We start from the raw sequence: 57,671 nt of genomic DNA on the forward strand, positions 1-57,671 counted from the left end.
ACGTGCCCGGCCCCACGCTCTCCCAGCACACCGCGGTGCATGGGCCGCTGGCCGAGATCCAGCTGCACCTGTTCGCTGCGGGCACCGCTGGGGCGTTGGCCGCCGTGCACGCCGCCGGGGTGGTCCACCGCGACCTGAAGCCCGCGAATGTGATCCTGGCCCCTAACGGGCCGCGGGTGCTGGACTTCGGCATCGCCCACATCGCGGACGGCACTGCGGTCACCCGTACCGGCATACTGACCGGAACCCCGGGCTGGCTCAGCCCCGAGTACTACCGGGAGGGGACCGCCGGACCGCCCGGGGACGTCTTCACCTGGGGCGCGCTGCTCGCCTTCGCGGCCACCGGCCGCCACCCCTTCGGCACCGGCAACGCCGAGGCCGTCGCCTTCCGCGTGCTCAAAGGCGAGCCGGACCTCGCAGGCGTCCCCGACGAGCTGGTCGGCGTGGTGGAGTCCTGCCTCGCCAAAGACCCGGCCCACCGGCCATCCTCCGCCGCCGTCGCGGAGCAGACCGCCGAACTGCTCGGCGGCCAGGCACCCCAGGTCCTCGGCGCGTTCCACGACCTGCCCACTGAGGTGTCGAACCTACTCGCCGAGCAGTGGCACCCCCCGACCGTCGAAGACGCACCCTGGCCCACTCATGCACTCCGCCGTCCCAGCAGGCGCGCCTGGATCACCGCCGCCGCGGTCGCCGTGTTCGCCGCGTCAGCCACGGGCACCTGGCTGACTCTGGCCTCGGGTCATGCCCAAGCAGGCAACCACTCCGCGCAGGCGGCCGCCCGCTCCACCCCTACCGCCGAATCGGCGGCCTCCAGATCACCCGCCGGCCGCGCCTCTGATTCTGCCCCTGCGCAGCCCCCGACCGCCGCGGCCTCGTCCGCGCAGCCGGCGCAGACGCAAGTGGTCATCCTCAGCCCTTGGTCCCCGGACGGCACTCCAGCGAGCGGCATCACGATCACCGACCGGGCCACCGGCTCCTGTTTCGGGACCGCCGGATCCACCATGCGTACGGACGCTTGGCGCTGCACCGCCGGCGACCGGCTCCTCGACCCGTGCTTCTCCCCGGGCTCAAATCCCGAGGACACCAGCGCGCTGTGCCTGGACGGATCCCCCCACCGCATGGTCGAACTGTCGGTCCCGCAAGGCTTTCCCGGCAACAACGACCACATGCCCGGCGGACCCGACATCGAACCGATCATCATCGTCCTGGCCAACGGAGCCCGCTGCTCCTTCATGAGCGGCGGTACCTCCAGCCTGGCGGGGCAGCGCCAAAACTACGGCTGCGACGACGGCGGCTATCTGTACGGCTCGCCGAACAAGACGACAGCGCTGTGGACGATCTCCTACTCAGCCCCGAACAGTGGCGCCAGCACCTCCACACCGATCACCACGGTCTACCAATAGTCCCAGGGCGAGCGTGACCAGCTGAGTGGAGGCTGCGGCTGCCGTCGGCGCCATCGTGCTTGCGCTCGGGTCGGATGCCCGCTTGCGGGTGGGCTGGCAGCGGGGCCTGGTGGCGCCATGTGCTGGCGTGCAGCGGGCTGCGGCCCTCTCCCGGTGTGCGCCCGTCGACCTTGCCGGTCTCGGCGTTGGGTTCCCGCCCGCCCGGGCGAGATGCCGGTGACGTCACTGAGGCGGTCGGCCCTCCGTCCGCCGGCGCTTCGCGGTGCGGATTCCCGCGGGGCGCCGGCCGCCGGGTACAGCCCGTCATGTGTCATCCCGCCGAGAGAGGACCACTCGGTGCGGACTGAGGTCGAACCGCCCGCACCGCACCTGGTCGCCGAGGGCGTGCAGCAGATCCTCACCGTCCTCGAGACCGACCACGAGTCCCGCGCCTTCTCCACCGCGTCGCTGGAGTACAGCGAGAACTGGCAGTGCCTTCACCGGCTTTGAGGCCGTGGTGGACTGGCATCTCGAGCAGGACGTGCCCGCGCTGTTCGCGGAGGGGCTGCGTGCAGGCGTAGGTGAACGCGCTCACCGGGGACGAGGAAGCGGCAAAGATCCCGATCGCCGTGCCGGTGGACGAGGCGACGCAGGCGATGCCGGCCCACAGCGTCATGGGCCGTGGGGAATGTCCACGATTCGAAGATGCTACCAATGGTAGTATCGAATCCATGAGCGGTAGTAAGAAGTACTCGATCAGCCTGCCCGAGGATCTCGCCGAGGGCGTGCGCTCACAGGTAGGCCCGGGCGGGTTCTCCGCCTATGTCGCTGAAGCCCTCGAGCAGAAGGTCGCGATGGATAAGCTCCGTGAACTCGTCGCCGACTTCGAGGACGACAACGACGCGCTGACCCGGGCGGAGGTCGAGGCTGCCCGTGAGCTGCTGCGCCATGATCGCCGACAGGCCGGCGGAGCTGCCGCCTGATGCCCGGCACGCTTCTCCTCGACAGTGAAGGCCTCTCCAAGCTCTACCTCAAGGACCGCACCGTTATGGCGCTCGTCCAAGCCGCAGTGGAAGAGGGCGTGCGGGTGGCCACCACGGCCATGACCACACTTGAAGCCGACTACGAGCGGATCCATCCCGCACGCATCAGGCGGGTTCTCTCCCGCATCGACGTCCGTGAGATCACCAGGGAGATCGCCGACCAGGCCGCCGAACTCCTGCGCGGCCACCACCTGCACGGCCACAAGTACGCGATCGACGCTGTCCTCGCCGCGATCGCCCGCACGGCACCCCGGCCGGTCACGGTCCTCACATCTGACCCTGAGGACCTCACGCTCCTGTGTGGATCTGGTGTTGAGGTGGTCAAGGTCTGACCGCCGAGCGCCGATCTCGGGCTGGAAGAGGCGCGTTTCACAGATCGAGCGGGGGAGCACCTCCGGTCAGAACGTGCTGGCGCGTTTCGCAGCAGCCCTGGGAGGCGTCTGCATCAGGCGATCTGCTTCGACGACGGGGATATCGCCGCTATCGCGTGAGCGGAGCGCTTGCCGATAACCTCATCCGCCCAGGTGGGAGCCGGCGTCACCGTGTGCCACGCCGCCGGGGTCGGGGCTCGGCGAGGTCGGCGGCAAGGACGGCGTGCGCGCCCTCGGCGCACGTACCGACCCCGCGCAGGCGGCGTCCTACGCCGACACGCCCGGCGTGGACGCACCCGCTGTGACGGCTACGCACTGCGGCCGCGCTCCACTGAAGCGCCCCATGGCGGCCGCAGCCCCCGCTGGTGTCGAGAGGCGGGATTTGAGCCGCGTCCAACCGGCGGGGTGGTGATCGCCTTGTCCGGCCACGTTGAACGCAGCCACTGTCGTCTGCCGTCTCGCCGGGACAGCGGTGCAAGGTCTGAAACTTCGTCCTGACCGACGCTCTTTCGATAGGTCCAACGGCTCTGCAGCGATGGTTAGTTCCGGATAGGGATGTGATGTTTCGCAGAGCCCGTTGACCTGTCGCAGCGCACCGTGACGGCCCCATACTCCGGGACCTGACGAACCGACCGGCGAAGGAGCACGGTGAGCGCAGCAGCGGCAGCAGCAGGGACCTGGAAGCTCGGGGATCTGGAGGTGAATCGCATCGGCTACGGCGCGATGCGGCTGACGGGTAACGGCATGATGGGGAACTCCGATGGCACGCCAATCGACCGCGATGCCGCCGTCGGCCTGCTGCACAGTGCGTTCGAGCAGGGCGTCAACCACATCGACACGGCCGCCTTCTACTTCTCACCAATGCGGTCCGCGAACGAGCTCATCAACCGCGCCCTGTCGTCCTGGCACGGCGACGTGGTCGTGGTGACCAAGGTGGGCCCGGGACGCGATCCCTCCGGCGAGTGGATCACCTGGGCCCGCCCCGACCAATTGCGCGGCCAGGTCGAGGAGAACTTGCGACAGCTTGGCCGGGACTACCTGGACGTGGTGAACCTGCGCGTCAACGGCCCCCTCACGGCCTCGATCGCCGAGCACTTCGGCGCCCTCGCCGAACTGTGCGAGGCCGGCCTGATCCGGCACCTCGGTCTCTCGGGTGTCGTGCCTGAGCACGTGACCGCGGCCCAGACGATCGCGCCCGTGGTCTGCGTGCAGAACTCCTACGGCCTGGACTGGCGCCGCGCTGACGAGAGTGGGCTGGTGGAGCTGTGCGGGGAGCAGGGCATCGCCTTCGTCCCGTTCTTCGCGGTCTCCGGCCTGCGGCGCGAGGCAGCCGCAGGCCAGGAGCAGGACGCCCGCGTCCAGTCTGTTGCCCGCGCCCACAATGCGACGCCGGCCCAGGTGCGGCTCGCCTGGACCCTGCACCGCGGACCGCACGTGCTGGCCATTCCCGGCACCACTAACCCGGTACACCTGGCAGAGAACATCGCCGCTGGAAGCCTGCGCCTGACCGAGGAGGAGTTGGCCGTCCTCGAGTCACCCGATGTGCGGTCCGACATCGGTGCGGGGCTTCGCAGCCGCCGAGCCCACGTGGGCAGCACCTGTCCGGCCTGGGCTGGGCGTCGCTCGGTGTCCTCGAGCTCACCGCACTGCCCACCATCGACGCCGAGCGATGGGTCCCCTGGATCCGGGAGGCCGACGTGCTCCTGGTCGACGGCGGCGACGCGACCTATCTGTGCCACTGGATGCGGGAGTCCGGGCTGGCCGATCTGCTGCCTTCGCTGCCCGACACGGTCTGGGTGGGAGTGAGTGCCGGAAGCATGGTGATGACACCCCGGATCGGAGCGTACTTCGCAGAGTGGCCGTCCGCGCCGGACGACCGCACCCTGGGAGTCGTCGACTTCTCGATCTTCCCGCACCTGGACGCCTTCCCGCAGAACACCATGGCTGACGCAGAGCGGTGGGCCGCCGACATCGGCGTCCCGGCCTACGCCATCGACGAACAGACGGCCATCAAGGTCGTCGACGGCTCCGTCGAGGTGGTCTCCGAAGGGCAATGGAAGAAGTGCGGGTCATAGCCGCCGGCCATCCGTTCTGACGATCAACGATGCCAGGGGAGCTGACGGCGCTTCACGCATGACGCCACCTCGATGGCGAGCGGGTCGGCCTACCGGGGTAGCGGACGAACCCGGCTACTGCCGTCCCCTGTAGGCCTCCCCACTCTGGGGCACGGCCTCGGCCGCTCGTGCGATACGGGTCGGCCCGTGATGAAGCGGATGACAGGTTGGCTTAGGATGCGCGCCCTGTGAAGTCAGGCCGTTGTCGTCGGGCTCCTGCGCGGTGCCGCCGATGTGAACGGTGCCCGCCGGGCAGCCCGCGCGCCGCGACCCGGACAGTGGCACGGAGAGATGAGGTGACGTGAAATCGCAGCTCTGGCCGCGTCACTTCACCTCGTCCCAGCGGGAAGAGGCGGGCGAACAAGCTGCCCCAGGCGGCGCAGGCCGAAACACGGGTCGGCCCCTCGAGGTCACTCCCGCCCGCTCACGCTCCGGGGCAGCACGGTGGCGCAGGGCTGCTGGGGACCGGCGCGCGGCCTCGGCGGCGAGGCGGCGGGGACCGGGTACCGCTGGAGCAGGTATCGCAGGAGCAGGAGCCCCGGGGCGGCGGGGGGCGTGGGACGCACCGCCGGACCGGCCGGTTCTGGGCCTCGCGGCCACGGTCGGCGAATAGTCCGGAACGACTCTCCGTCAGCCCCTCGTCGCGGCGGACGACACCGGCGTCAGCAGGCCTCGTGCCTGGACGGCGGGGAGGGACAGCGTGCGATAACCCACGCTCTCGAAGAGAACCGTGACCCTGTTCCCCTCTTCGCTCATCACCTCGCCCTCGCCCCACGTGCTGTGCCCCACCCTCGTCCCGGGCGGGAAGGCGCCGTCGGCCGCCACGGGTTCCAGCGGGTCGGGGCCCGTACCGGACAAGATGTCTCCCGTTCGGACGGGGGCCTCCTTCAACTCCTGTGCACGGGTGCAGGTGTCGCAGCCCGCGCAGTCGCCTTCTGCCAGACTCTCACCGAAGTACCCGAGCAAGTGGCGTCGGCGACAGCCGTTCGTCTCCGCGTACGCCCGCATCATCTCCACGCGGGAACGCTCCAGGTCGACACGGGCGGAGGCGATCCGCATCGCCTCTCGGACGCACGCGTCCCGCCGCGCCCCGGGCACGGCCCGGACGCCGCCGCGCTTCTCCGTCGTCACGGCTCCGGCCTCCTCCAGCAGGTGCAGCATCGACGTCAGCAGCGTCTGGGACAGCCCGGTGCGCTCGCGCAGAGCGGTCGCCGTAACCGGTCCCCGGTGCTCGCGCACCGCGTCGATCAGGCCGCCCAGCGTCTCCGGGTCGGGGTGAGCGCCCGTCCGGAACCGCTGCACGCCGAGGTCCTCGGGCCGGTACGCGAGGATCGCCGTCGACGGTTCCCCGTCGCGGCCCGCCCGGCCGATCTCCTGGTAGTAGGTGTCGAGGGACCCCGGAACCGATGCGTGCAGCACGAAGCGGATGTTCGGCTTGTCGATGCCCATCCCGAACGCGGAGGTGGCGACGACCACGTCGAGTTCGCCGTCCCGGAAGCGGTCGTGCGTCCGGGAGCGCTCAGCCGCCGACAGCCCCGCGTGGTAGGCGGCGCTGTCGAATCCGAGCGCCGACAGTTCCTGCGCGTACTCCTCGGTCTCCCGCCGCGTTCCCGCGTAGACGATGCCCGGTTTGGCCTCGGCCGCGGCCCGTTCCACCACCCACCGGCGCTTCTCCGTGTTCTCCCGGTGCCGTACGACCTCGAGCGTGATGTTACGGCGGTCGAACCCCGCGACCACCTCGTACGCCTCGTGCATGCCGAGCCGCTCCACGATGTCCGCCCGCACGGGGGCCGCGGCGCTGGCGGTGAGGGCGAGGAGCGGAGGCCGGCCGATGCGTTCGCGCACATGGCACAGGGACAGGTAGTCGGGCCGGAAGTCGTATCCCCACGAGGACACGCAGTGCGCCTCGTCGACCACCATCAGCGCGGGAGCGGCCGCGGCGATCTGATCCACCACCTCGTCCTTCGCGAGCTGCTCGGGCGAGACGAACAGAAAGTCCAGACTGCCTTCGCGGACGCGCTCCCACACGGCCTCGTTGTCCCGTGCGCGCTGTGCGGAGTTGACGGCCGAGGCGTCGGATCCCTCGATACGGGCGAGATGGGCGACCTGGTCCCGCTGGAGCGCTATCAGGGGGGAGACCACGACGGTCGGCCCCTCCAGCAGCACGCCCGGCACCTGGTACACGGCGGACTTCCCCGCACCCGTCGGCATCACCACGACGGTGTCGCGTCCCTCCACCACAGCCGTCATAGCCGCGACCTGGGACGGGCGCAGGCTCTCCCAGCCGAACACCTCACGGGCACACCGGTGCAGGCGTCTCCTGAGTGACCTGGTCCTGAAGCATCCGACCTTGACACGCATAGCACTCCTGACGCCGCTCTCCAGTAGGGTTCGGCGCTCGTGTACCCCCAACGGGTCGAAAAACGGTCTGGTCGCGTGGGGTTGTCGCTCCGCGTGCAACGGGTGCGGCAACCCAGGCTCTGGGGAGTAGGTGCGCTGCTGATGCTGATCAGCTGGAACCTCCACTCGCTGTCACTTCTCGCCGTGGGAATCGGCCTCGTCGCGTTGGGCCATGTCCTGAAGCCCATGCAGTGACAGCGAAGGCCGGCGGACTTCAATGGACGTGGCAAGCACTGGCAACCGCGATCAGTAGCCCAAGAAGTGAAGGGCCGGGGCTGTGACCTGCGACCGGGTAATCGATCAACGCTGCGACCTGCGACTTAGCTGTCGGTTGGTGTCAGCGTTGGTCGTCGTTGAGCGCCCTCGCAAGGCCTGGAGACGGCCCGAGCGGGGGTGTCGCGGTGTACCCCTCGATGCGAACTATGCGCCCAGGTGCTGCGGCTGGGCGATGTACGTCAGTCAGCCTCGATGACCGGCGTGGGGCGGGGGAAATCTGGCGGCAGACCATCCGGAGGAACCGTCCCGCGCACCATACCCGCGAGATACGGGGTGAGGCTCCCTTCGTATTCGCACCAGTCATCGTTACGACCCTCGACCAGCACGGTCCACGACTCAACGTCCGCGCCTGATGTGCGCCAATAGAAAACGTCGCCTTCCGCGGAATCACCCCACGGCAGGAGCCCCCCAGGCTCGGGGAACGGGACGTAGCCGTGCGACATGCCGGCGTCACGCAACTCCGCCAGGTTGCGTAGGAGCCCTTGCACCCCGGCGATGAAGTACTGCTCTTCTCCGACCGATGGAATGTGCAGGCCCAGGAAGTCGTCGACCGTGAACGGCGGGTAGGCCTCCGCGAGGGCAACGAAGTCCGAGGGCAGGAGGGCACCTGTCTCGCGTCGGACGAACTCCCAGTCGATGAGTCGGCGCTGGGCCGACCGGATGTCGAGCAAGGCCGGGACAGCTTCTTCCAGTTCGCGCAGACCCACCAGGTCACCTGACTTCCGGGGAGGACGTTGACGATCACACGGCTCCGGCGCAACTCGTACCGCACCCTACGGAGCGGTCGGCGTAGCGACTTTGGCCGGGAGTTTCAATGATCCAGTCAAGCGCGCTGTCTGGCACTTGGAGCACTAGTGTGGAAGATCAGGTCCGCGCACCAGACAGTCCGCCCCTGCACGCCCTCGCCGAGAACAACCTCTCCGCGGCGAGTCCTGATCTGCTGCGCGCGATGGTCAAGACGTTCGCCGACGCGCTCATGTCCGCAGAGGCCCACGCCCTCTGCAACGCCGAATACGGGCAGGTCAGCGACGAACGCGTCAAACCACCGCAACGGATACCGCCCACGCGAGTGGGACACCCGCGTCGGCACCGTCGAACTCGCCGTCCCCAAACTCCGCAGCGGAAGCTACTTCCCGCACTGGCTGCTCGAACGCCGCCGGCGGGCGGAGCAGGCCCTCATCTCGGTGGTCGCCACCGCCTACCTCCTCGGCGTCTCCACCCGCCGGGTCGAGAAACTCGCCGAGTCCCTCGGCGTCACCCAGCTCTCGAAGTCCGCGTGTGGTGCCTCCGGTCGTCGCCGGGGCCGCGCAGGGCAGCCCTGACGCTCACGTGACGCTCGTGCTGATGAGACGTCAGTTCCTGGCGCGGGCCCTGGGGCACAGTCATGTCCGCGGAGGCGCTCCTGCCTGCCTTCAAGACGGGTTGCCGGGCAAGGACGTGGTGCGGCTCGGGCGGCGCCACCGGCATCGGTGCCGCCCGTCCGCAAGCCTTATGTGTCTTTCTTACTTGTTGACCAGGGCCAGGTTGTAGAGACCGTCCATGGGCGTGCAGCTACTCCAGCGCCGGCAGGAAACCGCAGTTCAGGGCCCTCTCCTCCGGGAGGATCCGCCCAGCTCGTGACAGCTGTGCCGTAGCGGGTGATACGGCGAACCCGCCGGGGAACGTCTGACGGGACATCTGTGCGGAGCCGTGAGACGACGAAGCCGCACCGGAGTGCTCTCCGGTGCGGCTTCGGGCCGTGAGATCGGCTGCACTGGCACGCACCATGCGGTCGGCGGCCTTATGCGGTCCTTGTTCCTGTGCTGCTCTCGGAGGAGCGCCTGATTTGCGAGCGCACCCGCCCACCCGTCATGCCCGGGAGCGATCGGTGGTCGTGTCGCCTGCTGCCTCATCACTTACCGGGCGAGTCGGAGGAGGGCCTGAGTGTGGGTCTCTTTTCGGGCTCGGCGGCGGTCGTAGTAGGTGCGGGAGGCGGGGTCGTGGAGGGCGGCTGAACGCGGAGAGGAACATCGCGCGTGTGAGCTGTCGGTTCCCTGGGGGCGCGTGCGCCGTGTATGGAGGTCCCCGAGGATTTGGTGGCCGGTGCGAGGTCGGCGTAGGAGGCCAGGTGGGCGGCGCTCGGGAAGCTGCTGCCGTCGCCGACCATGACAGGGCAGCGCACTACAACACCTCGCCGTGGGCTGTGTGCTGAGCTCCTGGCGCACGCCCAGGCAGCGCAGCCGGACACCGGGCTGCCCGGATCCCGCGTCGTACGGTCTGATGTCGCGGCCGCCCACTGTCCGCAACGGATCTCACCGAACCCGGCGGTGCCGCCGGTACGGCCGAAAGATCTGAACCAATACCGGGAATCAGGCCGCGACGAGCTCCTGCTCGCGGTCCGGCGTCTTGACCTTGGGCTTCTTGTTCGGCAGCGAGAGCCGGAAGACTTTGCGCCACGCGGAGAACACCTGCTTGGGCAGCGGCCCGGTGACGTACTCCAGCTCGTACTTCTCGAACAGCGCGCGCACCTTCACCGCGACCTCGGCGTACCGGTTGCTCGGCAGGTCCGGGAACAGGTGGTGCTCGATCTGGTGCGACAGGTTGCCGGTCATGAAGTGCATGGCCTTGCTGCCGCTGATGTTCGCCGAGCCCATCATCTGGCGCAGGTACCACTGGCCGCGCGTCTCGCCCTTGATCGACCGGCGCTCGAAGACCTTTACGCCCTCGGGGAAGTGCCCGCACATGATCACCGAGTGGGACCAGATGTTGCGGACCAGGTTCGCGGTGAACGTGGCGGCGAGCGTGGTGAGGAACGACGGGCCCGACAGCAGCGGGTGGATCACGTAGTCCTTGAGCACCTGCTTGCGGATCTTGCGGCCCACGGCCTTGGCCCGCGCGCGGAACTCCGGGTTCTTGCGGCGGCGCTTGCGCAGGTTCTTGCCGAGCTCCAGGTCGTACGCTGCGATGCCGTACTCGAAGAAGCAGGCGTTGATGAAGTTCCACAGCGGCTGGCCGAGGTGGAAGGGGCGCCACTTCTGGTCCTCGTCGACGCGCATGATGCCGTAGCCGAGGTCGTTGTCCTTGCCGATCACGTTGGTGTACGTGTGGTGCAGCTCGTTGTGCGAGTGCTTCCACTGGTCGGCCGGCGAGACGTGATCCCACTCCCAGGTGGTGGAGTGGATCTTCGGGTCCCGCATCCAGTCCCACTGGCCGTGGAGGACGTTGTGGCCGATCTCCATGTTGTCCATGATCTTCGCCACGGACAGACCGGCGGTGCCGAGCAGCCACGCCGGCGGGAAGATCGAGAACAGCAGCACGCCCCTGCTGACCAGCTCCAGCTTGCGCTGCGCCGAGATGACCTTACGGATGTAGGCGGCGTCTTTCTCCCCGCGGTCGGCGATCACCTCGTCGCGGATCGCGTCCAGCTCACGGCCGAGCTCCTCGATCTGCTCCGCGGTCAGGTGGTCGGTGGGGTCAATGGCGGTCAAAGTGCTCCTACCGTTCGATGTCGCAGGGGCCCGCCGCGGCGGACACACAGGTCTGGATGAGGACGCCCGGCTCGGCCTCGGTGAGCTCGCCGGTGCGCAGGTCGCGGACGGCGCCCGCCTTGAGCGGCGTGACGCAGCCGAAGCAGATGCCCATACGGCACCCGGAGGGCATGAGCACGCCGGCCTCCTCGCCGACATCCAGCAACGGCGTGGCGCCGTCCGCGTCGACGGTCTTGCCGGTGGCGCTGAACGTGACCTCGCCGCCGTCGCCAGCGACGACGATGCTGGGGCGGAAGCGTTCGGTGTGCAGGCGCTCTTGTACGCCGTGCCCGCTCCAGTGCTCTTCGGCGGCGTCGAGCAGGCCCGCCGGCCCGCAAGCCCAGGTCTCGCGCTCGGCCCAGTCGGGCACGAGTTCGTCGAGACGGGCGACGTCGAGCATGCCGTCTGTGGAGGTGTGCACCTCGGTGAGCCGCAGCTTCTCGGCCGCGACGAGGTCGTGCAGCTCCCTGCGGAAGATCACGTCTTGCGGCTGGGGTGCGCAGTGGACCATGACGACGTCGTCGAACTCGGTGTTGCGCAGCATGCCCATCACGGGCGTGATGCCGCTGCCGGCCGTCAGGTAGAGCACCTTGGCGGGCTTGGCCTGCGGCAGCACGAAGTCACCGGTCGCCTGGTCGAGCTGGATCAACGTGCCCGGTTTCGCCCTGCGGACCAGGTGGTTGCTGACCTTGCCGTCCGGGATCGCCTTCACGGTGATCGTGACGCGGCCGTCCTGGCGGTTTGTCGGCGAGGTGAGGGAGTAGGCACGCCACAGGCGCACCCCGTCGACGTCGACCCCGATCCGCATGTACTGACCGGCTGTGTGGCCGCGCCAGCCCCGTCCCGGCCTGATCACGATGGTCGCGGCGTCATCCGTCTCGGGGTGCACGGCCTCGATGCGCCCCCGCAGGTCAGCGCCCGCACGCAGTGGGCTGACCAGGTCGAGGTAGTCCGACGGCAGCAGCGGCGTCGTGACCATCTCCAGCAGTTTCCACGCCCTGCTGCGAAGGGCTGCACTCGTCATGACTCCAGCTTGCTGCGTCTCAGGGCGTAAAGTCCTGACCGTAGGACGTGAATCTGGTGGGTGGAATTGTTCGCAGGGAATAAAACCGTGAGTCGTGTAACCCAGAGGGCCAGCGAACTGGCCCTGGATGAGACGACGGTCACCGCACTTCGGGCCGCGCTGAAGACCACCGCCGACGAGGTCGTCCAGGCGATCATCGACGAGGTCCCTCCCTACGCCAACGCCCTGTCGGGCCGCATGGGCGGCACCATCCGCCGAGCCGTTCGCACCGCCCTGGGGCACTACCTGGACCTCGCGAGCGGGAACGCCGCGGGCGGCGACGGAGGTGACGCGGCCTACGAGCTGGGCCGCGGCGAGGTGCGCGACGGCCGTTCGATGGACGCCCTGCTCAGCGCCTACCGCGTCGGCGCCCGCGTGGCTTGGCGGTGCCTGGCAGCGGGCGCCGTGTCCGCAGGTCTGCCCGCCGCCGAGGTGGCCAAGTTCGCCGAGCTGACCTTCGCCTACATCGACGAGCTTTCCGCCGCGAGCGCCGCGGGCCACGCCGACGAACTGGCCGCCCGGGGCAGGGCCCACGAGCGCCATCTGGAACACCTGGCCCGCGACCTCCTCGCCGGCGCGAGCCCGGACGTGCTGCTTGTCTCTGCTCAACGGGCCGGGTGGCAGCCTCCGGATTCGCTGACGGCGGTCCTGCTGCCCGCTGCCCAGGCCCGGCCTGCCTACCGCGCGCTCGACCCGGGCACCCTCGTCCTCGACGATCTGCCGGACGCCACCGGTGTGCTGCTCGTCCCCGATGCCGACCGATCACATCTCTTGCGGCAGCTGACCGACCGCACCGCAGTGGTCGGCCCGGCCCGGCCATGGACTCGTGCGTCCGCCTCGTACGCACGAGCCGTACGCGCGCGCTCCCTCTCCTCTGATATTCGCGACACCGAGGACCACCTGCCCGAGCTGGTGCTGAGCGCCGACGTGGACGCGTTGGCAGACCTGCGTGCCCGAGCCCTCGCACCGTTGCACACCTTGCCTGTCGCGACCGCACGGCGGCTGGAGGAGACATTGCGGGCGTGGCTGCTGCACCAGGGCAGGCGGGAGGAGGTGGCGGCAGCGTTGTACGTCCATCCCCAGACAGTCCGGTACCGGATGTCGCAGCTGCGGGAGCTGTTTCCGGATCTCGCCTCGCCACACCGGGTCCTTGAACTGACGCTGGCGGTCGGTCTTCGGGGCAGCTGACGCGTACTTCGACCGTCCACGCACTCCCGGCGGATCCCGGCACCACGCGCGAGGTCGCCCGCGAGCACCGCGTCCCCGCGTTCGACCTGGGGCGGCTCTCGTGCCTCGGCGTCTACCTGGACGTCCTTGAAGCCGGGACGGTCCGGGTGGGCGACGCGATCATGGTGCAGCAGGCCGGCTGACGGGGAGCGTTCCACCACGAGTCGCTCACCTACCGATCCGTCAGGCCCGCGTCTCGCAGCCCCGGCCAGACCCGGTCGCGAGTGAGTGGGAGTTGGTCGAGGCGGACGCCGGTCGCGTCGAGCAGGGTGTTGGCGAAGGCTGAGGCGACCGGGTTGAAGGGACGGACTGTCGGCCGTGACGCTCGTTTGACGCCCTGGGCACCCGCATGCATGGCGATGGGCCAAAAAATGGGATCTGACCTCTGGTTTTCCGAAGATCGCTCAGGTCGACATCTTTCTAATTGGCCCTGCGATGCCACCTGTCCGCGTGGTAGAAACCTGATGCTGTTCCCACGCCATGATCGCTTCCGCCGACCAGCTGCCCTCGGACGTTACCAACTTTGTTGGCGTGGTGTCGTCATGGTGAGGCCGGTTTAGGCGAGGCATCCGTTGATGAGGTTGCTGCGGTACTGGATGTGGCGGAGACCGTTTCGGAGTGTGCTGATGAGGGGGTCTGTCAATCGAGCGGTGTAACTGGGGTGGTGAGGGTTACTGACGGGCTGCGGAGAGCCGGCCGTCGAAGGTGATATCGAAGGCGTTCAGAGCGGTCTTCCAGCGCAGAGTCCAGCGGGTTTGTCCCCGGCCGGTGGGGTCGAGGGACATGATCGCCGTGTAGACGCATTTCAGGGCGGCGGTCTCGTTCGGGAAGTGTCCGCGGGCCTTGACCGCCCGCCGGATCCTTGCGTTCACGGACTCGATCGCGTTGGTCGTGCAGACGATGCGGCGGATCTCGGTGTCGAACCGGAGGAACGGAGTGAACTCTTCCCAGGCGTTCTCCCAGAGCCTGACGATCGCCGGATACTTCCTTCCTCAGGCGTCGGCGAACTCGGCGAACCGTTCGGACCCGGCTCGACCAGGACGCAGGCGGGATCGACGTCACCTTTGAGTGTGGCCCGGCCCGTCGGTTCGATCTGGTCGTCGGGGCGGACGGGCTGCACTCTGCGGTGCGCCGATTCGCCTTCGGCCCGGAGGGCGACTTCGTGGTGCTCCCCGCGCCCGCGGGGATGGCCCCGACCTCATGAACAACAGGACCCAGTACGGCCTGTGCTTCCCGTGCCTGCAGGGATGGCCCGGTCCGCCGGAATTATGTCAGTCCAATCACCGCTGGGTCGTGTCTGTGGCCTGTCGGCGGACTCCGTCCGCACCGGGTGGGTGACGCCTGGGACACGTGACCGGCTGCCCGCTGCTGGCTTCATCGGTTAGTGAGCGGCCCCTTGACCGGGGCGCGGGTTGCGGGCCGCTCAGGGCTTGCCGTCCTGTCGTGCGGCAGGGCACTACGACGTTAGAGCGCGGTGCCCTTCACGGTCGTGCTCAGTGAGGCGTCCGGGTGAGCCGCTGCGCCGCTCGTGGCACACCCTGACGCCACGACCGTAGGGCCCAGGTGACGCGGATTCGACGGCGCCCAGCAGCGCATCGCGCAGCGCATGGACCTGGTGGGGCGGGGGCGGCGTTGGGAGCCTGAGCTTGTTCTTTATGGTCTGACCTCGAACGATGCTCCGAACGTGAGCGCTCGTACGTGGATTCCGGGGACGTGGACACGGCCTCCGTCTGATCCTGTGCTCCGACTAAAGAGGCACTTGACCAGTACGAAGGCCGTGGGGAATGAGTTTGCTGCATCACGATGCACGGCAAGAAGCGTTCGCTGTGGCGTCACGCTTTCGGGACGACTTCTTCGAGTGCCTGACCGTGCGCGGGGACACGCTGTTCGAGCTGACCGACGCGCTGCTGTGCGCGGACGGGCCAGTGACCACGCCGGTGGACCTCACGCTGACGGCTGAGCACCGGCGCGGTCACGGCGCGATGTACGACGCGCTGAACAGCGGAGGTGTTGATGTGCCGCGGCTGCGGCAGGTGTTGGCGGGGCTGCCGCAGCCCGAGGCCGCCGACGGTCGCCTGGTCCTGGCGGTGGACGTCACCCACTGGCTGAGGCCGGACGCGCCGACCAGCGCGGATCGCTTGTTCTGTCATGTCTACGGCCGTAGCGGCCGGTCCTCCGACCAGTTCGTGCCCGGCTGGCCCTACTCGTTCGTCGCAGCGCTGGAGTCGGGCCGGACCTCCTGGTGCCAGATCCTGGATGCGCTGAGGCTGGGGCCGGCCGACGATGTCGCCGAGATCACCGCGGCCCAGGTTCGCCGAGTCGTCGAGGCTCTCATCGACATGGGCCGCTGGCACGCGGGTGACCGCGACATCCTGGTCGTCTTCGACGCCGGTTACGACGCCCCGCGCATGGCCTATCTCCTGGAAGGACTGCCGGTGGAAGTCCTCGGGCGGATGCGCACGGACCGCGTGATGCGCAAGCCGGTGCCAGTGCCGTGGATCTCGCCGCCGCAGGGCGGACGCCCACCGAAGCACGGCAAGGAGTTCCGCTTCGCCAAGCCCGACACCTGGGGCGAGCCCGATGCCGCGACCATGCAGGTCACCGACCGCTACGGCACCGCTCGCGCGATGGCATGGGATCGCATCCACCCGAGACTGACCACCCGCTCCGCATGGATCGACCACACTGGCGAACTCCCCGTCATCGAGGGCACCTTGATCCGCCTGGAAGTCGACCGCCTGCCCGGCGGCCACGACCCACTCCCCGTCTGGCTGGGGTCGTCGGCCACCGACCTGCCGGGCGCAGACGTCGACCTGCGCTGGCAGGCGTTCTTGCGCAGATTCGACCTCGAGCACACCTTTCGCATGCTCAAGCAGACGCTCGGCTGGACCCGCCCGAAACTCCGCACGCCCCAGGCGGCAGACCGGTGGACCTGGCTGATCGTCGCCGCCCACACACAACTCCGCCTCGCCCGCCCGCTGGCTGCGGATCTACGCCGCCCCTGGGAACCTCCGCCCCCACCTGCCCTGTCCGGCACGGGCGGCCAAACCCAGCCGACCCGGCCCCGGCAGGCCGCCCGGCTCGAAGAACCGGCACCCTGCCACCCGCTACGACGTGGGCAAAACAGCCAGGCGGCCCGAGACCATCGCCGAACGCGACCAGGTCAGACCATAAAGAACAAGCTCAGTACCTGTTTCTGAGGCCGACATGCCAAGGGCGGCAGGCAAGCCCGGAGGGCGGCGACCGGTCCGGTCGGAAAGGGGCGGCACGCCAAGAAGGCCACGCAGAGACCAGCTGGCGCCAGCAAGTACTGCCCAAAAGGACAATAGCGATCGAAGTGCTGTGATCCATAAGCTCGTCGAAGTCCCGCCACCACTCCTGCTTTCCCTGAACCGAGGACGAAGACATGCCTGCAGCGCGACACATGCTTGCCGCAACTGCTCTTGCTGTCATCGGGATTACCGGTGCGGCCGCTCCCGGGTCGGCCCAGGACATGGGCCATCGGGGACTGTCATCCGTAGCGCAGGCCAAGAAGGACCCGTGCGCCCACGCGGCCGAGTCGAAAATCGTCCGCACCTACACTCGGGGACCCAAGATCGGCCCGAAACTCGTTGTCGTCCTGCGCTGCGGCTCTTCCACGTGGGGTTACCGGCACCTGACGAAGAAGGGCCGCTGGTCCACCGCCTTCGACCGCAAGATAGCGAACACCATCCAGTCCGGGGCGATCACCGTCGACTTGCCAGGACAGAGGATCTTCGACGACGTCATCAAGCAGTGCCCTCCGAGGAGCCGGTTCAAGGTCGTGACGAACCCCGGCAAGATGGGCAGGAAGCCCCACATCAACCCGCAGGGTATCGTCACTGCGTACATCAACCCCAACAAGATCGGCGTGGCCTCGAAGAAGTGCTGACAACTCATGAAGACCACCGCACACATCAGTGACCTTCTCACCCCCTTCCTCATGGGACTGCACGACTTCGGGTCCGAAGTTCTCGGCGAGCACGACTGGGTCGAGGTGGTCGGCCTCGAGGCAGCCCCCTACAAGGGCTCGTACATCCTGGAAGTGGAGCTGTACGGGCACGGCCGCACTCGTGGTGTCACGGACATCGGCCCACGCGGTGAGCACTGGAAGGTGCGCTTGGAGTGCAAGGACCACCTGTCGCACGGTTTCTTCCGGTCTCCGCCGGCCTGGGAGGACGTCCGAGCCGCGGGCAACGGGCTGACCCTCCAGCTCAAGCTCTGGTGGGACACCCATCCACCCGGTGGCGGCCGGTCGGCGGACAAACTGGCCTGACCACCGCTGCCTCCGGCGACACGCACGAGGTTTCCCGCGAGCCGCCGGGTGACCGGCGTTGGTGGCCCGGGCGGCCGGTGCGGTGGCCCGTGCGGTGGGGCCGCCGAGGACCCGGACGGGGACGCGCTCGGCGGAGTTCGCGGGGATGGTGGCCACAGCAACCCATGCGGCTCTCTGGCTACCCCGAACAAATCGCCGACAGCGACTTCAGGTGACGGAGGGTTGCACTGCGTGCAAGAGGCTGAGCAGGTGCTCTGCTTCGTAGATGAGAGCGGCGCCCGCGGGAGTGGCTGCGAGGGGGCTGGTCCGTTCGATCAGCTGCGCGCGGGGCAGTTTCGACGCGTCCGTGCGTCGCGTCATCACGCAGCGCGAACAGAGGGCGAATCCCGATCGGGCCCGGCCGTGGCGCGGGCGGGATCGGCGCCGGTGACGCTGCGGGTCCTCGAGGCATGCTTCCAGAGCAGCACGGACGGCATCCCGACGCTCCCCCCCCCGCGGCACATCATGTTCTCCGCGAGAGTCACCCCTGGGAAACGCCTCGCGGCGCAGCGTGTCCGCGACGATCGATGCCACCTGGGCCCGGCTGACCCGGGCATCCCCCGTGCGGGAGAGGGGAGCCAGTGCCTGGGGCCAGGGCATGATCTGCGCCCACCGGCTTGGGGTGTAGGGGGCCGTGTGCGTGCCGGGCGTGCCGTCGGCGAACCTCGTCTTGTTCGCGTTCCACCACCGTCCCAGTGCATCCAGGGCGGCGTCGGGCAGCAGGCGCACGGCCATCTCCTGGTCCACCGCATCCGCCCGGTCCTGCCGGTCCTGTCTGGTCACCGTCCGCCCCCCGAGATCCTCTTCACCTTCGCCCCCGCCCACCCGCCCCCGCCCGCGCGGGAGCGGGAAGCTACGTGCTGCTCACCGGCCGTTCTTGGCGGTGTCACGGCGCGGCCGGTTGGGCTCCCGGCCGATCTGCGCGGCGACCTGCCTGATCTCCGTCTCACCGTAGGCGGTGCGCACTCTGGAGATGCTGTATCCGGCGCGGCGGGCGAGCTCTTCCAGTCCGTACGGGCGGCTGCCGTGGAACTCCCCTCCATAGGCGAGCAGTTGGCGGATCCGGGCGTCGACGGCCTCCTTCTGCGCCTTCAGTACCTCGAGCGCCAGCAGCAGCGGATCCACCTCGAGGCCGTCGCTCGCGGCCTCCAGGCGGAGGACGTCTTCCTTGCGCTGCTCGCCCACCTGCTCGCACGCGTCGGCGTAGCAGGCCTCGGGGGTGACGGATCCCGGCTCGGGCAATGGGTGGCGCAGGGCGGCCAGTTCTTCAATTGGATGCATGTTGCGATGAAGGACTGCATTGATCGCAATGGATTGACGACCGCGCTGCTCTGCAGCGCGGAAGCGCCCCATGGCTGCGGTCGCCGGCCGGTGTTGGGAGGCTGCGGTGGTGATGTTGGCTAGAACCCGGGGCCCGCGTCGCCGCCGCGCTTGAGGCATTCGTTCGCCGCGTCGAGCCAGTCACCTGCGGGTTCGATGGCTTGCTCGCGCTCGATGCCGGAGTCCACCTTTCCGTCAGCGGGGCGGGCGTCGTCGGCGATGTCGCGGGCCCGCTGGCACGGATCTGATGAGGGGCCGGACAGCTCAGCGACAGCGGGGTCTGTCAAATGAACGGTGTAACCAGGCTGGTTGGGTTACTGGTGGGCGGCTGAGAGCCGGCCGTCGAAGGTGATGTCGAAGGCGTTCAGCGCGGTCTTCCAGCGCATGGTCCAGCGGGCCTGGCCTTTGCCGGTGGGGTCGAGCGACATGATGGCCATGTAGACGCACTTCAACGCGGCCTGCTCGTTCGGGAAGTGTCCGCGGGCCTTGACCGCCCGCCGGATCCTGGCGTTCACGGACTCGATCGCGTTGGTGGTGCAGACGATGCGGCGGATCTCGGTGTCGAATCGCAGGAACGGAGTGAACTCCTCCCACGCGTTCTCCCACAGCTTCACGATCGCCGGATACTTCCGGCCCCAGGCATCGGCGAACTCCGCGAACCGCTCGAGAGCGGCTTCCTCGGTCACTGCTGTGTAGACGGGCTTGAGGAGCTTGGCGATCTTGTCCCAGTCCTGGCGGGCGGCATAGCGGAAGGAGTTCCGCAGCAGGTGGACCACACAGGTCTGGACGACCGTGCGGGGCCAGACGGCCTCGACCGCGTCGGGCAGGCCCTTGAGGCCGTCGCAGACCAGCATGAGCACGTCGTTGACGCCGCGGTTCTTGATCTCGGTGAGGATGTGCATCCAGTGCTTGGCGCCCTCACCGCCGTCGCCGGCCCACAGCCCGAGGATGTCGCGCCGGCCCTCGGTGGTGACGGCCAGTGCCACGTAGATCGGCCGGTTGGCCACGGCCCCGTCGCGGATCTTCACGTGGATGGCGTCGATGAAGACCACCGGATATACCGCGTCGAGCGGGCGGTTCTGCCACTCGGCCATGCCGTCCATGACCTTGTCGGTGATCGTCGAGATCGTCTGGCGGGAGACCTCGGCGCCATAGACCTCCGACAGGTGGGCCTGGACCTCGCCCGTGGTCAAGCCCTTCGCGGACAGGGAGATGACCATCTCGTCCACGCCGGTCAGGCGCTTCTGCCGCTTCTTGACGATGTTCGGCTCGAACGATCCATCACGGTCTCGGGGCACGGATATTTCCACCGGCCCGACGTCCGTCAGGACGGTCTTGGCGCGGGTGCCGTTACGGCTGTTGCCGCCGTTCTTGCCGGCCGGATCATGCTTGTCATAGCCGAGGTGATCGGTGATCTCACCCTCCAGGGCGGACTCCAACAGCCGCTTCGTCAGCTGCTGCAGCAGCCCGCCTTCGCCGGTCAGCTGCAGGTTCTCGGCCCGGGCTCGGGACACCAGCTCGTCGATCAGCCGGTCGTCCACCGCCTTCGACGGCCTCGACTCAGACGGCTCGACAGCCTCGGCCTCGGCCACGTTCTCACTGGTCATCGATGCATCCTCCTTGATCGGGAGTTACACCGAACGATTTACAGTCCCGAACGAAGCACTGATGTGGAGGCAGTTGCCTCCGGGTGGCTACATCATGGCGGTCGGCGACTGTCTTAGGGGTCGTTCTCTTTCCGGACCTCGTGTGTGGTTTCTACTGGCCAGGCATGAGAGCCCAGTTGTCACGGGAGTCTCGGTCCATTGCTGACCGAGGTGCCGAGCTGGAGCGGGTGCGGGCGGCTCTGGTGGAGGCGGAGGAGGTGCTCAGGCGCCGGGTGATCGGGCTTGAGCAGTATCTGGAGGCGCTGGCCGAGGAGGAGGCGCCCGCCGTAGTCGCCGGCGGGGTGTCGCAGAGGAAGCCGGTGGGGCCGCGCCGGGCCGTGCCTCACCGCCAGGGCGCGGCCGGAACCGAGGTGCTGTCGGTGGACTACCAGGCGTTGATGGTCGCCGCTGCGGAGGCGGGAGCCGATGGGCTGGGTGCCCGGCGGGCAGCGGTGGTGCTGGGCTGGGACAGCGCGTCCGCTTCCCGTGTCGAGGGCGCGAGGGCCCGGCTGAAGCGGCTGGTGGAACGGGGCTGGCTGGTCGAGGAGAAACCGGGCAGGTTCATGCTGCCCAGCGCCGGAGCAGGACGCTGCCGGCGCTGGGCGGCCAGGCGACGGCTCATGAGCATGGTCATCGACCACAGGATGACGCTCTCACTGGTGTCGGTGCGCCGTTCGTAGTCACGGACCAGGCGCCGACTGCGCAGGAGCCAGGCGAAGGATCTTTCGACGACCCAGCGGCGGGGCAGGACCTGAAAACCTTGCACGTCGTCACTGCGGCGGACGATGTCGAGGACGACTCCGAGGTGCTGGGTGGTCCAGTCGGTGAGGTGGCCGGTGTAGCCGCCGTCGGCCCAGATGCGCGTCAGGCGCCGGAAGTGCTTCTTTGCTGCGGGCAGCAGGATGCGGGCCGCATCCCGGTCGGTCGTGGAGGCCGGCGTGACCAGAAGGGCCAGCAGGAGTCCGAGGGTGTCGGTGAGCAGGTGACGCTTGCGCCCGTTGGATCTTCTTCCCCGCGTCGTATGCAGCGAGGGTGACCGTGGCGTCTGCCTTCACCGATTGCGAGTCCACGACCGCCGCACTCGGATCCGGGCTGCGGTCCTCAGCTTCGCGGACGGCCTCGCGCAGGCGGTCGTGCAGCTCGGCCACAGCCCCGCGTCTCGCCAGCGGGCGAAGAAGGCATAGACGCGTTGGGTTTTGGGGTGTGGGTTCCGTTTGGTGGGGGGTCGGTGGGTTGGGGTGGTGTGTTTGCGGGCCGGGTGTGGGGGTGTGAGCTGTGGTCTTGTTGTTTTAGGGGGCTGAGGGGGGAGGTGGTGGGGTCGGTCGGTTGTAGATGTGGGTGCGGGCTTGTTGGTCCGGCCGGGTTTCGGTGCGGGGCCGTGCGTGGCTTGGGCGACGGTGTGCGAGGGCTGGGGGATGCCGGGGGAGGTGGGTGAGGGTGGTCTAGGTCGAGGGTCGGGGCGGCCTCGGGTCTGCCACAAGCGCCGGGCAACTGGGGCCTGTATCGCTGGCATCGGGGCCTGTATCGCTGGCATCCAGACGGGATGGCTGCATCTGCCCTAGTGGGGTGACCGGTTGAGCGGCGTGGTGGGGGAGGTGGTGCCGTCGCCAGGGGCGATGCCGGCGGGCGTGTTCGTCGTGGTGCCGGTTCCCCTGCGGTGCTCGAGGGTCGGCGAGGGGGAGGGCAACGTTCCGCCGCACGGGCTGGGTTGCGACCAGCCGTGGGCAACGACGCGGTCTCCACACCCCGTTGTGCCGTAACTCACAGTAACTGGGGTGTGGTGGGGGAGAGGTGTGGGGGGTGCGTGGTGGCGGCTTTGCGGCGACGTGCGGTTTCGCCGGGTGTTCGGCGGTGTCGGGCCGGGCCGGGGGGTCCGGTGCTGGGTGTGGGCGGGGTCACCGATAGGGTGTGATGTGCGCCCCCTCCCTGGCTGAGCACACGAAGACCTGCAGCCGAGGAAGGGAGCGCAGAGGATGGCGTCGACTCCGACGGGGTTGCCGGCCCCGCAGGAGGGTGACCAAGCACCTGCTGGAAAGTAGTCCAGCAGCGTCCGGGTGGCTCCGGACGCCGGGTGCGCGGCACCCGCCGCCCTAAGGCCTCGAGTCTCTTCGTCCTCGGCAGGTCGGAAGACTCGGGGCCCCTCTTCTTTTGTCTCCAAAGACCTGGGAATCGAACCTGGTCGGATACGACGTCCGGGCCCTTGGGTGGTAATCCCTCACACTGGCGGTCCGGGGGTGGAGGAGACATGCTCTGCGCCTCCTTGAATCCCGAAACCGCTGTTCACGTGTGGGGTCAGGCGGAAAAATACACCGCCGACACCTTTGAGGGTGTGTCACTAAACTGTACCTGTCGCCGTGTGGGGAGGGTGGATGGCACGAGGGCTCGCCGTCATGTTCGACGGTGTGAGGCTGCGTCAGGCGCGCGCCGCGGCCGATGAGGGGCGGGGGGTGAGTGCGGCGGAACTCGCACGGCGTGTCCGCGCGACCAAGGCGCAGATCCTGTCCTATGAGAACGGGGCCAGCAGGCCGGACCCGCAGCGCATCCGTGAGCTGGCACGGGCGCTGGGGATCGAACCGCTGCAGCTGTCCGATCTGCGCGACAGCCAGGAGTGGACGCTGGCCGATCTGCGGCGTGCCCACGGGTTGAGGGCGTTGGACGCCGGGAGGAGTCTGGGACTGTCGCTGAGGGCGTATCGCCGGTTGGAGAGCGAGGGCTTCGTGCCCGCTCACCGCTTCGACCTCATGGGCGGGCTGGCCGGGCTGCTGGGTATCTCGGTCGGCGAGGCGGAGGAGTATCTGTGCCGGGCTCCGCTGCTGTCGCAGCGTCTTGACGATGTGCGCGAGCCGCTGACCTGTCTGCTGTCGCACTACCTGCAGCCGCGGAATTTGGATCGGCCGGGTCCGGGGGACGACGAGATCGTCATGCTGGCGGGCCTGTATCGCCGCTCGCCTCTGACGGTGGCCCGGATCCTCGGGCACGAAATCGTCCGGCTGCGGGGGATGCGGCGACGCCAGGTGGGGTTCGAGGCCGCCGCCGACTTCGGGGCAACGGCCGAGGAGCAGTCCAAGGGACGCAGTGCCGCGCAGGCCGAGGCGCGCAAGATCCGCGATGTCATCGACGCCCTCCCTCAGAGTATGGACGCCTTCTTCCGGTGCATGCTGCCTCAGGACACCTGGCGCATCCTCGCCCTGTTCTACGCTCTGCGCCCTTTGGGGGGCTGGCTCTCCTGCGAGCAGTTGCAGGCCACCGCCGCGCAGCTGGCGGTGATCCCCTCGCATCTTCTGGAGAGACGAACGGCCCAGAAGGACGCCCCGAAGGCGGAGTACCGCATCTCGGAACAGGGCGCCAAGCACTGCGCCGCCTATCGGTCGTGGTACGACGCCTGCTATCCCGCCGTGCAGTCCTTCGTCCAGGTCAACGAGCACGCTTTGGCCGGGCACATGCGGGACTCCGACCTCCACGACCTTTTCGCCCGGTCGCAGGCCGTGCTGTTCAGCTTCGACGGACTGCTGTGCCAACTCTTCGGCCAGCACAACCTGCAGACCGTCTCCGACCGGCTCCTGCACAACGCCCAGTTGCTGCAACTGGCCCTGGCACCGCAGACCCCCACCGATCCCGTGGGCATGCTCCGCGCGCTGGTACGCCAGGGCTCACCGGCCCAGATCCGCCAGCTGGACCGTCTGTTGACGGGTTTCGAGACCGAGGCCGCACGCCACGCCGCGCCCCTTCCCGGAGTGCACCAGCTGCTGCGCACCCTCACGGAGAGCAACCGGCGCCTGGCCGTGGTCACCGACCATGCGTCCTGCGCGGTGGAGGCCTTCCTCGAGCGGCTGCCGGCGGAGATCCCGGCCAGCCGGATCGCCGTCTTCGGCCGCCCGAGCGATCCCGAACTGATCAAACCCAACCCGCACGGCCTCGCCCGCGCCACGGCGGTACTGAAGGTCCCCCACGCGCGAACGCTGCTGATGGGGGCGTCGGTCGCCGACGCACTGGCCGCGCAGTCGGCGGGTATCGCCTTCGTCGGAGTCGCCGCCACGACGCGACGGGCGCGGATGCTGCGCGACGCCGGGGCGACCCGCACCGTGGCGAGCGTGCGCACCGTCAACGCCGTCCTCAAAGAGCAGCAGGCCGACGGCTGATCGGCCTGCCGCACCGTTCTCAGCCCTCACCCGGCTCCCCGGCACCCTCCTGCGTGAAACGCGCAAGCGTCTGCGTGTAGCGCCGGGTCTGGAGGTGGCCGGCACCCAGCAGGCGCAGCCCGGCCTCGCACACCTGCTCCATCATCCGGCGCGCCTCCTCGCCGCGGGATTGGGCATGGAGCACGGTGGCCAGAAGATGCGCCGTCGCCATGGTCTTGGGATGCGCGAAGCCGTACAGGCGCCTCCTGGCGGCCAGGGCCAGCTGGACCTCGTCGTGGGCCAGCTGCAGGTGCCCCATGTCGTGCAGGACACACGCGTGGTTGTGGCGGGTGGTGGCGGTGCGGGGATGGTCTTCGCCCAGCCGAGCGACGCGGATGGCGAGGAGGGCCTGGTATTCCCCTCGGGCGGCCTCAAGGTCCCCGCGGTCGTGGAGGACCCGCGCCAGCTCGTGCCGGGCGGCCAGCGTATGCGGGTCCTGCTCGCCGCCGGTCTGCAGCCGGATCGCGAACACGCCCCGCAGGTGCGCCTCCGCCTCGTCCAGGCGCTCGAGGTCGTGCAGTAATCGGCCCAGCTCGTGCCGGGCGGTCAGCGTGTCGTGGTGCTCTGCGCCGTGGACGCGCTCCAGCGCGCGCCACACCCGACGACGCAGGGACTCGGCCTCCTCCAGCTCGCCCAAGTCGTGGAGCACCGAGGCCAGGTTGTGCTGGGTGGTGATGGTCTCCAGGTGTTCGCTGCCCAGAACGTCCCGCCGCACGGCCAGGACCCGCTCGAATTCCAGCCGGGCCTGCGGGAACAGTCCCTGGGTCTGCAGATAGCGGGCGGCCAGTTCCGCGGCGTCGGCACAGACCGTGCGCTGGGTGGCGCTGAGCTGGTCCCGGCCGGCTCCGGCGTGCTGCAGCAGATCCAAGGCGTGGGGGGTCAAGGCCGCCCAGGCGGGCCACGACTGCGGGTCCTCCGGAGGGACGCGGACCTCCTCCAGCCGCAATGCCTGCTCTATCAGCGTCACGGCGGTACTCGTCTCGGCCCGGGCGATGTCTCGGATCAGCGGATGCAGCCTCACGCAGGGCAGCCCTCCATGCTGTGCGGATACGTCAAGGGGATCCACCAGTCCCAGCGCGGCCAGTTCGCGCAGTGTGCGCCATAGCGTCGTCCCGTCCAGGTCGGCGAGGCCGGATACGACGGCCGACAGCATCGCCGGCCTCAGCAGCAGAGTGTAAGGAACCGGTGCCTCGCTGAACGCGGCCAGCACCGTCAGCAGCCGCCCGGCGTGAACAAAACCCATTTGATGCAGGAGCCGGATCGACATCTGCCAGGCATGGGCGATCACCCGCGCCGGGTTCAAACTGCTGTCCCGCTCGGACAGGGCCCGGTGGTAGGAGGAGAAGTCCGACGGCATCCCCGCATCCCGGAAGGCCCCCGGCATCCCATGGACCTCGGCGAGATAAGAACCGGCCATGGACAAAGCCAACGGCAGCCCGCCCAGCCGCACCCCCAGCGCACGGGCCGCCTCCACCGCCCCGGCCTGCCCGCCGGCATGATCCACCAGCACCAGCGCCGCATCCTCGGCACTCAACGGCCGCACCGCGTGCAACACCGCGGCCCTGCCCCACATCCGACCGACCCCATGGCGGGTGGCCGCCACCACCACACCCCCACGACATCCGTGAGGACGCAGCCACCCGGTACCCGCCGCCAGCCGACCAGGACCGTCCAACACACGGAGATCTTCCGCATTGTCGACGATCAACAGCCACGGACGGGCAGACCCGCCCAACTCCTCCCACAACACATCCGCCGCGTCGCCGCGGACATCCCCCGCCGCCAGGCCCACCTGCCGCGCCACAGCCCGCATACCGGCCGCAAAGGTCGCCGCATGGCGGGCGTCCACCCACCACACCCGTCGACTCCCCGCACCAGACAACCGATGGACCAACTCCAAAAGGACCGCCGTCTTTCCGCACCCGCTCATCCCGTGCAGAACGTGCACCCGCCCGTCGCTCTCCCGCGCACACAGCCGCAGCAGTTCCCCCACCAAAGCGTCGCGGCCCCGCAAGGGGTGCAGCGGATCCCGCTCGGCCACCGGCGGCGCCAGCGTCACCGCAGCGTCCTCGCGCCCCGCCGCCGCGGCCACCACCAACTGGGCGACGTCCATCCGGCCCGCAGCCACGCCACCGAACTGGGCGACCACCCCGCCAGCCGCATCCGCGGTGGGGAAGGACCCTACTGCTGCGGCCCGCGGGGGAAAGGGGGCGCAAGGTGAAGTCCGCCGTCCACCCGCACCACTGCGCCCGCCACGGACCCACCCTCCGCGCGCACCGAGACGTCCCCACCCGCAACGACACCACCCGCACCGGCCTGCTGCCCGGCCCGCGACGACGAACCCGCCTCCACCACCAGTGCACGCAACTCCGCAGCGACCCCCTCACGCTCAGCGGCGCTCAATCCCTCGACAAACACCTCCAGGCGCGCCTGCCACACGCTCTCCCAATACGCCCGCTGCCGCTCGACATCGCCCTCACCCGTCACCCCGGCCTCGGTCTGGTCCAGACGGACCAGTTCCGCCTCCCGGCGCTCGACGTCGCTCCTGCCCAGTAACGCAGCAGCCCTTCGACGCACACCCGCCCACGCATCGGTGCCGGCAGCCTGCACGACCGCCGTGCCCCCCGCCGCCGCTAACGCGGCCATCGACTCAGCTAACACACGCCCCCCAAGAGTCATCGAATTGCTTACTCGGCAAATCCCGTTCTCAACCGTTACGGCGTCGCCCGGCGATGCTCCAACGAATTCTTCCTCCGAATTCCGCATCTCACCCCTGCCCCCTTCCACCGACCACGAAGGAGGCCGACACACCCGCCACGCACGCCGGGCGAGCCGCCCGAAAGCAGCACCCGCCCACGACCACGCAGCGTGACACCGGAAAGGTCACAAAGGCCCCGGCGCTGCGTGTAGGGTCCGAGTCTGGCCGACGACGGCCCGCTGCCTCCAGGGCAGAGTTCAGACAGCCAGCTGCGCGCAACCGAAGGAGGCCTGGCGTGAGCCGCCGGCGGGCCGAGCGCGGCGATGACGACCCGCGCCGCAGGGAACTGCGGCTGCAGTACAAGACTCTCGTCGTCCCGCTGCAGTTCTACCTGTTCGTCAAATGTGCGGCCCTGCACATCGACCCCCGCAAAGTCGCCGACGAGACCTGCATCATGGCCTTCTCCCAGCCCCGCGACCCCCGCACCTACCGCACCCTGCGGGAGCGAGCGGACGGCATCGTCCAAGAACGCATCGACGCCGGCGTCGACCACCGCCCGGACGACTACTCCCTTGCGCAGGTGTTCGACACCTACTTCAAGGGCAAGTACCCCGTGGTCCGCGAAGGGCTCGCCGCCCTCGACGAACGCCCGCTCCACGAGCGGAAAACCCACGAAGACGAACTCCTGGAACTCCTCGCCAACGAAAACATCGCCGCGGTCATCGGCGCAGCCGTTTGTGAGAACCGAGAACAACAGAGGGGAGCACTCGCTAAGTTGGCGGACGCGAACGTCGACCTGAGCGTGCTCGAGTCGTTCTTCGCCGACGTGAGGAGACGCGCTAATGACGATCAAGACCAGAGATGATCTCGTCGTCCGGCTCTACCGCCCCTACGTACGGCTGAAAGCCGACATCCGCGCCGACGACCAGGACCTCGACCGACGCTTCGAACACATCATGGACGCCGTCGCATCCCCACCCGCCCCACCCCACCGCCCCGCAACAGCACCACGCCGCCGCCCGCCCCGCCCCACCACCGACACCCCCCGCACAGGGCGCCGACGCACCTGCGCCCTGGCCGCAGCGGTAGCCGCACTCACCACCACCGGCGGCCTGCTGCAGGGCGTCCTCGGCGCTGTAGTCTCCCTCAGCGCCAGCACCGTCTTAGCCTGCGCGGCCATCGCCCTCCACCACGGCACCCCCCGCCGCCGCCACTGAACAAGCACGCCGGTGACGTTGAGAAAGCCACGGAAACACCGGGACGTGCCGGGTGTCGCACTTCGTCAACATCAACGTTCGCGACGTCTTTCTGTGGGCCGAGGACACCGTGCGCTCCGGTTCGAGCCCGTGTTCCCACCATGCCTGATGAACTCCGGGAACCCATGCACGGCATCGGCTTCCACTTCGGTGACGACAGCCCAGAGACCGACGCCTCCCCGCCGGCCGTACTCGCTCTCGCCGAGCACCTGACCGGCGTCGCCATCACGCCGCAGTTGCCGGCAGGCACCGCATTCACCTGCGGCAGCGTCGAGATCAGGTGACCGTCCTCCCTCCGCGGCGACCTGCCGTACGTGCGGCCCGCCCGGACTCGGCTCGCGTCCACCTGCGGTGACGGTCACCGCCGACGGATAGGGGGCTGGTCAGCAGGAACCGTCTCCCTCGCTCGACACGCGAGTACTCACCTGGGCGAACCGACTGGCCCTCAACCCCACCTGCGTTGCCCATTCATGAGGACCCCCGCGGGGTGCGCTTGGTCGTCGACTCGCTGTCGTGGACCGCTGCGGGGAGACCCTCGCTCCGGTCGTTGTCAGGGCCGTCTATCTTCCCTCCACACGCCAATGATCATTGGGGGGCTGGTGTGCCGGGCGGGTGGCAGCAGGGGGTGCCGGCCGGCGCAGATCGTGATCATGTTCGGGGCTGGGGTTACCGGGGTGTGCCATGGGGGGGACAAGCGCTGCGACCTGCTGGGGTCATGCGATCAGGCCCGCCGGCTCCCGCGCGGCGCAGCCGGCGTCGGCGTACGCGTTCTTTGCGGCGCCACGGCACTGTCCTCCGCCACGCAGGGGTTGTGAGGGCCGGTCGAATCCGCAGCCGTGCTCCAAGACCGCTGACGCAGCCGCCGCTAGTCGGTGCCTGACGAAAAAATATGACCGTATATTGACCTGGCGTCGAATTTTGACTGCTGGTTCCGCATAATGAGGCCATGCGAACGACTCAACGTAAAGCCCAGGAAGTAGCAGAGCGTGATCAGAAGCTGGTGCGCGTCGCACTCGACATGGTCTGCCGGGACGGCTTCCACCATCTGACTCTGGGAAGGCTGGCCGAGGAGGCGGGCTACTCCAAAGGCACCGTCTACAACCACTTCACCTGCCTCGAAGACCTGCTCGTCGAGATCTCGGCGGAGAGCGCACGGCGCCAGCTGCGCTACTTCCAGACGATCGCGGACCTGCCGTGGGACGGGGTGCGGTCCGTGTACGGGATGGCGCTCGCCTACATGCGGCACGCGGAGGCGGCCCCGGTGCTGTTCGAGTGCAGCCTCACCGGGCGCGCAACCGACGCGGTCTGCAAGCTCGCCTCGGAACAACGGCTCAAGCGGCGTGACCTGGTCGAGGCGCAGATGGCGCAGGTCGTCGGGTACGCCGTGGAGCGCAGCGTCGCCGAGGGGGCCTTCAACAACGCCGAGGTGGAGGCGGCCGTGGCGGTGGACGCCCTGCGCGCCTACATCCTCGGCTACGCGGCCATGCATCTGCTCTCGCCCCGCTTCCTGTGGTCCGGCGAGGAGGCCGTCGACGCCCGCCTGAAGGTGATGACCTCCATGATCAGCGGTCTGGGCTGGACCCGTCTGGCCGCCGACGATGTGGCGAAGCTGTACCGGGAGGTGGCCGGCATCGTCGACTCGATCGCCGCGCAGCACGCGTAGATTCATCACTCTCCGTAGCCGCGGAGGGCGAGCCGCCCGCAGCCCTCTGTGCACGTTCTGTTCACACCCGTGATGACCATGAACTGGTTGTCAAAAAATGACTGATGGTCATAAAGTGTGGGTGCCCGGTCGGACCGGCCGGGCACGTGATGCGGAACGGAGGGGCAATGCGCATCAACATCGCTCGCCGCGGGAGTGCCCTGTGGCAGGCGTGCGTCGACCTTGCACGAGAGCGGTACGCACGGGACTACGAGGCACAGATCGCACCATCACCCGACAGCTTCATCGCCCTGTGCTCGGACGAGGGCACGGGGCCGGACGTCGTCCCGCTGGCCTGTGCGGGGCTGACGTACGGGGGAGAGCGCAGCCTCCTCATCGAGCACTACCTCGCCGACGCGGCGGCCGACGTCATATCCCGGCACACGCGCACCGAGTGCGAGCCGGCCGGCCTGGTCGAGGTCGGGCCGCTGGCCTCCAGCGAGCCCGGCGCCGGCCTGAAGCTCATCGGCATGGTGCCCGCGCTGTGCTGGTGCAACGGCGCCTCGTACCTGCTGTGCACCGTCACGAAACCGCTCGCCCGCACCCTGGCGCGGATCGGGCTGCAGTTCACCGGCCTTGCCGAGGCCCGCGAGGACGCCCTGCCGCCCGAGCAGCAGGGCACGTGGGGGTCGTACTACGACACCGCTCCCGTGGCCGGCTTCATCGACCTGCGGGCGTTCGACGCCGGTATCAACCGCGAGGCCGAGTCCGGCTACCACCTCGCCGTGACCTGGGGGCAGGAGGCCTCCCTGGCCACGCAGGGGGCGGGTGCCCGATGAGGAAGATCTACGACGGTCTGTACGCGCCCGAGCGCCGCGACCACGTCCTCGTCGAGCGCCTGGCCGCCGACGGCTCGGTCGCCGAGAGCTTCACCTACGCAGACCTCGCGGGCTGGAGCGGACAGATCCGCCGACTGCTCGCCGACCTCGGCGCGGACGCCGGGGCCACGGTGGGCGTGGTCGCGAGCAACGGCCCCGAGTGGGTGGCTGCCGATCTCGCGCTGCTGCTCGGCGGCTTTGTCGAGGTGCCCGTGCCGCTGGCCTTCTCCGGCGAGCAGGCCGCCTCGCTGCTGAAGGGGGTCCGGCTCTGCCTGGCCGACGCGGCCGGGGTCCGCAAGCTCGCCGAGTGGGGCCTGGACGGCGCGGTCACCGTCATCCCGATCGCCGCGGACAGCGGCGCCGGGCCCCGGGTCGCGAACCCCGACGGTCTTGAGCTGCCACCGGACGAGCGGATCATCAAGGTCATCCACACCTCGGGGACGACCGGTGCGCCCAAGGGCGTGAAAATCCGCTCGAAGGCGCTTGAGGCGCTGCTCGTGTCGCTCAACTCGGTCTCGCCCGAAGGGGTCTACTCCCGCTATCTCTCCCTGGTCCCGTTCAGCCTGCTCATCGAGCAGGTCACCGCGGTGTACCTGCCGATCATCAACGGCGGCCGGATGATCCTGCTGCCCGAGGACACCGCGCTCCTCGGTACCGCGGGCTCCCGCGCCGACGACGTGGTGACCTGGATGCGGGCCGGGCAGCCGACCGCTGCCGTGCTTCCGCCCGCCGCGGTGAGCGCCCTCGACAAAGCGGTGCGCGGGGCCGACGGGGGTTCGATCCTCGGCGACGGCGTGCGGCCGTTCCTGATGGCAGGCGGCGCGCCCGTCGACCTGGAGGCCCAACTCCGCCTGAACGAAGCCGGGTTGAGGGTGCACGAGGGATACGGTCTATCCGAGAACAGTTCGGTCGTCTCGTGGAACACGCCCGAGCACTGGCGGCCCGGCACGGTCGGCAGGCCGCTGCCGCACTGCGAGGTCCGGCTCTCCGAGGGCGGGGAGCTGATGGTGAAGTCGACGTCGCTGTTCGCCGGTTACACCGTCGAGGACCCGACCAGCCGCCCCGTCGACGAGGACGGATGGCTGCACACCGGCGACCGCGCCGAGATCGACGAGGACGGCTACATTCGCATCCTCGGCCGCCTGAAGAACGTGATCATCACCAGTCACGGACGCAACGTCTCGCCGGAGTGGGTCGAAGGCAGCCTGCGCAGCTGCCCGTCGGTGGTGGACGCCGTGGTGTTCGGCGAGGGCCTGGAACACCTGTCGGCCCTGCTGCTCACCGCCGAAGGCGCCGATGCCGAGGAGACGCGGCGTCAGGCGCACGCGTACGCCGAACGGCACCTGGCCGAGACCGACCGGCCCGAGCGCTTCTTCGTCGTGGCGGACAGCAGCGACTTCCGCCGCCAGTACTTCACCGTCACCGGCCGGCCACGGCGACAGAAGCTCTTCGACGACCTGATGACGGTCACCACCGCGTACGGCCGCTCGGACGACCTCATCCTCTGAGTCACACAAGAACGGGGACCCAGCCATGACAGTTGCCCAGAACACCCTGCGTCTGACCGCCATCGGCGACGGTGACGGCATGATGATCACACCTACCGGTACCGAGTCCGACTTCGCCGAGCTCTACCAGGCCGGCCTCGACGGCCTGCTCGCCGACACCGGGCACCTCCTCATCCGCGGATTCGCCCCGGGTGTCGAGGAGTTCAACGAGCTGGTGCGCCGCTACAGCGCCCGCACCACCCTCGACCCGGCCCGCACTTTCCACGGCAACGCCGCGCAGAAGGTCGACTCCGGGCACGATCCGATCGGTTTGCACCTGGAGAACGGGGCCACACCCTTCGCCCCCGACCTGCTGTGGTTCCACTGCGTCAAGGCCGCGAAGTCCGGCTCCGAGACGACCGTCTGCGACGGCTTCCGGGTCTGGGAGGCGCTGTCCGAGCGGGCCAGGAAGGTCTTTGCCGACAAGCCGGTGAAGTACGCGCGCAGTAATGTCCCGCAGGCCATGTGGCAGCGGCTCGCTGCCCACCTCACCGGCGGCGGCGCCACCCCGGCCGAGATGACGGTCGACCACCTCTACGCCGTGTCGAACAAGGGCGCCGACGTGGTCTTCACCGAGGCCGGCGACGGATCCCTGACCTACGAGTACTCGGTGTACGCGGCCCACCCCACCCGCACGTCCTCGCGCATCGCGTGGGCCAACAGCATCCTGGGGCCCTCGTTCAACTACGAGGCACCCGAGATCCGCTTCGCCGACGGCTCCCTGATACCCGACGACGTGATCGCCGAGTACACCGAGGTCTCCGAGAAGGTCACCGAGGAGATCCAGTGGGAGGACGGCGACATCGTCCTCATCGACAACACCCGGGTCATGCACGGCCGCCGGGCGATCACCGACCCCGAGCGCACCATCCTCAACGCCCAGAGCTACGCCAGGAGCTGACCCATGAAGTACGGCATCGTCATCCGCTACGAATTCGACCCCTCCTGGCTGCAACTGAGCCGCGAGCAGCGCGGTGCGAAGGAGGAAGTCTTCCAGAAGGAGATCGTCGGGCCGTTCGCCGACAAGATGTCGGTCCGTCACTTCGACGCCGAGGCGTTCGCCACGGACTACTCCGACTTCCTGTTCGTTGAGACCGACGACATCAAGACCTACTACTACTTCATCGAGAAGCTACGGGACAGCGAGTTCATCGCCCAGGGCTGGGCGCGCCTGCGCGACATCTCCATCGGGCTGCAGGACGGCTACAAGGAGTTCGAGAATGACCAGGCTTGACCAGTTCGACGGCATCGCCGAGGCCGTCCGCACCGAGCTTGCCTCGGTGACCCGGCTCGCGCACATCAACACCTTCCACCCCGGCGCCTTCGACTGGGCGGAGGCCGGCACTCGGGCGGAGCGCGAGTTCGTCTCCCTTGTCGCCTACGGGGAGACCGGCCACGAGGCCGAGGCCGTCGCCTACCTCACCAAGGAGCTGGCGCAGCTCGCCGAGATCGAGCGCCACGTCAGCACGGTCATGACCATGGTGATGGGGGAGCTGCACGACCTGCGTGACGCCATCAACCTCGGGCACGAGCTGCACAACGCGCTGTCCTGCTTCGCCGCCGAGGAGATCCAGCACGCCAACACCTTCTACCGGTACGTGCGGGCCCTCTCCGGCGCCGAACCCCGCGTCGACAAAGCCCTGTTCGACGAGCGGCTCGACGTCTTCCGCACCAACGACCACCCCTACGTCAAACTCGTCGCGCTGTGCTGCTCGGCGTACGTCGGGGAGTCAGTGATCACCGTGTTCGAGCACCGTACTGACGCGCTCGACCCGGATCGGGCCCGCTTCTTCACCCGCCTCCTGCACACGCACGGCCTCGACGAGGCCCGGCACGTGAAGATCGACCACGTGGCGATGAAGCTGATCTACCCGGCGCTCACCGCCGAGCAGCAGCAGCGGGTCCGCGAACTACTCGACGAAATAGAGGATTTGAACCGGAAGCTGGCCGCGACCTTCGAAGAGCGCACCCGGCAGCTGCTCGACGTCGACTTCGTCACCGGCAACCCGGCGGCCGCCGTGCAGCTGGAGATGACGAAGGCGTTCGGCGGCAAGGTCTTCGCCGAGGATGGCACGCTCTACAGCGTCGACGAGATCCTCGACGACGAACTCAGGCGGCTCATCCTGGAGTTCTCCGGCGTCGACCGCGTGCACGCTGCCGCTATCGTGCCGCCGGTGAAGGTGCCGAGCACGGCGGGGGGCACGTCGTGACATCCTCGGCAGTAGGGGCGGGCACCGGCCCGAACACCGCGGCGCCCGCCCGCTCGACGGTGGCCGGGGGCAAGGTCGCCGTCGGTGCCGCAGTGCTTGCCCTGCTCCTAGCCGCGATGGACGCCACCGTCATGGGCACCGTGCTGCCCAGCGTCCTGTCGGACGTCGGCGGCGGCTCGGGCGGCGGATACGCCTGGCTGGTCTCCGGGTTCATGCTGGCCCAGGTGGCCGGCACCCCGCTGGCCGGCTGGGTCGCCGACCGGCTCGACGACCGGGTCCTCGCCGCCGGCTCGACGCTGGTCTTCCTCGGCGCCTCGGTCCTGGCCGGGATCGCGGGCTCGTTCGATGTCCTGGTCGCGGCCCGCGTGCTGCATGGCCTGGCGGCCGGCGCGATCGTCGTCTCCAGCTACGTGATCGTCGGCCGGGTCTTCGGCCCTGAGCGGCGCGCCAAGGCCCAGTCGCTGCTGAGCATGGTCTGGGGTGTGGCCGCGGTCCTCGGCCCGGTCGTCGGCGCGGCGGTCACCGAGGCATGGGGCTGGCGCTGGGTGTTCTTCCTGAACGTGCCGCTGTGCGCGCTCGTCGTCCTCGCGATCGTGCTCGCACTGCCCAGGCGGGAAGGCGTCTTGGGGCAGCAGAAACGCTCCGGCTTCCCGGCGGGGGAGTATCTGCTTGTCACAGGCGGATCGGCGCTGGTCCTCGTCGGGCTGCAGGGTGGCGAGCTGGGCCTCGGCACGGTCGGCGGCGTCCTCGCCGCGGTCGTCGGCCTGGTGGCCCTGGCCCTGGTGCGGCGCTGCGGCGGCGGCCTCGTGCCGCGCCAGATCCTCGCCCGCACCCCGTCCGGGGGAGCGGCCCTGGCCACGGTCGGCGCCTGCGTCGTGATGTACGCGACGGTCACGGTGCTGCCCGTGCAGCTGGCCGCCTCCGGGACCTCGACCACCGGGATCGCCGTGGTCGTCGGCCTGGCCGCGCTCGGCTGGGTGGCAGGCAGCGCCACCACGGGCGGACTCGTGGCCCAGCAGGGCTACCGGCCGCCGATGCTGACGGGCGCGCTCGCCCTGCTGGTGAGCGCCGTGCTCAGCGCCACCGGTGAACTCGCCTGGCTGGCAGGCACGTTGGCCGGAATCGGCACGGGCGCCGTCACGGCCACAACGCTGGCGCTCATCCAGGACCAGTCACCCCCCGAGCAGCTGGGCGTGGCCACCTCGGCCGCGACGATGCTGCGCAACATCGGCTCGGCGGCCGGCGTGAACGCCATCGCGGCCCTGACCGCGGCGCTGGCCGCCACCTCCCACCAGGGCCAGCAGAACCGGGCGTTCTGGGTGCTAGCCGCGGTGGTCGTCGTGGCCGTCCTGGTCCCGGCCGTGGCGGCCCCCCGGCGCCGCACAACCACTGGGTGACACCCAAACCCGGGGTCGTCCCCGAGGGGCGGCGGGCGCAATCCGCCCGCCGCCCCCGGGCAGGGCAGCGCACAGGTCCGAGTGACGAAGAGAAGGAACACAGATGCCCCAGACCGCGACACGCACCTCGGCGCCTGAAATACGCCACGCCCCAAACCCCTGGCATCGCAGAAGAGTTGTGCTCCTCCGCGCCCTCTCGGTCCTCGCCTTGTTCGACACCCTGATACAGGCGGCGCTCGCCGGCCTGTTCATCACCGGCGACGTCGCCTTCCTGGACTGGCACGCGGCCAACGCCTCCGTACTGGCCCTCATCGTCGCCCTCGAAGCGATCACCGCGTACCTGGTCTGGCGCCCGGGCCGCGGCCCGATCGGACCGTTCCTCCTGGCAGTAGGCCTGGTCCTGCTCGTCGGCGCACAGCAGGCTCTGGGGGAGTCCCGCATGCTGGGCGGCCACGTGCCGCTGGGCATGGCCATTTTCGGCATCGGCGCCGTGCTGGCGTACTGGTCCTTCTCCTCTGCGCACGAGGGAGGCCCCAAGTGACGTCACGGCGGAGCGTCTTGGGCCTGATCGCGGGAGGCGCGGCAGGCCTCGCGGTGCCCGCGGGCGCGGCCGCGTACGCCCAGTGGGCCGGCGAGGGCACCGGCAAGGTCCTGACGAGCCGGATCCCGCTGCCGAAACCGTTCGCCGTGCCGCTACCGACCCCGCCCCGCGCCCGCCCGGCGCGCACCACCCGCACCACGGACCACTACGAGCTGACGCAGCGTGCCTCGGCGGTGGAGATCCTGCCCGGCACCAGGACGACCGTCTGGGGCTACGACGGGATCTTCCCCGGCCCTACGATCACCGCCCGCTCCGGCCGCAGCACCTCGGTCCGCGTCATCAACTCCCTGACTGTGCCGACCTCGACACATCTGCACGGCGGCGTCACACCCCCGCATTCCGACGGCTACCCGACGGACGTGGTGGTGCCGGCCATGTGCGGCGACGCTTTCACATCCGGCCACATGCAGAGCATGGGCAACGGCATGCACACATCCGCCTCCCACTGGACCCTCTCGCAGGGCAGCAAGACATACGAGTATCCGCTCAAACAGCGGGCCGCGACGCTCTGGTACCACGACCACCGGATGGACTTCAGCGCCCCCCAGGTCTGGCGCGGCCTGGCCGGATTCTTCCTGGTCCACGACGACGAGGAGGACGCGCTCACGCTGCCCGGCGGCGACCGCGACCTGCCCCTGATGCTTTGCGACCGGGCCTTCGAGGCAGACGGCTCCTTCCGCTACCCGGGCCACGACCTCTCCTGCACCGGCACCCCCGGCGTCCAGGACGCCTACATGGACGGTGTACTGGGCGACGTACAACTGGTCAACGGGGCTCCCTGGCCCGAGGCCGAGATCCCGGCCGCCCGCCACCGGCTGCGCCTCCTAAACGCCTCCAACGCCCGCCGCTATGACCTCCGCCTGGAACTGGAACATGGCGGCATCCTGCCGGTCACCCAGGTCGGCGGCGACGCCGGACTCCTGCGCGCGCCCCAGCGGCTCGACACTGTCCCCCTCGCACCCGCCGAACGCTTCGACGTCGTCGTCGACTTCTCGCAGTGCCCGGTCGGCAGCCACGTCACCCTGGTCAACACCGTGGCCGGCGGCCGCATGCGGCAGGTCATGCGCTTCCGCGTCGCCCGCAAGGCGACGGATGACAGCCACGTTCCCGCCCGCCTCTCCTCATACGAGCCGCTCACCCCGGCCGTCGCCGTCGCGACCCGGCACTTCGACTTCCGTCGTACCAACGACCGGTGGACGATCAATGGCCGTCGCTTCAGCACCGCCGAGACGTTGGCCCGCCCGCGCCTTGGCACCGTCGAACGCTGGCGCCTGAGCAGCGATTTCCACCACCCCGTCCATCTGCACATGGCCCACTTCCAGGTCCTCTCGCGCGGCGGCCGGCGCCCGGAGGCCAGCGACGCGGGCTGGAAGGACACCGTAGATGTTCGCCCCTACGAGGTGGTGGAGATCCTCGCCCGCTTCGACGGCTATCACGGCCGCTACATGCTGCACTGCCACAACCTTGAGCACGAGGACATGGCGATGATGGCGAATTTCGAGGTGGTCTGACCAGTCTCGCCACCGTCATCGCGACCGCCCGACCGCACTCCGGGGGCAAGTCCGCGCACATCCAATTGTTGATCGCCGGCCCAGGTCAAAGGGGACCCACAGGCGGCAGAGCATCGCCTTTAGGCAGCCAGACGCCAGCGCCCCACTCATCGAGTTCGTCACGGAGGTGTTCGTAGTCGGTCATCGCCCGGCCGGGCCAGAATCCGGGAGGTTGGTGAAGTGGGCGAGTTCGTGGACGAGGACGCGGAGACGATCACGACGCTGTCGGCCAGGGCCCTTGGAGTGAGGGGCCGACCATTCCGATGGAGGGTGGCTATTCGCAAGTAATCCAGACAAAGTAGATTCCTTCGGGTCTGATGGTTTCCAAAGATTACGTCCACTGCGAAGGCCACGTGGACATGATTTTAACCAAGGGGGAAAGTGATGAACACTCAAGGACGGCTGACTTTAGAGTTCGTGCACGTCGCTCGGGGGGAGGGTGACGTTAGGTGGGTATTCCGTGACCGCTACACCTTCAAGGCGGAGAAGAAGGACACCTACGGGGCGTTCGGTCTGCTGGAAGTAGTGCTCCACCCCGGTTCGGGCGCCCCGCCGCACACCCACCACGGGGAGGACGAGGCCGCCTACATTCTCGAAGGTAGCCTGGAAGTCCGCTGCGAAGGCCACGTGGAGGTGGTCGGGACGGGATCCTTCGTATTCTTGCCTCGCGGAAAGGCTCACAGCTACAGCGTCCTTGGCGACGTGCCGGTCAAGCTGCTGGCCTGGTACACGCCGGGCGGCGCTGAAGGCTACTTCAAGAAGCTGGGCATTTCGGCCCTCAATGGGGAGCCCCGGCCGCCGGCCGAGCGGTTGTCGATCGACACTCTGACGGCCAGCGCGGTCGCCCAGGAATTCGATGTGGACCGCTAGTAAATTCAGTCTCGGACCCTTGATGATTGAGTCAAGTTTTTCGATGGCGCAGATTGATGTGCCCGTTTGGGGACTGGGTTTCGGGCCAGCCGATACACAGTGCATTGGTAGGAATCAAGCGCAGTTCTAGTGGGGCGGATGGCTGGAAATTAGGAGGCGGTCACCCCTCGAGCATGGTGAGTAGTGTGCATGATCGAGGGTGGCCGCTACATGCTACTCATTTTCGGGTATTGACCTGACTGAGAGCGGCGAGCTGTGGGCTTTGCAGGTGCCACAACGGACACCGATCTGGGCGCCAGGGCCCCCAGGTAGTACGACTGTCGTCCGGGCTGTGGCACGCCGTTCGTAGGCACCAACGCCGGCGCCTGCTTGAACTGGTCAACGAGCTCGACCAGTTGCCCCCCGGAACCGGTCGGCCTACGCCTGAAGGGAAAAACGCCCAACGGCTCCGCGCCACAGCCGACGCCCACGACGCCACCCACTTCCCGGCTCCATCCGCGCCCGGGACGGCCGGAGGTGGCGGACAGTTCCGTGGGCGGTCCGCTGCTGTGGCCGGTGGATGAGCCCTGGCCGGTGTGCGCCGAGTCCCACAGCCGTGCGCGTGGCCGACGCCCGGCGGACATCCACCGGTGGCGGCAGGTCCTGGCTTCCGCATGGCTGCGTGAACCGAACCCTGGCCCCACGGACGCAGAACGGCGGCTGCTGAAGGAACTGGGCCAGGACCACCGCGTTGAAGAGGCTGCCGCAGCCGATCCGCTGCCGCTGATCGGCCTTGCACAGTTCTACCGCAGGGACGTCCCCGACCTGCCGGCCGGGCCGGACGACTGCGATCTGCTGCAGGTGTTCTGGTGCCCTTTCGACGCACACGGCCCGACCGGCTACCGCATGCTGCTCGACCTGCGCTGGCGCCGGTCGTGGGAGGTCGCCGCGGTGCTGGCGTCACCGCCGCAGCCGCAGGTCGTCGGCTTCGAAGGGTACGTGCCCGAACCCTGCGTGCTGCACCCGGAGCAGGTGGCCACCTACCCGTTCGCCGGCCTCCTCCCGCAGGACCTGTGCGCGCGGATCGACGCCTGGGAAGAGGCCCTGGAGGAGGAGGCCGAGCAGCCGCGGGCGGCAGTGGCCCTGCGCCGGGGTCGGCCTGTCGGCATGGGGGTGGGGCTCGAGCCTGCAGCGGCCCGCTCACACCACCACTGCGCCCTCCAGGCCTGCACGTGTTCATCCTGGACGATGACCTCACCCGCGGCCCTCGGCAGGGTGCCGCCAGGGCCGGAGGCGGGGGCGAGGGCAGCCGGAAGCCGCGCTGTCCGATCGCGCTCCGGTCGTGCCTGGGCCGGGGAGGTGGGGCTGCGGTGAGCGGGTGGTCGGCGATGCCGTCACCTGTCATCTGAACTCGACGCAGATTGCCTACTACCAGCCTCTGTTGTTGGCGGATCGGCGGATTGGCGGGTTGGCGTGCGGTGGGCTTCGTGGTTCTTCCCGAGGTGCTGTTCCGAGTTCAAATACTTGCGTGATATACACATCCAACGCAGGATCTTCACCTTCTGGCTCCGGGTTCAGGGGAGGGGGTGAGGAGCGGTTCGGTCACCTTTTGACCGGGAACCGCGCGCAGGGGGGGGTGGTGTTCATGGTCGGGGGACAGGGGGTCTCCGCGGCGGCTCGGAAGATCGTGGATCTGGTCCGGGCTTTCCCGTCTGGTATCTCCGAGCGGGATCTTGTCGTGGAGGCGACCAAGCAGTTCAGAGGGTTGCCGGAGCAGCGTCTGGTGAAGTTGGTCGCTGAGGCTGTCGAGGGTGGTCTGCTGGTCGCATCGGGCGGGCGTTTCCTGCCTGTCCTTGCGCTGGAACGAGAGGTCGGTGACAAGCCGCTGTCGAGCGGCACAGTGCCGCTCGACGGTGCGCCACGATCTGGGACGTCCGTTCTGCGGGCCGTCGCGCTCGACGTTGAGAGTGTGGTGCGTACGACGGTAAGTGCGCCCTACGTGGAGCGTCATGTCTACGACGTGGCAGCCGTCAGGTTTGGTGCTGATCCGTTGTGGGTGGCGCAGGCGCCTCGCTGGCAGCGGTACCTGAGATTCCGGGGCGACAGCGAGGAGTTGCGCGACGGCGACATCCGGGACGCCGTGCTGGAGCAAGGCGTTACCCAGCAGCAGGCGTGGGAGGAGCTCCGCGTGTTCCTCGCGCAGGCCGATGTCGTCGTCGCCTACAACGGGATCGGGCTGGACTTCTCGGTCGTCAGCGAGGCGGCGGGGGACGCCGGTATGAGCGATCCACTCGCCGCTGTACGCCCAGTCGACGCTCTGTACCTCACGCATGCCCTGTGGCCGACGGCCCCGTCTCACCGGCTTCAGGACCTCGCGCAGCAACTCGGAGTATCCCGTGAGGGCCTGCGTGCCCACACCGCGGACGGTGACGCGCTGTTGCTCGTACGTCTCTTGGAGCGGGCCGCGGCCGAGTTTGCCGGCAGGACGGCCGAGTTGCGCGATCTGGTCGCCGATGTCTGCGACGACTCCGACGCGTGGCGGCTGCTGCGGGACCTGGGGGAGAGGAAGAGGACCGAAAAGCGGGAACCGCTCGTGTGGGAGCAGGCGCAGGTGGCCCGTTTGCTGGGTGCCGAGGTCGCGCAGCATCCACCACGGCGGATACTTGACGGCCATTCACCGGGTCGTGGCCCCATCGGCGTTCCAGAAGGGCTGCGTGACGCCGGCGGGCGGGTCGATCCGACCGCTCTCGCCCGGGTCGTGCATAGCACCCGTGTCGAACCCCGGCCCGCTCAGCAGCGCATGACAGCGACGCTGCACGACTGGACTGACCGCGGTGTCAGCGGGCTGCTGGAAGCACCCACCGGTACCGGAAAAAGCTATGCGGTGCTCGCCGCCGCGCTGGACTGGCTCGCCGGGGGCGACAACCGGACGGCGGTCATCGCTACGTACACCAAGCAGTTGCAGAGCCAGCTGGCGAAGGACATTCAAGATCTGCAGCGGGCACTGCCCGGCATCCTCGGGCTCGCCGACCTGGTCAAGGGCAAGTCCAATCGGCTCTCCCTAGCGGCCCTCACGAAGGCCCTCGCCGAAGCCACACGTCAGCGACACTCCAAAGGTGCGGCGCGCACCCGCCTCTCCTACCGTTTCCGGGAACTCCTCGTCTTTCTCGTTTTGCGCCTGCTCGCAGCCAAGGAGCCTCCGCAGTCCTGGGTGGCGAGATCCGTCGACCCGGTCGACCTGCCCGCGTTCTTCACCGATTACATGGGCCGCGGCCTGACGCTCTGGCTTGAGTCGCTGTCCCAGCGCGACGGCGATTACAGTCCTGGTGCAAGCAGTCCCCTCACCGTGCACACCGACACCGTGCGGGAGGCCATCGGCAGCCATCGCCTCATCCTCGCCAACCACGCGCTCGTCCTCACGCACCTGGACGATCTGCGCGCCGTCGGACCCGACGTGCTCCTCGTGATCGACGAGGCGCACGAGTTGGAGAGCGCCGCCACCTCCGCGCTGACAGTAGCCGTCGACTACCAGGACCTGGAAACGCTGTTGCCGGAGTGCCACGCGTGGCTTGCAGACGCTCACCCAGGCGTGGCCCGTGACCAGGCCGCTTCCGCGATCGCCGACCTCGAACGGCTGCTCGATGACGAACGGCTTCCCCGGCTCGCGGCGCAGGCCTTCGATACACAGGCCAGGGGAGTGGGCGTACGAATCGGCAGCCGGGCGACCACGCTGGCCAGCCCCTTCACCGGCACCTCCGGCACCCGGCACACGCGGCGACTCTCCCTGGTGCTGGAGAGCATCGCCAAGGCGCTCGTGACCTGCCGTATCACCCTGGAGCGGTACGTCGCCCAGCACGCCGCCGGGATCGACCCCCTGGTACGGGAGCGCCTGACCGCACTCGCGGAGCACACCGACTCCCTCACCACCGCCCTCGACCGCATCACGGCCGACATCCGTGCCTTCCTCGACCCCGCCGCCACCCTGGACGAATCTCTCCCCTCCCGCGTGGTCCACCTTGAAGAACTGGGCGAACCAAAGGCGGAGTTGCGGTCCTACCGCTTCCGTGTGGCCACCAGCCCCGTCGACCTGCCCGCCGATCCGGAATGGCGGAGCTACCTGGAGTCCTTCGAACGCGTCCACTACGTCTCCGCCACCCTGCGTGTCGCAGGGGAGTGGAACTTCATCCGGAACCGGCTGGGGCTGCCCGAGGATCTGCCCACGCTAGCCCTGCCCTCCCCATTCGACCTGCGTAGCCAGGCGGAGGTCGTGTGCTTCTCCGACTTCCCCTCCTGGGCCGAGCAGGAGGAGGGCGCCCTGCGGACCGTGGCCCACCAGGTCGCCGGATTCGCCGCCGAAATGACACGTGCGCGCGCTGACGACAACGGATTCGACGGCGGCGGCATGATCCTCACCACCGCCCGCTCGACCGCCGCGGGCATCGGCTGCCACCTCACGCAGGAACTACGCTCCCGTGGCCTGGACGCCCCCGTCGTCGAGGCCCTCATCCTTGGCAACGGTCGTGCCTACCAGGCCTTCACCGACCGGCAGGACGGCGGGGGTTTCCTCGTCGGCACCAAGGGACTGTGGCAAGGGGTCGACGTCTCCGACGCCGAGCGGTTGCGCCTCGTCTGGATCAATAAACTACCCTTCGCACCGTTTGCCGCCCCGATCGTGGAGGCCCGGCGCGCGGCGGTAGCCGAACGCGCCGAGCACGCCGGCCACCCCGATCCGGACGGCGCCGCCACCGAGCACTACTACCTGCCGCTCGCCGCACTCCAGCTCCGCCAGGCCGTCGGCAGGCTCATCCGCTCCGACAGGCACCGCGGCGTCGTCGTGATCAGCGACCGCAAACTCGCCGGAGCAAGCAGCCTGCGCCGCTCCTACCGGCGCGCCTTCCTCGGAAGCCTGGACGACGGACTGCAACGCCCCGACCCCGACAGCGGCGACATCGGCGGCGGCAACGTCACCACCATGAGCGCAGGATGGCGTCGGATCTGGACATTCATGGCGGCCCACCACCTCCTGGACCCCGCCCGAGCCGCCGAGCTGTGCAGCGACGAAGCCCTCGAACGGCACACCCTCCTGCCACACACCCGGCGCATCCGCGAACTCGCACTGACCACCGAGGAGATGCGCAAGCTACGGGAACAGGGCCTGCTCGCCGAGGAGGTCAGGGACCGCTGCGCCCGCATCGGCGGCCTACTGCGGCTCACCGACGAACCCATGGCCCTCAAACCGGCCCAGCAGGCCGCCATCTCCGCCGTCGCCGAGGGCCGCAACGTACTTGGACTGCTGCCCACTGGGTTCGGTAAGAGCTTCACCTTCCAGCTGCCCGCGCTAGTCCTGCCCGGCGTCACCGTGGTCGTCAGCCCGCTCGTCGCCCTCATGCACGACCAGGCTCTCGAACTCAACCGATCCATCGGCGGCGCGGTCCGCGCCCTGATCTCGCCGCTGCGCGAGTCCAGCAGCAGGGCCGGCAAGACGGAAGTGTCGGACCAACTCCTCGGCCGTGCCGAGCACGGCATCCGCCTGGTCTACGTCAGCCCGGAACGCCTGTGCCAACGGCGCTTCCGGGAAACCGTACGCGCGGCCGCGGCAGCGGGCCGGGTGTCCCGGATCGCCGTCGACGAAGCGCACACCCTGGCGCAGTGGGAGGACTTCCGGCCCAGCATGCGCAGGGTCAGCAGGTTCCTGCACGAGCTGCGCCAGGACCACGGGGTGGCGGTCACCGCAGTGACCGCCACTGCCAACCGGGCCGTCCATGAGGCACTGCGTGAAGGACTGTTCGGCCTGCGCGCCCAAGTGCCGGAGCCCGCTTCGGCCCAGGCCAAGAGCGAAGCGGAGCATCCCGGCGTCGCTGGCGGTCTCGTGACGGTGCGCGAGAACCCCATCCGGCCTGAACTCGCCGTGTTCCGACGCTCACTGGACCGGCTCGGGCAGAGCGGTGTGGCCGGGCTCGTCGAGCGCGTCGTCGACGCGCTCGACGGTCACGCCATCCTCTACTGCCTCACCGTGAAGGAGGTCAATACCCTCTATACACACCTGCGCGAGTATGTCGGTGACGCCGGCGTACGCGTGCTGCGGTTCCACGGCCGTCTGACGGAGGCGGAGAAGGCGGCCGTCATGACGGAGTTTCGCGAAGCGCCCCGGGAGGGCGACAACGGCTTCGCACCGGTCGTGGTGGTCGCCACCTCCGCGTTCGGGCTCGGCGTCAACCGGCCCGACGTGCGCACGGTGATGTGCGTATCGCCGCCCACCGACCTGGCCGCGCTCTACCAGCAGCTGGGGCGGGCCGGGCGGGACAGCGCGGGTAAGGGGACGACCGGCGACGGGCCCGTCAACAGCGGTCTCGCCCTCGCGACGAGCCGGGGTCTTCGCCTGGTCCGCTTCATGACGGGCCAGGAACTGCCCTCCTCGCTCCTACGGCGCATGGGAGCTCTCGTCCTCGCCCAGCGTGACGGCACGCTCGACCCGGTACGTCTGGCCGACGTGCTGATGGCCCAGGACGCCGCGAGCGGTGCACTGAGCGAGGCGGAGCTGGACGACCGGCACACCCAGGAGCGCTACCAGGGCGGCATCATGCGGGCGTTCAGCGCGCTCGCTGATCTCGGTGCCGTCGAGGATCTCGGCGACCACCCGCCGTACTGCGCGGTCAAACCAGGCGACCTCCGACCGGCCGGCCACGGCCCAGGGCAGACCCTCACCACTGGGGAAAGGCCTGTAGAGGGGCGCGGGAAGGAAGCGGCCGGGCTCATGCTGCTGGAGCAGACCGTCATCGACACCGCCTTGTCCTGGGAGACCCCGCGACACATCGATGTCCGGCTTTTCGACCGCGAACTCGCCGCCCGTTGCCCCGACTACCATTCGGTCGCCGACGGACCCGCTGCAACCTGGGAACTTCTCGCCGACCTCCACGACCGCGGGCTCCTAGACGTCTCCGCGGCACCCAGCCGCCGCCTGGTCACGGGTCTGACCACTCGCACCGGCACCCTGCCCGACGGCTTCCTCGCTCTGCTTGGCCGACGTGGACGCCGAGCCGCCGAGGAGCTGGCCCGGCTGCGGAACTTCTTCGACGCAAGCACGAGCTGCGCCCAACGGCTCTTCGCTGACTACTTCGGCGTCACCGACCTGCCCGAGGGCTGCTGCACCACGGCCCGCTGCCGCTGCTCCGCCTGCTGGGATACCGGCCGCTGGCCCGTGGAGGAACGGCGTCCTGCCATCGCCCGGGCTTTCGCTACCCCGCGTCCCCGCGACGGTGGCGGTGCCGACACGTCGCTGCGAGACCAGCGCGTCGACCTCCAGATCCAGCGGCTGCTGCAGCTCCAGCCGCAGGGCGCTCACCCGCGCCGGCTTTGGCACGCGCTGCGCGGCGACGAAGCCTCCTACAACCCGAGGAACCGAAGGATGATCCCCCTGCCGAAGGCGATTCGGGAAAGCCGCCACTTCGGCGGCCGCGCCGACCTGCCCTACGCGGCAGTCAGCGCGAGCCTCGCACGGCTGGCCGCTGCCGGAGCCGCCGTCGAGGGTCCGGACAGCCTCTGGCGCGTCGTCCGCCCGGTACGGCCCCCGAGATCACAACCGACGGCAAACGGATGCGAGCGGAAGGACGGCGGGGCGTGACCACGATGACCACCACCGGACCGGACATCTGGCGGCCGTACGACGGGGAGCCTGTGCTCACTCCCGCCATGACCGGCGGACACCAGGGCACACCCCTCCATGAGCTTGAGCGGCTGCGCCGCTACCTGGAGGCGGTCGTAGCCGACCGCGCGTGTCCGGTGCACACCGCGGTCGCCTTCAACGCAGCCTATTTCGGTTACGAAGTCGGCGGTGAAGGCTACGGGAACGGCCCCTTCGATTTGGATGCCTTCCCCTCCCTGACGCTGGGCGACGAAGTACCGGCCCTGCCGGTCGGGGCACTCGTCCGGATCGAAACCGGCTCCGACCCGCTGTATGCGGAGATCGTCTACAAGGAGGGACGCCAGCCCGGCTTCGAGGAGCGTGCCGACATACCCGCATGGATGTCCGGGGCCCCGGCCGGTGTGAGGGGACCGGGCGAGCTCGAGGAGGCACCGCAGCCCGTGCGCCGGGAGCTGCTCGTCCCCGATCTCACGGCCTTCGGCCCCGCGCTGCAGCTCGGCCAGGCGAAGCTCCAACGCTTCCGGGCCCGCCAGAAGTGGCTCAATAAGGACGGACACGTCGTCGTCGACGCCCGCTACGGCTCCCCGGAGCAGGCCGGGCTCGAGGATTCGACCGCCTTCCTGCACCACCTGCTGACCCACCAGCATGAAGCACTGCTGAGCCCCCTCGTACCCGTGTCCGTCGCCCACCTGGCAGGGAGCAGCACGGAGGGGCGGCTCACCAACGCCCTCGGCGGGCTCCTGGACACCGTCGGTCACGCCCTGCGCACCAGCGACAGCCTGCGCAGCTGGGGCCACTACGCGCTGACCCGTACCCGCGTCGGGGCCGGCCTGTGCCACGACGGGCCGCTGGGCGGAGCCGATCTGCGAGCCCTCGCCGGCTCCCTGGAACGCAGCGCCGCCCCGGCAACCCGCCGACGCCACGGCCTGAACGGCTCCCGCACCGTGTACACGGCGATCGGGCCGTGGCTGCACGGCGTCGACGGCTCCGACCCCCTCCTGGCGGGAGTGGAGTACGCGGTCTCGGTGTGCCGCGCCAACCTCGCGGTCGCAGACTTCGTCCGCGGGGACACGGACAACGGCCTGCGCGCCGAGACCGACGTACGGATCACCCTCGACGACGACTTCCAGAACGGGGGCGTCTGGCGCTCCCACCATCCGGGCTCGGAAGAGGCGGACGACAGCGATCCGCTGCGCCCGGCGGGACGCGGCTGGCACGACACGGTGCATCCACCCGCGCCGCCCCAGACCGTCGCCGTGCCCCCGCAGAGCGTTCCCCAGCAGCAAGAGGCGGAGGAAGAGCGGTACGCCGATGCCCAGCCCGCTGACGTCCCGCTCGCGGATGGCGACCGGATCGGTCTGCCGAACTATCTGAGAATCAACGACAGCGAAGTCTGCTGGACGCTCCCGCTGCGTCTCGCCCACATCATGGAGGGCAGACTGCCGCTGAGCCGGATGGTCCGGGACGGGCTGGCATATCTCGGCAAGGACTCCACCCCCGTACGCCTGGAACTCAGCCACCCCGGGGGCGAGCTCGACACGTCCGAGGAGGTCCAAGAGGTTCTTCTGGACCTTACCGAGGAGACCGGCACGCTTCGAAACGTCCAGTGGCCCATCGACTTCTTCCCCGGGCTGTGCCTGTACATCCAGTGGCCGCGCGGCGGCACCGTCTTCCGGCTCCACACCGTCGAACTGGAGCACCCCGTCGACATCGACGGGCAACTCGTCGCGCACCGCTACGACCCCGGCGTCCTCACCCGGGAAGGGGCTCCGGGCAGCGGCCGGGACGGCGACTCGTCCACCGGCCTGGACACCAGGCGTCTGGTCCTGCGTGCCGTACGACGCTTCGGCCGGCTCACACCCGACGGGCATGCCCTGCTCGACCGGGCCGCCCTCCCCCGAGGCGTCTACGACACGACTCCCGCCCCGCACCAGGTCACCGCACTGGAGCAGGCCGTCGACCAACTCCTCGCCGAACGGCACCTGTACCCCGCTACAGGCAGCCGTGGCGCGGACGGCGAGCCCCACCATCCCGCCCGCGACGGTGAGGTGTCGATCGCCCTGATCGGTTACGCGCCGAACCCCGTGGTCATGCCACGGCCGGGCTCGGGTCCTGGCACGCCCCTGCAGGACAGGGGCGTAGAGCACTTCGTCCACGGCTTCCTGCGGAGGCTGCCCACAGGCTGGGAGCCGACCGACGCGCAGCGCGCCGCCTACCGCGAGCACTGCCGTCACGTCGGAAAAGCGGACGGCTGGGAACTGCCACCCGGCTACACCTTCGTCACCGCACACTCCCGCCGACGCTGACCATGTCCGCCGGATCCACCGCGCGCCGCACACCCCCCCCGTGTCCACGCCCAGAACACAAGAGATCGGGACTGAATGACCGCCAGCTATCCCGTGGTTACGAAACCACCGTTCTCCCCGCAGGGAACACCGGTCGGACTGCTCAAGGAACTCGCCGCAGCGCTCGACGGGCTTGGCCGGGTCCTGGACGCTGCCCTCGACGGTCTCACCGTCGAGGAGGCCGAACTCGCGCTCAACTCCCTTGGCCCCAAGGACCGTCAGGCCGTCATGCACGGCCTTGGCTTCCGCAAGGTCGAGCCGCGGCGCTTCGGGCGCGTGCTCAGCGAGCAGGTACTGAAGCGGGTGCAACGGGTGGAACCTGCCCACCGCAGGCACGCCGTGACCCACCTAACCGCGCGGATCATGAACGACATCGACCGCATGGTCGGGGAGCAGAGGCCCGCCCGCACCGGCCCGCAACTCGTGGACCGCTGGGGCACACGCCTGCTCCGCCTGGCGATCTTTTCCCACCTGCAGGCCTCGGCGTACGACGCCCGCTTGCTCGCATGGGTCGCGGAACACGACTGGTTCGGTATCGAGGCGGACCAGGCCGCTCGAGACGCGGTGCTCAAGGTGGCCCAGCAGGTGATCGATGAGACTCCTGGCTTTGACCACCCCATCGCGCTGCACAAGGACGTGGTGTCGGAGGCCCCGCAGCGGACAACGGCAGTTCCGGCCCCCCGACAGCCCGATCACGCATCGCGCCCCCATCCGGTCGAGCCCGATGCGGAACAGGTACAGCAGCCGCTGGGGGAGCGAGAGTCTCTGGACGACCTGACCGCGGCTGAGGACGCACTCAAGCGCGTCGTAGAGGAGGGGCGGGAGGCCATCGACCGTGTGCGTGCCGCCCTGCTGGAGGGGTGCCCGCCGGCCGACACCGATCTGACGACGCTTGCCACCGTCGCTCCGGCGTTCTCCCGCGTACGGGTGGCGCTCTCCGCGCTCGGAGTCGCCGGCGTCGCGGATCGGCTCACCGATGTCCTCGCGGCGATCGACAAGGTTCGTACGCGAGCAGATCGGCACGAGAAGAACGCCGAGACCCGTCGCGTGGTGGCGACGGTGACGGCCCTGGGCTGCTCCCCGGACAGCGCGGTGGCCGCGGTGATCGCGGACGCCAGGCAGCGAGCCGAGGCACTCCTTACGAAGCAGGAGTGGGACAAACAGGACGACGCCTGTGCACACTTCCTCACGCTGCTGGTGCGCCTCGCCGGCCTGAAGGACCACTCCGACGCACAGCAGGAGATCATCGAACTTCAGAAGCAGCTGTCGGTCGCACATCCGCCGTACGCTGTGGCCGCCGTCCTGTACCAGCAGATCACGGTGACTGAGGACAGGAGCGCCGCCGCCGACACTGCCGTCCCGCACACCGAGGCACCCGCCGAGACCCAGGAGACCCCCGGCCGCACCGTTTCCTCAGAGACGGCCGCCACTCCGGACGCCGGCATGTCCGCGGCGCAAGACCACCGCACCGCCGAGCCCGGCCCGGTCGAGCAGGGTTCCTGGTCCGCAGCCCCCGCGGAACAGCAGCCCGCGCCGCAGGAGCGGGGAGGCTCCAATCCCGCAGCGACTGCGGCCGCCGGCACCGGCACGGGTCCCGTCCTCGGCGGCGCGGGGACGAAGGACATAGAGCCGATTCTTGCCCGGCTTATCACCGAGAAGCGCTTCGGGCTCGCCGCCCACCTGTCGCAGGTCGCCGACCGCCCGGCCACCGAGTCCTCGGTTCTGCGTCTGGCCTCGGCGGCGACACTGCTGCGCTCTAGGACCGGCCGCGCGGCTCAGGTCATCGAGGAGTCACTGCACGAGTGGGAGGCCCGAAAGGAAAGCGACACCGACGCGCTGTCCCTGCTCCTGCTGCCAACCTTGGTTCGCGCGGCCCTCGTGACGGGCGCACCCGTGGTCGGTGCGCAGCTGCGGGCACTCGCCCCCCAACTGCCCGACGCTCTGCACGAGGTGGCAACCACGGTCGCGGAGCGCGCCCTGCAGGGCGCGCTGCTCGTTGCCCCGCCCTATGCCGTGGTCGCCGACGTCTCGCACACCGAGAGCGAGCTGCGGGCGGCCGTGGACGCCTGTCAGGCTCTGCTCATCGTGCCTCGGTTGCGTTTCCAGCGGGCCAGCGCCATGGTGCAGCGCTGGCTGGCTCCGACCGGCCTGCTCGGCATCGTGCTGACATCCATCGTGGCTGGGACCCCGGACGCGGAACGGCGCGCGGACGAGCTGCTGGCGAACCTCACTCGGCGCACGCAGATCGAGGCGGCGATCGACGAGATGGACGCCGCACTGCGCGGGCCGGGCGGCCGCGGTATCCACGGGGCGGGCCGCAACAACGTCCGCCACTGCCTGGAGCGCGTGCGGGATGCCGTACGGCAGTGGCGTGCGGTCAAGCGCGACCTGGAGGCGGGACGTGCGGAGGAGAACATGTGGGCGTTCCAGTCCGTCGCCTCCCTGCGCCTGTCCCTCCTTGGCCTGCGCGAACGGATCACCGAAGATCTCGCCGCGGCCGAACGCACTTCCACGGTCCTAGCGAAAGCCACCGCCTCCGTGGCCCAGGACCTGTTCGCCGAGATCTTCGACGGACTGGACGCGAACAGCCCACCAGCCGAGACGGGATCCGAGCCAGACGTCCACCAGGTTCTGGATGCCGAGCTGTACAAGGCGTGCCCGGCCGCACCAGGCGGAAAGCCGACCATGAACGATCTGCTGGAGGCGGTGAACCGTACCTGGGACGACGCAATCGAACAGCAACTCGCCCGGGACGAATTCGGCGTGGTCCGTGCCATCACGAACCTCGCCGACCTCGAAGCGCTCCCGGCGGCCCACACCTTCACCCTCTCGGAAGAGCAACGCGCACAGCTCACCGCGGTGGAGAGAGAGCGCCGAGCGGCACTCGCCGAGAAGCAGCGGCAACTGGCCGCCCGGCTCCGCCGGTCCCAGGCGGATGAGGCACTCACCGTCGAACAGGACGTCAATCTCCAGGAGTTGCTGGCGGACGCCAGAGCACACCTGAAGCACGACCGACCGGACGAGCTGGCCGCGGTCCGCCGCAACCTGGATCGCGTCGAGGAACTCCTGCCCCGCTACCGCAAGGAAGCCGCCGACCGCCTGCGTGCCCGGCTGAGCGCACTGACGGACGTGAGCGCGGAGGACCACGAACGGGTCCTGCGCAACCTGGACACCGACAGTCTGGCCACCGCGGCCGAACTCGTCTACTTCCTCGAACTGGGCGAGCCGGTACCGGAGATCAGGTCCGAGGACTCACACCTGGAGGCGTTCTTCCCCGACGTGCCGGAAGCGCTACCGGGTGGAATCGACGCGGAACTGATCGCGGCCGTCCGAGCCCGTGGCCGCTACAGCGACCACGCCGCGCTGGACTACGCCGGACTCTCGGGAGAAGAGGCCGAGCGGGCCGCTGCGGCCCTGGAGCTGTGGAGCACGCTGGCCGCGACCAAGGACCGTATCAACATCAACCCGCGCGAGAGCCTCAATCCGGCTCTGGCCCTCCTTGGATACGAGGCCCGGCGCGCACGGCCCCTGGACGACCTGCCGCGCGGTAAGGACTACCGGTTCTTCGAGCTGGCGCCGGTGCACGTCACCGGCCGTGCCTGGGCACCGGCCTTCGGCTCGCAGATCAAGGACCGGGGCGGAAAGCTTCGCACCCTGCTGATCTGGGGTCGGCCGGCGGCCAAGCTGCTCATCACCCGTGCTCTCCAAGACCCCGACGAGAACAGTCTGCTCGTCGTTCATTTCGGGACATTGGACAGCAGGACCCGTATCGAGCTGGCCGCAGCCTCCCAGGACACCAAGCCGATCATGGTCGTCGACGACGCCGCTCTGGCCTACCTCATCGCGCAAGGCAATCGCCGGGTGGACGCCACAACAGAGACGCTGCTGCCGTTCTCCGCGGTGAACCCCTACATCAAGGAGAAGCGCGGCCAGATCGGCCGCGAGATGTTCTACGGCCGGGACCGCGAGCGTAAGAGCATCCACGACCCGGCGGGGACCCAGATCCTCTACGGCGGTCGGGGCCTCGGCAAGTCAGCCCTGCTCGCCGACGCGGGAGACCGCTTTGAGGAACAGCGCCCCGGCGCCTACCGCAAGCTCTACCTCAATCTGGACAAGATCGGCATCGGCCGAGGCACCGCACTCGGCGCCGAGGCCATCTGGCCCACGCTGGACCAGGAGCTGATCAGGCAGGGCGTTCTGGAGGAGCCCCGGCGTCGGGGCCCGCAGCAAGAGTCGTGGCAGCGGGTCACCGACGGGATCGCCCGTTGGCTCGCTCAAGACCCCGACCGGCGGCTGCTCATCCTCCTTGATGAGTGTGACCGCTTCTTCGAGGCGGACGTCCCAGAGTGTACGGAGACCCGTCGGCTTCGGGGGCTGGGTGAGGACTCGCGCGGCCGGGCCAAGGTCGTTTTCGCCGGTCTGCACTCGGTCCAGCGTTTCACCCGGCTTGCCAGGAACGGCCCGTTCAGCCACCTGGCGCAGACCCCGACGGTTGTCGGCCCGCTCGCCCCACAGTTCGCGGCCGACCTGATCGTGCACCCGATGCGTGCCCTCGGCTTCGAATTCGCCGACGTTGACCTCGTCAACCGGGTGCTGGGCTTCTGCTCGTACCAGCCCTTCCTGCTGCAGATCTTCGGCAGCCGAATGGTGCAGGTCATGCAGGGCAAGCGGGCACGAGCACCGTTCGCCGCGCCGCCCTACATGATCGAGGAATCCGATGTGGATGCGGTGGAACAGGATTCCTCGCTCCGTTCGGACATCACCGCGGCCTTCAAGGACACCCTCGCCCTCGACGACCGCTACCACGTCATCGCCAACGTCCTCGCCCAGCACGCCCGGGACAACGGTCTGGAGACACGGCTCAGCGACCGCGAGTTGCGGGAGGAATGCGCCGGCTGGTGGCCTCGGGGCTTCGAGCAGCTGGACAGCGAGGGCTTCCGGGCCTATCTGCAGGAGATGGTCGGCCTCGGTGTCCTGGCGCCGAACAACGACGGGCAGGGCTGGCACCTGCGGGGTCCCAACGCACTGCGCATGATCGGCACCGCCCAGGAGATCGAGGCGCGATTGCTGCGGGCGGAAAGGGAGTCTCGGCTGGAGGACACCGTCGTTCTGGAGAGCCGTCCGGACCTCTCCGACGGCCGGTCCGCGCCACTCACTGTCAACCAGATCGACTACTTGCTTGGCGAATACGTCAACCAGGTGCGTGTCGTTCTCGGTACGCAGGCGACCGGCATCGCGGATGTGGAGCGGACTCTGCGTGAGATGACCGGAAGGGTGGCGGGCTGGTCAGTGCCACCGATCGGCAGCGCCAAGACATTCCGAAGGGAGCTTGCAGCGGGGCGCGCAGGCGAGCGGCGATTGCTGATCAGCGATCTCTCGATGGGCAGTGAGAAGTCCTGCCGGGAGTCCTTCGATCTGGCCACATCGGTCCTCCCCGAGTCCGCTGAGGCCAACAGGTCTGTAGTTCTCGTGTCGGGCGTAGCACAGCTGGGTTTCTGGTCCCATCTCCTTACGGGCCCCGACGCCGACCACGACACCGTCGTGGTGCTGCGCCGGCACGACCTGCGCAGCCTGAAGGACTGGACGCAGTGCCACAGCCTGTGCGAGACGGAGGAACGTCTGACGCGTCTGGCGGCCGCGACGGGTGGCTGGCCGTACCTGCTGGACAGGGCTCTGCAACTGCGTGAGGATCGACCCGACCAAGATCGTGTGCTGGATGACTTGACGTTGTGGCTGGAGCAGAGCAGCGGCGCCGAACAGTTCGTCGACGCTGTGGGGCTGCTGGAGAAAGACACGCTCAAGGCCGCCTACGACGGGGTCGTCGAGCAGCTCGGTGCCGAGTGGCATGAGGACGCATACCTCGTCACCGCAGCTGAGATGGCCGGTCTCTCCTCGGATGAGGCACGCTCTGCCGTCACCTGCCTGGAAGCCCTCCAGGTGTTCGACCGGGATGGGACGCGCCTGCGCGTGGAGCCGGTCCTCCATACGGCGCTGGGCGTGCTCGCCGCCGAGGGATGACCTGCCAGTGGGGGTCGGCCATTCGCCGGCCCCCACCGTTCCCGCCGTTGCCTATGAGGACCGCCAGGCCGGTGGGAAGGCGGCCGCCACGATTAATTTTCACGGGAACACCGTGCCCGTCGCCCGTCCGTGTCCCGCGGCTCATTGCCGATCTTGGCCCAGTCTGCTGCGCCCAGGAAAATGATGTGCTCAGCCCAACAGCGGTGAAGGTCACCGGGTTCGACGGGGCGGACGTCCTGGTGCAGCTCGTAGACGCCGAAGGGGAGATGGCCGAGATCGGCCGGATTTCCGGGCATGAGGCGTCGATGCGTCGGGTGGAGCATCCTTCCGAGCTGTTCGAGGTCGGCCAGGAGATCGACGCCGAAGAGATCGGCCGTTGGCGCGAAGGTGAGCTCCACCTCTCCGCGAGCGCGTGCGAGATTCCGGCCCTGCGGTCCTTCCTCCTCGCGGTCGGTTGAACGAGGGCAGGTCGTGACGGGAACGGTCGCCGAGGTTTACAACTTCGGGGTCTTCGTTCACATCGATGGCGAGCCGAACGGCCTCTGCACCGGCTTCATCCGGGTGCCGGACCTAACGTGGGGCTGGATCAACCACCCCTCCGAGACGGTCGAAGCCGACCAGCGGATCACCGCTGAGGTGATCATCACCGACACGCTCCGGACAGGTCACGCTCTCGTTGAAGGCTCTGCAGAAGGACCCACTCATCCGGTTTGCGGATCAGGCCGGCTGCGTTCTCACCGGGCCGATCAAGATCGTTCCATTTGATGTGTTTGTGCAGCTTGCTCGCGACGTCGTGGGGTTCCTTCACCTCTCGGAGCTGACTGACGAATCGGTCGAGACCCCGGATCAGCTTGTCGATGAAGGCGAGCTGATCACGGTGAAGGTCGCCGAGGTCGACCTTCAGCGCCACCGGGTGCGGTTGGGTGCCGCTGGTGGAACAGACGAATCGAGGCGAACCGCCTCAGTCGGCCTGCCCACCCTCGGCACGCGCCCCTGAACCAGCCGCGTGGCCGGCCCGGTCACGCGGCTGGTGAGAACAGGAGGTGGGCTCCTCGACTGCTTTGAGGGGCCCGCCAGCACATGACGGAATCGGGTTCTGTCGCGCCGGTCACACCTGCAGGATCAGCGCTTCCACCTGTTCGAGCGTTGTCACGCTGGCCTGGGCCGCGGCCCGGACCTTCGTCAGCTTCTCCATCCACTCGATCCGCTGCTCGGCCGGGAGCGCGTCCTCTCCGAGCTGGACTCGCAGGCGGTGCGCCTCCTCGAAATCCGTCATCAGGGTGTGGGCGGAGTCCACGGCCTGCTGGTAGCCGCCCTCGACGAGGTCCACACGGGCGGGCAGCTCCCGGCGCAGCGTGGCCAACTGGTCGTGCGGGTCGGCCGGCGGCGCGCCGTGCACGGTGGTGGCAGTGGGATCCGTGCTGCTTCCGGCCGTGGGGGACGTGGTGGTGCTTCCGGGGCTGCTCGGGGCCGGGCGGCCGAGATCCACGGGGAACGTCTCGTCGAACCAGGCCTTGTCCGCGACGTAGTGGGTTGGCCGGCCCTCGGTGTCGGGAGCGATCACCATCCCCGCGGTGATCGGCGTCCGGCCCTCGACCCAGTGCCGCTCCCCGTAACAGACCAGAGGCTCACCGTCTTCCGCCTCGGGCGGCTGCGTCGCGTCCGGGTGCTCCAGCACGGCCTTCGCGAACGCGAGGAGGAGTGCCCGGCTGATGTTCGGGGCGCTGGTTGCCGTGTAGGCCAGAGTGAGGGCGGCGAGGGCGCTCTTGGGGGTGCGCCGCACCCCCTTGCGGCCGTCGCCTGCCTCGCTGCCCTGGCCAGCGGTGATGAACGGCTGTGGAGCGTGGATCAGCACCGGTGCCATGCGCTGGACGAGGGCGGCCCAGGCAGTTGCGTCGCCGGCCTCTGCCCCGAGGAGGAGTACCTTGAGTGACCGCGGGTCCTGCCCGGCGCCCTTGGCGGTCTCCGGGACGCCGAAGAAGCCGAGGGCGGAGAGGATGTTGCCCCGGTGCAGGAACAGTTGGGCGATGGCGGCGGACCACAGGCGGGTGCGTGCCTCTGCTGTCTTCGCCCTGGTCTGGCTCCACGCCGGCTCCTGCAGCGTGCCCCTGACGATCGGCCAGAAGCGCCCCGTGTCGCGGACGGTGCGTGCGTTCGTCCGCTTCGGGGCCTCGGGCGG

At 69.1% G+C, this 57,671-nt stretch carries 41 protein-coding genes and 7 pseudogenes (1 of these 48 running past the window's edge); 34 read left to right on the forward strand and 14 right to left on the reverse strand.

Features of this window, described 5'->3' with window-relative positions; all coding sequences use genetic code 11:
• From ACF1A5_RS31310 to ACF1A5_RS31335, 6 genes and pseudogenes are all read left to right on the forward strand, one after another.
• Positions 1 to 1,403, forward strand: a 1,403-nt coding sequence (locus tag ACF1A5_RS31310; protein WP_392196241.1) for a serine/threonine protein kinase, incomplete at its 5' end; no start/stop codon positions are given.
• 336 nt (positions 1,404 to 1,739) lie between these two features.
• Positions 1,740 to 1,892, forward strand: a complete 153-nt coding sequence (locus ACF1A5_RS31315) for a hypothetical protein (protein WP_392196242.1) — start codon at positions 1,740 to 1,742, stop codon at positions 1,890 to 1,892.
• Positions 1,893 to 2,113: 221 nt separating this feature from the next.
• Positions 2,114 to 2,365: a hypothetical protein gene (locus ACF1A5_RS31320; RefSeq protein WP_392196299.1), complete on the forward strand. Its 252-nt coding sequence runs from the start codon at positions 2,114 to 2,116 to the stop codon at positions 2,363 to 2,365.
• On the forward strand, positions 2,365 to 2,757 hold the full coding sequence (locus ACF1A5_RS31325) for a type II toxin-antitoxin system VapC family toxin (protein ID WP_392196243.1): 393 nt from the start codon (positions 2,365 to 2,367) through the stop codon (positions 2,755 to 2,757). The genes ACF1A5_RS31320 and ACF1A5_RS31325 overlap by 1 nt, the downstream gene beginning before the upstream one ends.
• 687 nt (positions 2,758 to 3,444) lie before the next feature.
• Positions 3,445 to 4,326, forward strand: a pseudogene (locus ACF1A5_RS31330) (aldo/keto reductase); the annotation flags it as partial.
• A gap of 125 nt (positions 4,327 to 4,451) precedes the next feature.
• Entirely contained in the window at positions 4,452 to 4,871 is a 420-nt protein-coding gene (locus ACF1A5_RS31335; RefSeq protein WP_392196300.1) for a Type 1 glutamine amidotransferase-like domain-containing protein, read from the forward strand.
• Positions 4,872 to 5,540: 669 nt separating this feature from the next.
• On the opposite strand, the gene ACF1A5_RS31340 is transcribed toward ACF1A5_RS31335, so the two are convergent.
• Both ACF1A5_RS31340 and ACF1A5_RS31345 read right to left on the reverse strand, forming a co-directional pair.
• Positions 5,541 to 7,271: a RecQ family ATP-dependent DNA helicase gene (locus ACF1A5_RS31340; protein ID WP_392196244.1), complete on the reverse strand. Its 1,731-nt coding sequence runs from the start codon at positions 7,269 to 7,271 to the stop codon at positions 5,541 to 5,543.
• A gap of 494 nt (positions 7,272 to 7,765) precedes the next feature.
• Entirely contained in the window at positions 7,766 to 8,293 is a 528-nt protein-coding gene (locus ACF1A5_RS31345) for a hypothetical protein (RefSeq protein WP_392196245.1), read from the reverse strand.
• Between the two features lie 107 nt (positions 8,294 to 8,400).
• Here ACF1A5_RS31345 and ACF1A5_RS31350 point away from each other — a divergent pair.
• Positions 8,401 to 8,860, forward strand: a pseudogene (locus ACF1A5_RS31350) (transposase); the annotation flags it as partial.
• Between the two features lie 624 nt (positions 8,861 to 9,484).
• Here the strand turns inward: ACF1A5_RS31350 and ACF1A5_RS31355 are convergent.
• The 3 genes and pseudogenes from ACF1A5_RS31355 to ACF1A5_RS31365 all read right to left on the reverse strand — a co-directional run.
• Positions 9,485 to 9,735: pseudogene (locus ACF1A5_RS31355) on the reverse strand (transposase); the annotation flags it as partial.
• A 199-nt stretch (positions 9,736 to 9,934) separates the two neighbouring features.
• Positions 9,935 to 11,053: a fatty acid desaturase family protein gene (locus tag ACF1A5_RS31360; protein ID WP_392196246.1), complete on the reverse strand. Its 1,119-nt coding sequence runs from the start codon at positions 11,051 to 11,053 to the stop codon at positions 9,935 to 9,937.
• Positions 11,054 to 11,060: 7 nt separating this feature from the next.
• Positions 11,061 to 12,116: a ferredoxin reductase gene (locus ACF1A5_RS31365; protein ID WP_392196247.1), complete on the reverse strand. Its 1,056-nt coding sequence runs from the start codon at positions 12,114 to 12,116 to the stop codon at positions 11,061 to 11,063.
• Positions 12,117 to 12,203: 87 nt separating this feature from the next.
• Between ACF1A5_RS31365 and ACF1A5_RS31370 the strand changes: the two genes are divergently transcribed.
• On the forward strand, positions 12,204 to 13,343 hold the full coding sequence (locus ACF1A5_RS31370; RefSeq protein WP_392196248.1) for a PucR family transcriptional regulator: 1,140 nt from the start codon (positions 12,204 to 12,206) through the stop codon (positions 13,341 to 13,343).
• Between the two features lie 710 nt (positions 13,344 to 14,053).
• On the opposite strand, the pseudogene ACF1A5_RS31375 reads toward ACF1A5_RS31370, so the two are convergent.
• A pseudogene (locus ACF1A5_RS31375) lies at positions 14,054 to 14,374 on the reverse strand (transposase); the annotation flags it as partial.
• A gap of 32 nt (positions 14,375 to 14,406) precedes the next feature.
• Here ACF1A5_RS31375 and ACF1A5_RS31380 point away from each other — a divergent pair.
• The 4 genes and pseudogenes from ACF1A5_RS31380 to ACF1A5_RS31395 all read left to right on the forward strand — a co-directional run.
• Positions 14,407 to 14,547: pseudogene (locus ACF1A5_RS31380) on the forward strand (monooxygenase); the annotation flags it as partial.
• A 619-nt stretch (positions 14,548 to 15,166) separates the two neighbouring features.
• Positions 15,167 to 16,582: an NF041680 family putative transposase gene (locus tag ACF1A5_RS31385; protein WP_392196249.1), complete on the forward strand. Its 1,416-nt coding sequence runs from the start codon at positions 15,167 to 15,169 to the stop codon at positions 16,580 to 16,582.
• 206 nt (positions 16,583 to 16,788) lie between these two features.
• Complete coding sequence (locus ACF1A5_RS31390) at positions 16,789 to 17,292, forward strand: hypothetical protein (protein ID WP_392196250.1); 504 nt, start codon at positions 16,789 to 16,791, stop codon at positions 17,290 to 17,292.
• A 6-nt stretch (positions 17,293 to 17,298) separates the two neighbouring features.
• The gene (locus ACF1A5_RS31395) at positions 17,299 to 17,676 is read left to right on the forward strand and encodes a hypothetical protein (protein WP_392196251.1); all 378 of its coding nucleotides are present in this window, start codon (positions 17,299 to 17,301) and stop codon (positions 17,674 to 17,676) included.
• Positions 17,677 to 17,883: 207 nt separating this feature from the next.
• Here ACF1A5_RS31395 and ACF1A5_RS31400 read toward each other — a convergent pair whose 3' ends face one another.
• The 4 genes from ACF1A5_RS31400 to ACF1A5_RS31415 all read right to left on the reverse strand — a co-directional run bounded on the left by ACF1A5_RS31400 (position 17,884) and on the right by ACF1A5_RS31415 (position 20,642).
• Positions 17,884 to 18,498: a hypothetical protein gene (locus ACF1A5_RS31400; RefSeq protein WP_392196252.1), complete on the reverse strand. Its 615-nt coding sequence runs from the start codon at positions 18,496 to 18,498 to the stop codon at positions 17,884 to 17,886.
• A gap of 81 nt (positions 18,499 to 18,579) precedes the next feature.
• Positions 18,580 to 18,996 (reverse strand): hypothetical protein, encoded by a 417-nt coding sequence (locus tag ACF1A5_RS31405; RefSeq protein ID WP_392196253.1) that lies wholly within the window; start codon positions 18,994 to 18,996, stop codon positions 18,580 to 18,582.
• 119 nt (positions 18,997 to 19,115) lie between these two features.
• A complete protein-coding gene (locus ACF1A5_RS31410; RefSeq protein WP_392196254.1) occupies positions 19,116 to 19,322 on the reverse strand; it encodes a hypothetical protein in 207 nt (68 codons plus the stop codon).
• 27 nt (positions 19,323 to 19,349) lie between these two features.
• Entirely contained in the window at positions 19,350 to 20,642 is a 1,293-nt protein-coding gene (locus ACF1A5_RS31415) for an IS256 family transposase (RefSeq protein ID WP_392196255.1), read from the reverse strand.
• A 164-nt stretch (positions 20,643 to 20,806) separates the two neighbouring features.
• On the opposite strand from ACF1A5_RS31415, the pseudogene ACF1A5_RS31420 reads away from it, so the two are divergent.
• Positions 20,807 to 21,305: pseudogene (locus tag ACF1A5_RS31420) on the forward strand (hypothetical protein).
• 55 nt (positions 21,306 to 21,360) lie between these two features.
• Here ACF1A5_RS31420 and ACF1A5_RS31425 read toward each other — a convergent pair.
• A pseudogene (locus ACF1A5_RS31425) lies at positions 21,361 to 21,708 on the reverse strand (transposase); the annotation flags it as partial.
• A gap of 1,342 nt (positions 21,709 to 23,050) precedes the next feature.
• Here ACF1A5_RS31425 and ACF1A5_RS31430 point away from each other — a divergent pair.
• Entirely contained in the window at positions 23,051 to 24,820 is a 1,770-nt protein-coding gene (locus ACF1A5_RS31430) for an HAD hydrolase-like protein (RefSeq protein WP_392196256.1), read from the forward strand.
• 19 nt (positions 24,821 to 24,839) lie between these two features.
• Here ACF1A5_RS31430 and ACF1A5_RS31435 read toward each other — a convergent pair whose 3' ends face one another.
• Positions 24,840 to 27,008 carry a tetratricopeptide repeat protein gene (locus tag ACF1A5_RS31435; protein ID WP_392196257.1) on the reverse strand — a complete coding sequence of 723 codons (2,169 nt, stop codon included), beginning with the start codon at positions 27,006 to 27,008 and terminating at the stop codon, positions 24,840 to 24,842.
• Between the two features lie 32 nt (positions 27,009 to 27,040).
• Positions 27,041 to 27,505: a hypothetical protein gene (locus tag ACF1A5_RS31440; RefSeq protein WP_392196258.1), complete on the reverse strand. Its 465-nt coding sequence runs from the start codon at positions 27,503 to 27,505 to the stop codon at positions 27,041 to 27,043.
• Positions 27,506 to 27,852: 347 nt separating this feature from the next.
• Here ACF1A5_RS31440 and ACF1A5_RS31445 point away from each other — a divergent pair, with 347 nt between their 5' ends.
• The 20 genes from ACF1A5_RS31445 to ACF1A5_RS31540 all read left to right on the forward strand — a co-directional run bounded on the left by ACF1A5_RS31445 (position 27,853) and on the right by ACF1A5_RS31540 (position 56,489).
• A complete protein-coding gene (locus ACF1A5_RS31445; RefSeq protein WP_392196259.1) occupies positions 27,853 to 28,422 on the forward strand; it encodes a hypothetical protein in 570 nt (189 codons plus the stop codon).
• Positions 28,400 to 28,774, forward strand: coding sequence for a hypothetical protein (locus ACF1A5_RS31450; protein WP_392196260.1), 375 nt, complete (start codon positions 28,400 to 28,402; stop codon positions 28,772 to 28,774). Before ACF1A5_RS31445 ends, ACF1A5_RS31450 begins: the two co-directional genes overlap by 23 nt.
• Positions 28,771 to 29,097: a DUF6461 domain-containing protein gene (locus ACF1A5_RS31455; RefSeq protein WP_392196301.1), complete on the forward strand. Its 327-nt coding sequence runs from the start codon at positions 28,771 to 28,773 to the stop codon at positions 29,095 to 29,097. Before ACF1A5_RS31450 ends, ACF1A5_RS31455 begins: the two co-directional genes overlap by 4 nt.
• A gap of 662 nt (positions 29,098 to 29,759) precedes the next feature.
• A complete protein-coding gene (locus ACF1A5_RS31460; protein ID WP_392196261.1) occupies positions 29,760 to 30,476 on the forward strand; it encodes a TetR/AcrR family transcriptional regulator in 717 nt (238 codons plus the stop codon).
• 167 nt (positions 30,477 to 30,643) lie between these two features.
• Positions 30,644 to 31,294, forward strand: coding sequence for a thermostable hemolysin (locus ACF1A5_RS31465; RefSeq protein WP_392196262.1), 651 nt, complete (start codon positions 30,644 to 30,646; stop codon positions 31,292 to 31,294).
• Positions 31,291 to 32,841, forward strand: a complete 1,551-nt coding sequence (locus tag ACF1A5_RS31470; protein ID WP_392196263.1) for an AMP-binding protein — start codon at positions 31,291 to 31,293, stop codon at positions 32,839 to 32,841. Before ACF1A5_RS31465 ends, ACF1A5_RS31470 begins: the two co-directional genes overlap by 4 nt.
• 25 nt (positions 32,842 to 32,866) lie before the next feature.
• Entirely contained in the window at positions 32,867 to 33,781 is a 915-nt protein-coding gene (locus tag ACF1A5_RS31475; RefSeq protein WP_392196264.1) for a TauD/TfdA family dioxygenase, read from the forward strand.
• Between the two features lie 3 nt (positions 33,782 to 33,784).
• Complete coding sequence (locus ACF1A5_RS31480; protein ID WP_392196265.1) at positions 33,785 to 34,114, forward strand: darcynin family protein; 330 nt, start codon at positions 33,785 to 33,787, stop codon at positions 34,112 to 34,114.
• Positions 34,101 to 35,090 (forward strand): hypothetical protein, encoded by a 990-nt coding sequence (locus ACF1A5_RS31485; RefSeq protein WP_392196266.1) that lies wholly within the window; start codon positions 34,101 to 34,103, stop codon positions 35,088 to 35,090. The genes ACF1A5_RS31480 and ACF1A5_RS31485 overlap by 14 nt, the downstream gene beginning before the upstream one ends.
• Positions 35,087 to 36,487 (forward strand): MFS transporter, encoded by a 1,401-nt coding sequence (locus ACF1A5_RS31490; protein WP_392196267.1) that lies wholly within the window; start codon positions 35,087 to 35,089, stop codon positions 36,485 to 36,487. Before ACF1A5_RS31485 ends, ACF1A5_RS31490 begins: the two co-directional genes overlap by 4 nt.
• 178 nt (positions 36,488 to 36,665) lie before the next feature.
• On the forward strand, positions 36,666 to 37,028 hold the full coding sequence (locus ACF1A5_RS31495) for a hypothetical protein (RefSeq protein ID WP_392196268.1): 363 nt from the start codon (positions 36,666 to 36,668) through the stop codon (positions 37,026 to 37,028).
• A complete protein-coding gene (locus ACF1A5_RS31500) occupies positions 37,025 to 38,599 on the forward strand; it encodes a multicopper oxidase family protein (RefSeq protein ID WP_392196269.1) in 1,575 nt (524 codons plus the stop codon). The genes ACF1A5_RS31495 and ACF1A5_RS31500 overlap by 4 nt, the downstream gene beginning before the upstream one ends.
• Before the next feature lie 423 nt (positions 38,600 to 39,022).
• Positions 39,023 to 39,508, forward strand: a complete 486-nt coding sequence (locus tag ACF1A5_RS31505; protein ID WP_392196270.1) for a cupin domain-containing protein — start codon at positions 39,023 to 39,025, stop codon at positions 39,506 to 39,508.
• Between the two features lie 516 nt (positions 39,509 to 40,024).
• Entirely contained in the window at positions 40,025 to 40,861 is an 837-nt protein-coding gene (locus tag ACF1A5_RS31510) for a hypothetical protein (protein ID WP_392196271.1), read from the forward strand.
• Between the two features lie 4 nt (positions 40,862 to 40,865).
• Positions 40,866 to 47,108, forward strand: coding sequence for a DEAD/DEAH box helicase (locus ACF1A5_RS31515; RefSeq protein ID WP_392196272.1), 6,243 nt, complete (start codon positions 40,866 to 40,868; stop codon positions 47,106 to 47,108).
• A gap of 5 nt (positions 47,109 to 47,113) precedes the next feature.
• A complete protein-coding gene (locus ACF1A5_RS31520) occupies positions 47,114 to 49,435 on the forward strand; it encodes a hypothetical protein (RefSeq protein ID WP_392196302.1) in 2,322 nt (773 codons plus the stop codon).
• 75 nt (positions 49,436 to 49,510) lie between these two features.
• Positions 49,511 to 55,492 carry a hypothetical protein gene (locus tag ACF1A5_RS31525; RefSeq protein WP_392196273.1) on the forward strand — a complete coding sequence of 1,994 codons (5,982 nt, stop codon included), beginning with the start codon at positions 49,511 to 49,513 and terminating at the stop codon, positions 55,490 to 55,492.
• A gap of 203 nt (positions 55,493 to 55,695) precedes the next feature.
• Positions 55,696 to 55,950, forward strand: a complete 255-nt coding sequence (locus ACF1A5_RS31530) for a hypothetical protein (RefSeq protein WP_392196274.1) — start codon at positions 55,696 to 55,698, stop codon at positions 55,948 to 55,950.
• Positions 55,951 to 55,963: 13 nt separating this feature from the next.
• Positions 55,964 to 56,257 (forward strand): S1 RNA-binding domain-containing protein, encoded by a 294-nt coding sequence (locus ACF1A5_RS31535; RefSeq protein ID WP_392196275.1) that lies wholly within the window; start codon positions 55,964 to 55,966, stop codon positions 56,255 to 56,257.
• The gene (locus ACF1A5_RS31540) at positions 56,169 to 56,489 is read left to right on the forward strand and encodes a S1 RNA-binding domain-containing protein (RefSeq protein WP_392196276.1); all 321 of its coding nucleotides are present in this window, start codon (positions 56,169 to 56,171) and stop codon (positions 56,487 to 56,489) included. Before ACF1A5_RS31535 ends, ACF1A5_RS31540 begins: the two co-directional genes overlap by 89 nt.
• Positions 56,490 to 56,600: 111 nt before the next feature.
• Here ACF1A5_RS31540 and ACF1A5_RS31545 read toward each other — a convergent pair whose 3' ends face one another.
• Positions 56,601 to 57,671, reverse strand: the 3' portion of a protein-coding gene (locus ACF1A5_RS31545; RefSeq protein WP_392196277.1) for a hypothetical protein. It continues 1,452 nt past the right edge of the window; the window shows 1,071 of its 2,523 coding nt (coding positions 1,453-2,523); its start codon lies beyond the right edge, outside the window; the stop codon is at positions 56,601 to 56,603.

The organism is Streptomyces sp. NPDC014864, assembly GCF_043081525.1.
GTDB lineage: Bacteria > Actinomycetota > Actinomycetes > Streptomycetales > Streptomycetaceae > Streptomyces.

Coding starts and splice junctions, on each gene's coding strand:
- ACF1A5_RS31320 (WP_392196299.1), top strand. CDS start 2,114: ATGAGCGGTAGTAAGAAGTACTCGATCAGCCTGCCCGAGGATCTCGCC.
- ACF1A5_RS31325 (WP_392196243.1), top strand. CDS start 2,365: ATGCCCGGCACGCTTCTCCTCGACAGTGAAGGCCTCTCCAAGCTCTAC.
- ACF1A5_RS31340 (WP_392196244.1), bottom strand. CDS start 7,271: ATGCGTGTCAAGGTCGGATGCTTCAGGACCAGGTCACTCAGGAGACGC.
- ACF1A5_RS31365 (WP_392196247.1), bottom strand. CDS start 12,116: ATGACGAGTGCAGCCCTTCGCAGCAGGGCGTGGAAACTGCTGGAGATG.
- ACF1A5_RS31385 (WP_392196249.1), top strand. CDS start 15,167: ATGAGTTTGCTGCATCACGATGCACGGCAAGAAGCGTTCGCTGTGGCG.
- ACF1A5_RS31390 (WP_392196250.1), top strand. CDS start 16,789: ATGCCTGCAGCGCGACACATGCTTGCCGCAACTGCTCTTGCTGTCATC.
- ACF1A5_RS31395 (WP_392196251.1), top strand. CDS start 17,299: ATGAAGACCACCGCACACATCAGTGACCTTCTCACCCCCTTCCTCATG.
- ACF1A5_RS31405 (WP_392196253.1), bottom strand. CDS start 18,996: ATGCATCCAATTGAAGAACTGGCCGCCCTGCGCCACCCATTGCCCGAG.
- ACF1A5_RS31415 (WP_392196255.1), bottom strand. CDS start 20,642: ATGACCAGTGAGAACGTGGCCGAGGCCGAGGCTGTCGAGCCGTCTGAG.
- ACF1A5_RS31430 (WP_392196256.1), top strand. CDS start 23,051: ATGGCACGAGGGCTCGCCGTCATGTTCGACGGTGTGAGGCTGCGTCAG.
- ACF1A5_RS31440 (WP_392196258.1), bottom strand. CDS start 27,505: ATGGCCGCGTTAGCGGCGGCGGGGGGCACGGCGGTCGTGCAGGCTGCC.
- ACF1A5_RS31450 (WP_392196260.1), top strand. CDS start 28,400: ATGACGATCAAGACCAGAGATGATCTCGTCGTCCGGCTCTACCGCCCC.
- ACF1A5_RS31460 (WP_392196261.1), top strand. CDS start 29,760: ATGCGAACGACTCAACGTAAAGCCCAGGAAGTAGCAGAGCGTGATCAG.
- ACF1A5_RS31465 (WP_392196262.1), top strand. CDS start 30,644: ATGCGCATCAACATCGCTCGCCGCGGGAGTGCCCTGTGGCAGGCGTGC.
- ACF1A5_RS31470 (WP_392196263.1), top strand. CDS start 31,291: ATGAGGAAGATCTACGACGGTCTGTACGCGCCCGAGCGCCGCGACCAC.
- ACF1A5_RS31475 (WP_392196264.1), top strand. CDS start 32,867: ATGACAGTTGCCCAGAACACCCTGCGTCTGACCGCCATCGGCGACGGT.
- ACF1A5_RS31480 (WP_392196265.1), top strand. CDS start 33,785: ATGAAGTACGGCATCGTCATCCGCTACGAATTCGACCCCTCCTGGCTG.
- ACF1A5_RS31485 (WP_392196266.1), top strand. CDS start 34,101: ATGACCAGGCTTGACCAGTTCGACGGCATCGCCGAGGCCGTCCGCACC.
- ACF1A5_RS31505 (WP_392196270.1), top strand. CDS start 39,023: ATGAACACTCAAGGACGGCTGACTTTAGAGTTCGTGCACGTCGCTCGG.
- ACF1A5_RS31520 (WP_392196302.1), top strand. CDS start 47,114: ATGACCACCACCGGACCGGACATCTGGCGGCCGTACGACGGGGAGCCT.
- ACF1A5_RS31525 (WP_392196273.1), top strand. CDS start 49,511: ATGACCGCCAGCTATCCCGTGGTTACGAAACCACCGTTCTCCCCGCAG.